This window comes from Xanthomarina arctica (assembly GCF_014638915.1).
GTDB lineage: Bacteria > Bacteroidota > Bacteroidia > Flavobacteriales > Flavobacteriaceae > Xanthomarina > Xanthomarina arctica.
The window spans coordinates 230,686-288,356 of sequence record NZ_BMFQ01000001.1; the positions used below are offsets into that span (position 1 = coordinate 230,686).

Here is a 57,671-nt window from a genome sequence, read left to right on the forward strand (position 1 = left end):
TGCAGGAATAGGCCTGTCTTTAGTCCTATCCATTAAGGCATCTAAGTCTTTTTCAATAATTTGATTGAATGCATTGGAAGCACCAACCATGAAAAAACCACCAAATGCTAGAAGGATTAATGTTGTATAATCTACAGTTTCAACACCTAAAAGATATCCAGCCAAGGAAGAAAAAACCACACTAACCGACAAGCGGACTTTAGTGATTTCCTTAAAATCTGAAATAACAGAATGTTTAACCGGTGAAGTGACTGTTTGACTCAAAGTAATTATTGCTTTGCCTGAGGCATTATATTGCGTTTGCAAAGATACTTTGAAAAGTTAATTCTACAAATCAAAATACCAATTAAATAGGTCTGTTCTAATTCCTATATTAAACCAAACCGTATTACTGTCCATAGTATTGGCCGTTTGAACTTCTGGATTAAAATTCCTAAACGTAATATCTGTAAAAATCTTCAAATTAGTAGCTGGGTTAATTAAATAACCTGCCTGAAGATTTGCAAAAAATGTCGAGGATTTATTCCCTTGTCCAACTGTTACGTTATTATCATAAGGTCTTTCATTATAATCTTTATATATATTCCCCCCGTAACTATAATAATCTGTTCCTTCATCAAAATCAAACCCTTTGGTTCCCACAACCAGTTTTGCATTTCCAAACCAACGTTTGTAATGATAGCGACCAATAAGAACGAATTCACTGAAATTTGCACCCCAAAGATGCGCCATAGATTGGTTGGCATTTCCATAATTTAAAATAACCGTATTATGGGAATATGTATAAGGCCTAACTCTATTATACTCTGTTTGCAATAATAAATCCTTCACTTTAAAAGCATTATAATACTTAAAGCCTATTTGATATCCGTATTTATTTTTCCAGCTTTTCTCTCCTCCAGAGACATCGCTCAATGAAAATTCATCTAAAATAAATTGTCCATAGACATTCATATTATCATTTAACTTATATTTTCCAGAGAGTCCCACAAGGGCGTTTCCAGCACCTTGTCCTGTTTCAAATTCTATGGCTCTGAAAAAGATAATTGGGTTTAAATAATTTATATCAAACCCTCTATCGTTTGAATTAGTCCAAATTACAGATTCAAACAGTCCTATATTTAATCTTTTAGAAACATTCCAACTTAAAAAATGAGTTGCCATATATTTTTGCTTGTAAGCTCCATCTACCTCAACTTGTGGTCTGACATCTTTTAGCCACAACCAAGTATTTGTATATTTTATCTTCCAAAAGGTTGTGTTCAATTTTAAGAATGGATGTGGTGTTGAAACATCACTTATAAATAACGAGCGATAACCATCTCCAATAAAGTTTTTACCATGTCCAAATTGTACATTTAAAAATTTGATAGGCGTGTAAGACAAATAGGCCTCAGCAACGGGATAATCAAAACCATTATCTTTAAATGATTTAGCAATACCACGACCAGGTATTATGGCTGCTTCATCTGCTCCCCTTATAGATATAGCATATTGATTGTAATATTCTGCGAAGCGTCCTTGGCTTTCAAAAAAAGACGTATAAAAACTAAACTTTTTACCCAAACCACCTTGAATACTTACTCCCCTGGTATTATTATAAGTACTTGAAAAATCGGCATCAAAATCTTTACCAACTTCAAAATCAAAAATTGGATCTATGGTAAACCAATAGTCTTTTCCTTCCACTCGAACCAACCTCTCATTCCAAAGTTTTCTTCCCGCAAAAGTTTTAGTGTCTTTCGCCAAAGTGTCTATAGCTGCTTGAAAATCGTAATAGGGAGCAACATCTTCATACATATAAGGTTTAGAGGCTGTATGACTATTTGTACCAACTAAATTGATGCTTCTGTCGAATTTTGCATAATTACTATTACTTAAAGGAATATTTAATTGACTGGTATATTCTCTGTTTGAGAAAGGAATCAATTTCATATTGACGCTATCGTATTGCTTTTTAGCCGCATTTTCCAAAACAGTTAATTCCTTGTTTACAGTAGGATCTTCATTTTTTGATAAATCTTTAGTAGCCACAGCCTGATTAACCAAAGGAATTTTTATAGCTATGGAATATTGTTTGTAAGTGGGTTTTCCATTATAAGTTCCTGGTTCTATTTTTGGAAGATCGCTAAAAACGCGTTTGGCTTCTTCTTTAAGTTCATTATAGGTAGCGTCAACATAAATTACTCGGAAGTCACCTTCCTTATCCACTTCAAAAAGCACAACAACATCTCCCTTATAATTTTCTTGAGTTACCTGTTCAGGAACTTTAAAGTTATTAAATACGTGAGCAAAAACCTGATTATCAAAACACTTTTGTAAAAGTTCTATTTCAACACTTTCACATTCAGAAAACACTGGTGGCCTTTCATAAGAAAAGTCGTTTTGAGCGTAAGAAAGAATTTGGAATAATAAAAAAACAATTACGAAGAACTTCTTCATATCCATATGTAAGTTTAATTTGCGTTGAAAGATACTATTTTTTTAATAATGATAGAATGAAAAAAGCCGTTAACAAAGACGTTAACGGCTAACAATATAAAATAATTTTAATCATTAATTAATAATATTAAACTTTATAGGCAAACTATAAAGCACTTCCACATTATTATCCTTTTGTTTACCTGGTGTCATTTGTGGTAATTTTTCAACTACTCTTGAAGCTTCCCTATCTAATTGAGGCTGTTTCGCATTCGTTTTAATATCTGTTACCCTCCCCTCTTTGTCGATTTTAAACATGACGGAAATTTTTTGTTCCCCTTTTAACCCAATATCTCCCGCAATGCCTGTATTGAATTTTTTCTGAACATGAGCCGCAATCTTATCAGACATACACTGTCTTCTTTCTGCATTTGTTTTAGCATCTTCACAGCCTGGGAAAATAGGAACTTGCTCTACTGCCATAATATTCATTGGAGGTAAATCTTCTGGAACATCTAAAACAGTTACATTTCTTGGATCCACTGGTGGCTCGTTGGTAGTTGGCTCCATTACCACATCTTTTGTTTCAATTATTGGTTCGTCATCATCACTAATTACGGGGTTATTGAAAACAACTGGTTCTTTTTTCTTTTTCTCAATTTGCTCTATCTCCTTATATATTTTAATAGGAACGTTATAAACATAAAAATCTTCCTCCTCTGTTCCCGTTCTATCTATTATGACAATTTCATTTGTTTTAAATGTCATTTCAAAAAGAGCATAGGTTAAAAGCAAACATAGAATAATACCGACTTGGAAAAAGAGGGTCGAATTAGACTTTAGACTTACTTCATGTTTTAAGGATTTTGTAACATTTGGCTCTTTTTCTTGAGCAAACTCATTTCTTCGATGTAGATTTTTCATAATAATTAAATTTAAATGTTAATATTATGTCAAAAAATCAATAAACGTGCCAAAAAAAATCCCGTTACAATTTCTAAATTGTAACGGGATTATATATTTTTAAAAGAGTCTAAGTATTGCTTAGTCTTGCACTTGGAATTTAATAGGTAAGTAGTAAGGTACTCTTACTGCTTTTCCACGTTGTTTTCCAGGTTTCATTTTAGGCAATAAACCAACAACTCTGATAGCTTCTTGTTCTAATCTTGGGTGTGGTGCTCTTGCTTTAATATCTACAATTTCACCAGTTTTATCAATTTTAAAGAACACACTAATTTTTTGGATACCACTTAATCCTAATTCTCCTGCTAAGTCTGTATTAAACTTCTTTACAATAAATTTCTGTAATTGCTCGTTCATACAAGCTTTCTTATCTTCATTATTTCCAGACTCACAGCCAGGAAATACAGGAACGTTTTCAATAACTGCAAAAGGAACTTCAATATCCTCTTCAACCTCTTCAACCTGAACTTCTTCTACTTCAACAATTTCTTCTTCTTGACTTGTTTCTGTAGATTCAATAACCGTTTCTTCTACTTCTTCTTCATCTTCAACTACTTCAATAACTTCTGGAGCAGCAGGAGGTGGCGGTGGAGGTGGCGGTGTTTGAAGTTGTTCCGTAATTGGAATTTCTTCTTCGAAATCTTCATCCATATTTAATTGCCCAATGTCGATTGCAGATTTATCATACGTCTTGAAATTGATAGTCTGATAAGTTACAAATAGCATTACCGCTAAACCAACAGCAAAGTATAATGAGCTATTACGTCCCACATTTGCCTTCGGATTTTTCTTTTGTTCCATGATTTTAAATTTTCCTGAATGCTAAAATAACCATTTATTTGGCAATAATGCAAACGATTATTATTTTTTAACGTCTATTTTCATTTTGATATTTATAAGAAAGGCTGCAAATAAAACACCTAAGATGTTTGCGAGTATGTCTAATAAATCAAAACTTCTGGATGTGGTTACCAGCATTTGTAATACTTCAATAATTATACCAAAAGCAACTGAAAGAAAAATGCTACTTAAAATGCTTTTTCTTTCACTAAAATTAAATTTGAAAGCGAATGTGTTAAACCAAAGATAAGTAAATAAAATATAAGCTAAGAAATGAAATATTTTATCACTAAATGATGGCACAATGTCTTCAACAGATCCTAAATCTAGTTTCGCTAAACTTACCGTTAGTAAAACGATGCTGTAAGTTAATGAAATTAATAAGGCCTTTTTTTTAAGCACCAATCAATTCTTTGTAAGCTTCAGCACTCATTAACCCATCTACTTGAGATAAGTCTGAACATTTTACTTTAATCATCCAACCCTCTCCATAAGGATCGCTATTTACTTTTTCTGGTTCGTCTTCTAGAGACTCGTTAAACTCGATAATTTCTCCAGAAAGAGGAAGGAAAAGGTCTGAAACAGTTTTTACTGCTTCTACAGTTCCAAAAATCTCATCTGCATCAAGAGTTTCATCTACTGTTTCTACTTCTACGTAAACGATATCTCCTAATTCGCTTTGAGCAAAATCTGTTACACCAATAGTTGCAACATCACCTTCTATACTAACCCACTCGTGATCTTTTGTGTACTTTAAATTTGATGGAATATTCATTTTATATTGTATTTGTTTTCGCAAATGTATTTATTCAAATTAGAATATCAAATAGATTTTATTAATTCCCGAAATTATATCTCAAAGTAATACCTCCACGTACGGTAGTTTGTGGGTAAGCCGTTGAAATAGCGTATTCTGAAAACATATAATCGAAATAGAAAATTCCTGTTAAGTTTCTACTAAATGAATAATCTGCTGTTAGTTTTCCGGACCAAACGGTTTGGCCGGAAGTTATTTGATTGTTTATAACGTCTAGATACCTTATTATGGTTTCATTTCTTCTAAGCGAAAGATCTGCTTTCATGTTTAAATCACTAACAATTCGCTTGGAAGGTCCAGCCAATTTGGATTTTATACTTACGTCCTTAATTCTATAACCTAAACCAACAATATACTCATTTCCATGAATCTCTGTCATTAAGTTATTATCGAAACTTAAGGAAAGCAATCTATCCTTTCTAATTTCTGCAAGAATCTTTACAGAATTTTTCATTTCCATATCAATACGTACTAAAGGACTAAACATTTCTGTTAAGTTGATATTACTATAAAGTGTTTCGTTTTTAAAATTTCCTCCTTGGTTTAAAGCGTCTGGATCTAACGGATCGTAATCTAGATTTGTTCGGAATTGATTAATAGTATAAGAAGCGCGATACCCATGAATTATAGAGAATCTTTTAAAACGTTTTTTAAACCATTTCACGTTCATTAAACCAGTGTATTTAATATCCCAGTTTGGAATTGGAAATTCCTTTATGGCAGACAACGAAATTCCTTCTGATTTCTCTCCAGTATAAGCTGATAAAAAGGATGGTAATAGAACGGCTTGATTATTTTTTCCATAACCCACTGGATATCCTTCTACATCTAATGGAAAGGTTGCACTTCCATAATGATCTTCTGCCAATCTGTTTGCTACTATAAGCCTGTTTGATCTAAAATTATCGAAGGTTTCCGATTGAGCAACATCACTTTTACTGAAAGCTGTTTTAAACAAAATGGTAGAAATACTATAGTTTCCAAAAGAATTTGGGGTCAAAGATTCGTATTCTAGACCATCGCCATAATCGTTTACTCTATAGTTCTCAGTATAATTTTCAGCATAGGTTCTATTTGCAACTAAATCAATTTTTAAGTCTTTTATAGGCTCAATGTTAACGGAGTAATCCAATTGTTGCGTTTTAACAGCAGTGTATTGGTCGTTAAAATCTTGATATACTGTTAACCAACCATTTTTAGCTGCTAAATATCTCACATCTTTTTGGCTTCCAAAAGTAAAACCAACCGTTGGTTTTAATGTTCCAATAAAACCTGGAGATCTTAAGTAACCCGGCAAATATGTTCCGTTGGTTTCTGAATAATTTATTTGTATTCTTTTTACACTAGTTATAATATCTATTCCAACGTTGGTTAATTTTTGTCCACCTTTATTGGATTTCACTGGTTTTTGATCGGTATCCTTATTCGAATCCGGAGGGGTACCTGGTCTAGATGCTGGAGCGGCTGTTCTTCTAACTGTTTTCTTTTTAAGTCCTATATAGTTATAGAGCTTATTCATGTTTAGGGTTGTGTTAATATTATGCCTGTTGGCATTAGAAACTGTATTCCCTAAATTGTAATTCTGTCCATCAATTTCTATATCTTCAAACAAACTTGACCCTTTTTGCCATTGGAAATCGCCACTATAAGTATAGGTAGCATCAACAAAACTCAATGCAGGGATTTTATCTATAGGAATATCATAGTTAACAGCAAGTTGTTGGAATTGCATGTTTGGATCTCCTAAATCAAAAAAGCCATTCCAAACATTTAAATTTGGATCTGGTACGTCTCCAGCAATATTATCCTTGAAATAATTTTGTACGATATTATTGTTTGAAGCCGATAGGTTAAATTGGAGTGATTTGGTTAAGTTATAATTAATGGTATAACCATAATCGAAGGTGTAATTTCTTCTATAAAATTCTTCTAAGCCAATATTATCGCCTGCTAATTCTATTTCTCTAAATTTTTGTTGATTGTACTGACGATTAATATTTGTATTTATGGTAAAAACTGAAGGCAACGGATTAAAATTAAAATCCTTTAATAATTTCCAGTAATCTCCTGTAAATAACGAATCGTTCTTTTTAAATGGTTCAATGGTAAAAGGTGCGAAATTGTAAGCATAATTTACACCCGTTCTAACTGTTTGATCAATTGAATTTTCAATTTCAAAATCCCTGAACTTTATTTTATTATAAGAATAATTAAACGTTAAGTTTTCTACATCGTAAAATCTAGGCTTTTCTTCGTTTGTCTTTACTTTTCTAACACCTATAAAATTAATACTCTTTCTATTGGTATAAGTTTCAGACTGTTCTTTAATAGTATTTTTTTCATCATCTGTTTCTGCCGCATCAATTCTAGATTCTAAAGTTAAATCCTTATAGTATTGATCGTATTGTGGAGTAATCAATTCTTCACCTTGACCATAATTAAAAGGGAGTTGAATTCCCCATTTAGGTGGTAATAATTGTCCAACATTTACATTTGTTACTACATCGTACTGCTCAACATCTTCTCTACTTCTTTGGTTTGGCTCTTGTTCTATGGAACCAAAACCAGTGGTACTTTTTCTTCCAGTTGCACTTACGCTTGCAAAATCGGCAAAGTTGGTGTCTATGGTTAAAATGGTTGCCCAACCGCCTTCGTTATCCATATCAGACAAACGAAGCTCATCAACCCATAATTCTCCGCACTTATCTGTAGATGCTGCGTTTTTAACACCAATCATTAAAACTCTAATATCTCCAAAATTCGGATTTCCTATAATTCCAATACGTTGCTGTCCCAAGGTATAAGGTGAAAATTCTGCTACAGGATTATCACTTAAACCATCATTAATAACATCATAAAACGTTGGTGTTGTACTACTAATGGTACCATCACTGATGCTTTCCGATTTAATTTGCTGCAGTAATTCTAAAGGTAAATCTATATTGTTTTCAGTTGGCCATAATAATTCTCTAGTATCTCCATCGCTGACTTTTAAAGGCACTTCTATCTGGTAGTAGTTTTGAGTTAAATCGTTACCCATTCTAATAAAACCAATAAAATCTTCGTCTTGTAATCCAGGTATTTCGTCTTCTTCAAGATGTATAAACATGTTTAAACGTTTATACTGACGCATGTCTATATTAATGTTTTTATAAACGGCTCTACCATCTTCTGACTCCAAATCGCATACATCTAAAACCAGGGATTGCTCGTTTTCCCGTATTACTGTATTATTATTATAAAATTCTTCTGGCTCTACTCCAGGAGGTGAAATATATTTTCCATCATTTTCTATAGTTCCAATAACTCCAACACTAAATTCTGTGTCGTCTAAAGCAGGATCTCCTCCATCTGCATCTAAAGAAAGTGTGTATTTTCTCCAATCGCTTCTTACAAGGTCTAAAGTTCCAAAACGGAAAACTGTTTCTTCTGAAAATTCTTTCAAAAACATACGTGTAAAACGAATGGATCTGAAATCTGAAATCCCTCCAATAGCTCCCGTATATCCGCTAATTGGAATTCTAAATTGTATCCATCTTGGCGTTACTGTTTGACCGTTAGGCAAAACTCTTACTTCATCATTTTTAATATCTACAATGAATGGGTTGTTTAAGTTTAAGGTTGAAGGAGTTAAATCCAATTCGTATTCGTAATAACTATCAATGGTATTCATTGTATTATCACGATTCAAATCTTCAACGTCTGGTAGCGTTGTAGAACCACGATTTGTATCTGAAAACTCATCCGGAGAATTTCCTTGAACGTTATTATATTTTTTATAACGATCAAAAATATTTCCTTCTGCGTTTAAGAAATAAGCGTAATTATCGTTTGCTGGATCGGGTAATGAAGCATAATCTGAAAATATTTGAGCTTCATCTACATCGTCATATCCATCATAACCTACATCTTGATTAGTTCGCTCTTGTCCAGTTGTGTCGAAGGCATAAATTAAAGATTGGTTTTGAGGGTAAACAGTTTCCCAGGAAGGAGATGTTGGTAAAACACCAACAACATTTCCATCTGATGGCAATCCGTTTTCGTAAACTTTTCTACCATCCTTTAAGATATCTTCAGAAATATTTCCAAGGTTAAAAACTAATTTCCCTCCTGGATTTGAAGCATTGTCTTGATATGGATCTTGTAACCAAAATTCGATATATTCTACATTCGATTGCTCAAAATCTGTTGATGTTAATGCTCTTGTAATTCCCGCCCAACTTTGTTGTGGCGTTAATAACGTATTTCCATCCACATTGGAGGATTGGAAATTATAAGATCCTCTTTCTGCAGGGTAATATGCTAAATCTAATGTATTAATAACTGTTGTTTGTCCTTGCGAAATATCTTGATTAGGAAATAATTCCTCTATAAATACACGGCTGTCGTAAAGACCAGATATATCCTCTACTGTAATATCACTTGGGCTTTGATTTCCATAAAAAATTGGATCTATAGTATACCAGTTCAGTAAGGCTCTGTTGTAACCATTTTGAATTCCATTTACATTATCGTCGTTGGCATTTATACCATTCGGACGACTTGACATAAACCAGGATTGAGGCGATTTTAAATCGATAGCATTTTGCGAACCTTCAAAATCATCTATATATGATGTTGATTCTCCTCCAAATTCTGTTCCTTTTGGTGATCCCGGAGTTAAATAAGCAAATTCTCCCCTTACAGCAAGATTGGAAGGTACATCTGTATCTATATTTGGTAACTTGTTTACCAATCTAGTAAAAAATGGCACTTCTGTAGAGTAGTTACCATTAATTCCAAAAATATGGTTATTGATTGGTTCTTGGCCGTAATTAGCCTTTTGAGTTATCGGTCTTTCGTTTAAATGCAACCATGTGGCTCCAAGAACAAAATTTTCGTTGAATTGATGATCGACATTTATTCCTGTAAAACGTTTTGTTTGTTGTCCAAAAACTGCATTGTTTTCAGTTGAAACTTGAATAGGTGTGTTTGAAGCTTTTAAAGCTTCATCAAGTATTTGGACGGTTCCTTGTTGGTAATTTACGGTATAATCTATTCCTTCTACCAACAATCTTCCTCCAGCAGTAACTTTCACAGAACCTCTAGGGACATTAAAGGCACCAATTGGAATTCCATCTCCACCAGAAGACTTATAACGCCCTTGCATTTTAAACTTGTTCTTTTCCGGAACTTGTAAAGCCGCGGTTTTGGTTTCTTTGTAAAGTATGTCATAAACATACTTTGACTGGTTGTCGTTATAGGTTACGTCGTTGTTATAATCTTCTCCTGCACCTACTGATAATTTATCGAATAAATACTCTCCAAAAGGTTCCGCTTTATTAAAGATTATCTTTCCGTTTTGAGGAATAACTGTTATTCCAGGAACATAATCGAAAAACCCATCTCCATTTGCCTGTAAATCCCCATTAAAATTTAATCTATCTAAATTAAATAATTGCAATAAGGTTGTATTTTGAATTAAATCCTCTTGTGGTGTACTTGGTGTTACAGGAACTCCATTAATATCCACTCCAAAAGAGGTTCCATCAACCGGTGAAATATAGTTTAAAAGCGAGGCCTCATTATAAAAGATATTTAATTTAAAATCTTCCTGACTTAATTGGTAGGCTCCCGTATTATAAATATTCTTCATCATTAAGTCCCAAATAGGCTGATTAACATTTGTAATAGGACTTTTTAATAATTTTAAAACTAAGTTATTGTTAGTAACTGTTGTAATACCACCTGGATTTGTATTAACATCTTGAGCGTCTAGTCCATCGTTAGCAAATTCTCCTACTTGATACACTTGTCCGCCAACCGTAAATTGGAAAGCAACTGCTAAGATTTCATCGTTATTTAATCTCTGATTTAAGGAGATATATCCCAATTGAGAATCCAAGGTATATTCTTGACCCTCTAGTAGTTTTTTCGCATTTTCCAATTTGGCGTAATCGGAACCTTCATTCACGGAACTAGCCAGTGACCCAAAACCTTGTTGCACGGTTGCAATATCTCTAATTTGTTGCGTTAGCACAGAACCTGAACCTATTGCTGTTGGGTTATAATCGTTATTTGCATTATTAGGAAACGCATTTGGACCTACATTGATAAATCCTGGAGGAATTGGTTGCAATAACATGTTATTAGCATTTGGGTCTGGGTTAGATTCTCCTAAATCCTGTAAAGCCACAATGTTTCTAACGTTTTCTGTGTTATTATTCCTATTGGTTATCCATACTTCCACTCTGGTAATTTGAACGTTGGTATTTATAAACGGATAATTAGAAAGTGCGTAGTCGAAATTATCTCTAAAGTAATGTGCTAAGAAATAGTGTCTATTCTCGTCGTAGTCTCTTGCGAAGAAATCGAATTCTTCAATGGTTCCTCCACCTTGTGCAACCACTGTTTTAGTATCTGATTTTTGTTCAGAGAAAACACCTGTTACAGTTGTTTTACCAAACTGCAATTGCGTTTTAACTCCAAACAAACTTTGTGCTCCTGTAATTAAGGCACTATTTAAAGGCATACTAACATTACCAACTTCTATTTTTTGAATAATATCGTCTTCAGTTGGTGTGTACTCCAATTTTATTAAGTTCTGAAAATCGAAAGTAGACTCCGTATCATAATTAGCGGTAACTTGCAATTTAGTTCCTACTTTTCCTAATAAACTTAAACTAATACGCTGATCGAAATCAAAAGTAAAACTACTTCTGTTTTGAGGAGAAAAGGTAGGATTATCTTGTTTAGTAAATAAAACACCCAAATCTATTTCTACCGAACCTTGAGGAATAACGTTAATGGTATTTCCTCCAAAAATTGATTCGAACAATCCAGATCTTACATAAAATTCTGGCAATAAATTTTTCTGTTCTTCTTCGGCACCTTCTTTTTTACCATCGAAAGCATCTATTTTTTGTTTGTAGTATGCTTTTAAATTTTCTTGTAAAACTAGTTCCCTATATTCTTCTGGCGATAATATTATTGGATAATTAATATTGAATCTTCCAACGGATTGGGTATAGATGTATCTATCGGTTAATGGATCGTAGGTATAAAAAGATTCAATACTAGATGGATTAGGCATGTTTAAATTTCCTAATGAAAATCCTGTACTTGTAGAATCTTGAGGTGTTGGAGTTACCTGTGAAAATGAATAAAGGCTAAGAAGCAAAAAAACGCTTAATAGCAAATACTGTTTGTTGGTTTTTAAATAATTATGGGTGGTTGTACTCAAATCTTTTATAAATTTTTTAAAGCCTGTTTTATAATTACTTCTACACTTGCATCTGGTTCAATAGAAATTATTTTATCTATAACACGTTCTGATTGTTTTTTATTGAATCCAAGAACTTCTAAAGCAGATAACGCTTCATCTTTATTTGTATTGCTTTTCTGAGTTGAAAGTTCGTCAATATCATAGACTTTCAAAATTTTATCTTTTAAATCCAAAATTACTCGTTGAGCTGTCTTTGCTCCAATGCCTTTTATGGATTGTATTAAAGCTACATCTCCAATGGCAATTCCTTCTCTAACTTGTTTTGGTGTTAATGATGACAACATGGTTCGGGCTATACTTGCGCCAACACCACTTACTGAAATTAATAATCTAAAAATCTCTCTTTCTGCTAAGGAAGAAAAACCAAATAAGGTGTGCGAATCTTCCTTTACTTGAAGATGAGTAAATAGTTTGATATTTTCTTGATCGGGAATTTGAGAAAAGGTATGCAATGAAATATTTAACATATAGCCTACGCCATTGCAATCTATAACAACATCTGTTGGATTTTTCTCAACTAGTTTCCCTTGAATATGTGTAATCATTAACAAAACTTTAATAAACTCTCAAATGTAATAAAATAATTCACATTATAAAGCTGTTTACTTTTCTATTGCAACTTTATTATCAAGTTCTTTTTTTTCTTTTTGTTGTGCGTCTATTACAGCAATAGCAGTCATATTTACAATTTCATCAACACTTGCATCTAATTGAAGTATGTGCACTGGTTTCCTTAAACCCATCATTATAGGGCCAATAGAATCTGCTTTGTACAACTCCTTCAACAGTTTATAAGTAATATTTGCTGATTCTAAGTTGGGAAAAATTAAGGTATTTACCTTTTTTCCTGCCAATTTAGAAAATGGAAAGATGTCTTGAAGCATTTCTTTATTTAACGCAAAATCTGCTTGAAGCTCTCCATCTACCAACAAATTAGGATGTCTTTTATGTAAATAACTAACAGCTTCTCTAACTTTAGTAGCTGTTTTATTTTTTGAAGAACCAAAATTAGAATAGGATATCATGGCCATTACAGGTTCCATTCCAAACATTTTTACCACTCCTGCAGTCATTTGTGCAATTTTAGTCAAATCTTCGGCAGTAGGATTGATATTAATAGCTGTATCGCTTAAAAACATCGGGCCACGTTGGGTCATCATAACATTAGTTGTAGCAATTCTAGTAGAGTCTGGCGCCAAACCAATAAGCTCTAAAACAGGTTTTACTACTAAAGGATAAGATCTTGAGAAACCAGAAATCATGGCATCTGCATCTCCTTCATTTACCATCATAGCTGCAAAATAATTACGTTCTCTCATAATATTTTGAGCAGAATATAAGGTAACACCTCGTCTTTTACGCTGCTTCCAATATGTTTTAGCATAGATATTTTTGCGTTCTTCTTCTTCGTCTGATTTTGGATCAATAATTTCCACATCAGCATCGAATTCCAACTCTTCTTTTAGTTTCTCTATAACATCACGTCTTCCTAAAAGGATAGGAATTGCTATTCCCTCATCATGAACAATCTGGGCTGCTTTTAGCACATCTAAATGATCTGCTTCAGCAAACACCACTCGTTTCGGATTAATTTTAGCTCTATTAAGCAGCAATCTAACAAGCTTATTATCTGAACCTAAACGCTCTAAAAGCTCTTCTTTATATTTGTCCCAGTTTTCAATAGGCTCTTTTGCAACGCCACTTTCCATTGCCGCTTTGGCCACTGCAGGAGGTACTTCTGCAATTAATCTAGGATCGAAAGGTTTTGGAATAATATATTCTTTTCCAAAGGTTAAACGAGTTTCGCCATAAGCGATATTTACTTGTTCTGGAACAGCTTCTTTTGCTAAATTAGCTAGAGATTTTACGGCTGCCATTTTCATGGCCTCGTTAATTTTAGTAGCACGAACATCTAAAGCCCCTCTAAAAATAAAAGGAAACCCAAGAACATTATTAACTTGGTTCGGATTATCAGAACGTCCAGTTGCCATTATAATATCTTTTCGTGTATCAATAGCAAGTTGGTAATCTATTTCTGGATCTGGATTAGCTAAAGCAAAAACTATTGGGTCTTTTGCCATAGACAACAGCATATCTGGAGAAACTATATTTGCTTTTGAAAGCCCGATAAATACATCGGCATTTAACATGGCTTCATCTAAAGTATCAATAAGTCTATGTGTAGCAAATTCTGCTTTTTCTGATGTTAAATCGTCCCTATCTTGTCTAATTACTCCCTTGCTATCCAACATTACAATGTTTTCACGCTTGGCGCCAAAGGCCTGATATAATCTGGTGCAAGAAATAGCTGCGGCTCCTGCTCCACTAATAACAATTTGTACTTGGTCTATTTTCTTTTTTGTAAGCTCTAAAGCATTCAACAAGGCCGCAGACGAAATAATAGCTGTTCCATGTTGGTCGTCGTGCATGACTGGAATATCCAACTCTTCTTTAAGTCTTCTTTCTATTTCGAAGGCTTCGGGAGCCTTAATATCTTCTAAATTGATTCCACCAAAAGTTGGGGCTATCATTTTTACAGTTTGAATAAACTCTTCAATATTTTCTGTTCCAACTTCAATATCGAAAACATCGATGTCTGCAAAAATTTTAAAAAGTAAACCTTTTCCTTCCATTACTGGTTTTGAAGCTTCAGGTCCAATATTTCCTAGTCCTAAAACTGCAGTTCCATTAGAAATAACGGCAACTAAGTTTCCTTTGGCAGTATATTTATAGACATTATTGACATCTTTTGCTATTTCCAGACAGGGTTCTGCAACGCCCGGAGAATAGGCTAAAGATAAATCTCTTTGGGTTGCATATTTTTTAGTTGGTACCACCTGAATCTTTCCTGGTGTTGGTTTTGCATGATATACTAAGGCTTCTCGGCGTTTACTTTGTTTACTCATATTTGCTATAAATTAAAGCTTTATTCAAATAATTCTGAACTAACAAATGTAACAATCCTGAAACTTAAAGCCTAATCTTTTATGAATTTGATATTCCGTGTTAAACCTGCAAATTTAGTGCGTTTCACAGCCGATTTTTGAAACACTTTTTTAAATGTGTCTTCAGTAATCTCTTCCCAATCTTTTTTGGTCATTGCCAACAATTCAGGATGTGGATTAAATAAAGGTTCGTTATGAGGTTTTGAAAACTTGTTCCACGGACATACATCCTGACAGATATCGCAACCAAACATCCAATCTTCAAACTGTCCTTTATAATCTGTTGGAATATTTTCTTTTAACTCGATTGTAAAATAAGAAATACATTTACTCCCATCTACCACATAAGGTTCTGTAATGGCATTTGTTGGGCAGGCATCGATGCATTTAGTGCAAGTGCCACAATGGTCTGAAGTAATACCATCATATTCCAATTCTAAATCGATAATCAATTCGGCAATAAAATAAAAAGATCCAACTTGTTGAGTTAATAAATTAGAATGTTTCCCAATCCAACCTAAACCAGATTTTGCAGCCCATGCTTTATCCAAAACTGGAGCTGAATCTACAAAAGCTCGTCCTTCAACCTCTCCTATTTCATCCTGAATAAAATGCAAAAGAGATTTTAATTTATCCTTAATAATAAAATGATAATCCGTTCCGTAAGCATATTTAGACAGCTTAAACGTATTTTCTTTTTGAGTTTCTTCAGGGTAATAATTTAGCAATAATGAAATAACACTTCTGGAACCTTCAACTAACTTTGTTGGGTCTAAACGTTTATCAAAATGATTTTCCATGTATTGCATTTCACCATGGCTATTATTTTTTAGCCACTTTTCAAGTCTTGGTGCTTCTGCTTCTAAAAACCCTGCTTTACTGATACCACATGATAAAAACCCGAGGCGTTTAGCTTCGCCTTTAATAAGTTGACTGTATTTAGATTTATTTTCAATCACGAAACACGCGTTTCAAATTTTAATATAGCATTTTTAGGCCTTAAAGTAATTAGTGGTTGGATATCTATTGTTTCATTAACTGGATGAATATTAAATTTTGTTACCATTTCAGATACTGCAAGTACCATTTCAAACATCGCAAAATTATTACCAATACACTTTCTTGGTCCTGCTCCAAATGGAAAATAGTGTGAGGAATACGCTTTTGCTTTTTCAGGGGAAAATCGGTCAGGATTAAATTCTTCAGGGTTTTTCCAAAGTTTTTTATGCCTATGAATTTCAAATATTGAAAATAAAAAACTGCTCCCTTTTTTAAAATGAAAATCTTTGAAAGTATCATCTTCTATATTTACTCGATCCATAAAATAAGCTGGTGGATATAATCGTAATGACTCTTCAATAACTTGTTTTGCGTATTGAGATTGCATGATAACCAACATAAGATCTGAATGACTATCTGCTATAACGTCTTGATATTGCTTCCGAATTTTTTGCTGCCATTCTGGATGATGTGCCAAAAACTGCAATGTAAAACTTAAAGAATTGGCAGTGGTTTCATGTCCTGCAACAAATAAGACTAAAATTTCATCAATAAGTTGTTCGTTGTTCATAACAGAACCATCATCGTACTTAGCGTTTATAAGCATATCCAGTAGATCGTTATGTTGTTCTTTGGAATGTTTTCTTCTGTTAATAATATTGAGAAGAATATCTCTTGATTCTTGAGATCTTGAAAGGTGCTTTTTAATTATTCCGAAAGACTTAAAATACCATTTTAAATAGGGTTGTCTTAATTCTTTTACCAACATAAGTTGATTTTCTTCTGTTACTTCCTGAAGAACCTTTATTTCATTATTTGTTGCCGCATTACTGAAAAGAGATTTCACAACAACCTTAAAGGCCAGATCACCAAAAACAGGTAATACATTAATATGAGTCTCGGTTTGAATTTTCAGAATTTCTTCCACAATAGTCTCTTTGACCGTTGCTAATAACTTATCTAAATTTTTTTTATGAAAAGCAGGTTGAATTAATTTTCGCTGAGTTCGCCAATAATCACCTTCAGAAGTTAGTAAACCTTTTCCTAAGTATTTTGCGAGTTGTACGGTTTGGATTTCAGATTTTTTATAGTTTTTCCAATTTTTCTGAAGAACGTATTCTGCCAATTCAGCGTCTCGTGAAAAAATGGCATAATTACCTAACCCAATATTAAGTTTAAAAGTATCACCATGCTTTTCAAAATTTTCATGATGAAAAGGCAACGGGTTATTCAATATTTTTATGGCTTGCCTTAAAAAGGTAAATGTAGAAACTTCTGGTATTTTCTTAATTTGGGTCATTAAAACAATCCTCCTTGCGTTGGTCCTTTTATTTTCCCTAGATGTTTATAGGCTAATTCGGTTACTTCTCTCCCACGCGGGGTTCGCATAATAAATCCTTGTTGGATTAAAAAAGGCTCGTAAACTTCTTCAATGGTTTCGGCACTTTCACTTACAGCAGTTGCTATAGTTGTAATTCCGACAGGTCCGCCTTTAAATTTATCAATCAGGGTTGTTAGAATTTTGTTATCCATTTCGTCTAAGCCATGAGCATCCACATGAAGTGCTTCTAAAGCAAATTTGGCAATTTTAATATCAATATTACCATTTCCTTTAATTTGAGCAAAATCGCGTACACGACGTAACAAGGCATTTGCAATTCTAGGAGTACCACGACTTCTACCAGCAATCTCAATAGCCGCTTCCATAGAAATTGGAACTTTTAATATTTCTGAACTACGTTGCACAATAGTAGTCAGTAATTCGGTATTATAATATTGTAACCTACTTTGTATTCCAAAACGGGCTCTCATTGGAGCTGTTAATAGACCAGAGCGTGTTGTTGCTCCAACTAATGTAAAAGGATTCAGGTTAAGTTGAACGGTTCTGGCGTTTGGGCCAGACTCAATCATGATATCAATTTTGTAATCCTCCATTGCCGAGTATAAATACTCTTCTACAATGGGACTTAATCTATGTATTTCGTCAATAAATAAAACATCTCTTTCATCTAGATTTGTAAGCAGTCCAGCTAAATCTCCTGGCTTATCTAAAACAGGGCCAGAAGTTACTTTAATACCTACACCCAACTCGCTTGCTAGAATATGGGCTAAGGTCGTTTTCCCTAATCCGGGAGGTCCATGAAATAAGGTGTGATCTAATGCTTCCTCACGTAAATTTGCCGCTTGAACAAAGATTTGAAGATTCTCCAATACTTGATCCTGACCTGTAAAATCATCGAATGATAAAGGTCTCAATTTCTTTTCTACATCCAGTTCTTCTGGCGTAAAACTGTCTCCTGTAGGATCTAGGTTGTCGTTCATGTGCACATCCCACGAAAGTGAGAATCTAAATTTATTATTGAAAAATCATTATAAGCAAATATAAAGAAAAAGCCTTTCCGAATTGGAAAGGCTTTTGAATAATATGTAATCTCTTTTGTTGAAACCCGTTTTTAAAAGGCAATAACAAAAAAGACCTTTGAAATTTTAAGCATTTCAAAGGTCTTTTCTAATCTATTGTGAGATTCCCATCTTCGCAGGAATTAGTTTAATGTTGAAGTTCTTCTTCACCTTCTTTTAAAGGAACGTTTTGTGGTACGAAATCGACATCATGTCCTGGTTTACTATAATCGTAAGCCCAACGGTATACATGAGGAATTTCACCTGGCCAGTTTCCGTGAATATGTTTCACAGGAGCAGTCCATTCTAAAGTTGTAGATCTCCAAGGGTTTTGAGGCGCCTTTTTTCCGAAGAACATACTTCCAAAGAAATTATATAAGAATACTAGTTGGAATACCCCTCCAATGATAGCAAACACCGTTATTACAACGTTAACATTCGCTAAATCGTCAAATAATGGGAAATTAGAGTTTGTATAATAACGTCTTGGTAAACCTGCCATTCCAATAAAATGCATTGGGAAGAACACACCGTAAGCACAGATAGCTGTAACCCAGAAGTGAATGTAACCTAAGTTTTTATTCATCATTCTACCAAACATTCTTGGATACCAATGGTAAACCCCAGCAAACATCCCGTAAAGAGCAGAAATACCCATTACTAAGTGGAAGTGAGCAATTACAAAATAAGTATCGTGAACGTTAATATCTAATGCAGAATCTCCTAAAATAATTCCAGTTAATCCACCTGTAATAAAAGTAGAAACGAAACCTATTGAGAAAAGCATGGCGGTATTCATTTGTATATTCCCCTTCCAGATGGTCGTTATCCAGTTAAAGGCTTTTACAGCTGAAGGTATTGCAATTAATAAGGTTGTAAATGTAAATACAGAACCTAAGAATGGATTCATACCAGAGATAAACATGTGGTGACCCCAAACGATGGTTGATAAGAATGCAATAGCTAATATAGAAGCAATCATTGCACGGTAACCGAAAATAGGTTTACGTGAGTTTGATGCCATAATTTCTGAAACCATTCCCATGGCTGGTAAGATTACAATATATACCTCCGGATGTCCTAAGAACCAGAATAAGTGTTCAAATAAAACTGGAGAACCACCTTGGTAATGTAATACTTCACCTTGAATAAAGATATCCGATAAGAAGAAGGATGTACCAAAACTTCTATCCATGATTAACAATAAAGCAGCAGAGAATAATACCGGGAAAGAAACAACACCAATAATTGCAGTTACAAAAAATGCCCAGATAGTAAGAGGAAGTCTAGTCATAGACATTCCTTTTGTTCTTAAGTTTATTACTGTTACAATATAGTTTAATGAACCTAATAAAGATGAAGCAATAAAGATTGCCATAGATACTAACCATAAAGTCATACCCATTCCAGAACCACCTTGAGCCATTGGTAAGGCAGATAAAGGAGGATAAATAGTCCAACCGGCAGCAGCTGGTCCAGCTTCTACAAATAGAGACATTAGCATAATAACACTAGATAAGAAGAATAACCAATATGAAACCATATTTAGAAATCCTGATGCCATATCTCGTGCACCAATTTGCAATGGAATTAAAAGGTTACTAAAAGTACCACTTAAACCAGCTGTTAACACAAAGAATACCATAATGGTACCGTGAATAGTTACTAATGCTAAATAAATATCAGCATCCATAACACCACCTGGTGCCCATTTACCTAGTAAAGCTTCAAATAATACATTTGGTTCTTCTGGCCATGCAATTTGCATACGAAACATGATGGACATAAGAACTCCAATAACACCCATAATCGTACCTGTAATCAGGTATTGTTTGGATATCATTTTATGATCCTGACTAAAGATGTATTTAGTCACGAAAGTTTCCTTATGATGATGTCCGTGATCGTCTTCGTGTGCGTGAGTATCTGCGTGTGTTGACATAATCTAATATATACTTTTTAAAACAGTTTCTTAATTTACTTAATTAAAGAATCTTTAAATTCTTTTTGTTCTTTGATCCAAGCGTCGTACTCTTCCTGAGTTTCAACTATAATATTCATTTGCATGTTATAATGAGATTTACCACAAATCTTATTACATAACAATAAAAAATTAAATTCGTATGGATCTAAAGGAGCTTCACCTTTTATTGCTAATTCCTTGCTTTTTTCCGATCTAATATCATTAATATTAGCAACCTTCTCCAAGATTTGAGGTGTTTGTCTCATATCTGCAGTAGTTATAGATGGCGTAAAACCAAATTGTGTGATCATACCAGGAACACAGTTCATTTGTGCTCTAAAATGTGGCATGTAAGCAGAGTGCAATACATCTTGTGAACGCATTTTGAATAATACTGGTTTACCTACTGGTAAATGCAATTCTGAAGTTATAATATCGTCTTGAGCATTTGGATCAGATTCATCTACTCCAAGAATATTTGCTTTATCGATATCAATTAATCTCACATTAGCTTTTCCTAAGGTATTATCATTACCACCGTAACGCGCCTTCCAGTTAAACTGTTGTGCATATAATTCTATAATTATAGGATCGTCATCTTCATTCACGTTCATAATACTTGTCCAAGTAAATAAACCATAAATGATTAGTCCCGCTAATACGATTACTGGAATAATGGTCCAAATAGCTTCTAAGGTATTATTATCAGCATAGAAAAATGCTTTCTTTCCTTTTTCTCCTCTATATTTAAAAGCAAAATAATGTAATAAATATTGTGTTATGGTTTGTACTATGAAGATAAGAACCATAGAGATAATCATCAAATTATCAATTTCTGCACCATGTACAGATGCTGAATTTGACATTAATGGTAAGTCTCCCCATTTTACAAAACAAACGATAGTAATGATATAAATGAAAGCTAAGAAAGCTAGCATCATATATGCATTTATCTTGTTATCGTTATCTGTTGCTATTTGGCTATTTGAAGTACCTACCTGAGCTAAATCAAATATTTTAACCATTTGCCATATGGCAACAGCTACAAAAAATACTATTATAATTGTTAAAAAAGCTGTCATTGTCTTTTCTCTACTTTAATTAATTTTTTAATAATGAAAATGTTCACTTTCCTTCAGGAATGGATTTCTTTTTACTAGTAATGGCGCTTTAGATAAAGCTGAAAATACGATGAATATAAATAATCCAGCGAATAACATCACAGAACTAATTTCAGGAATACCAATAGACCATCTATCTCCAACAGTTGCAGGCATAATCATTACATAAACATCTACGTAATGTCCTACTAAAATGATAATTCCAGCCATACTAACAAACCAAGGGATTCGTTTATAATCGCTATTCATTAACACTAAGAATGGGAACACAAAGTTTAGTACTACCATACCGAAGAAAAGACCGTTGTAATCTTGAATACGTGTTACAAAATAAGTAACCTCTTCAGGAATATTTGCATACCAAATTAACATGAATTGTGAAAACCAAAGGTAAGCCCAAAAAATACTAAATCCGAACATGAACTTTGCTAAATCATGAATATGACTATCATTAACTATTTCTAAATGACCTCTAGATTTTAAGTAAAGAGTTATAAACGCAATAACTGTAATTCCACTTACTGCCATTCCAGCAAACACATACCATCCAAATAAGGTACTAAACCAGTGAGGATCTACACTCATTATCCAATCCCAAGACATAATTGATTCTGTATAAATAAAGAATACTAAGAATGCCGCTGAAATACGAAATGTTTTTTTGAAGTAACTATTATCTGATGCCGTATCGTTAGCAATACTAAATTTACGTGAAAAATGTCTGTATAAACTCCAACCTGCAATAAAAATCAAGCCTCTAAAAGCAAACCACCAAATATTTAAATAGCTAGCTTTACCTTGTAATAATTTATCGTGAGCTACTACTTCTGGATCCATCCAGACAAATATATTATAGTGTCCAATGGTTCCTGATGCTATAGCAATTGCTAATACAATAAGACCTCCTGGTAATACATAAGCAGTAATTCCCTCCATAACTCTAAATAGTACTGGAGACCAACCTGATTGTGAAGCAAATTGAATAGCATAAAAGGCCAAAACCCCTAAAGCTATCATAAAAAAGAAAAAGGCTGCTACATATAATGCAGACCATGGTCTATTTGCCATTTGATGTTGTACATGCTCTACGTGTTTAGCATGTTCATCTACATGTTGCCCTGCATTTGCAGTTGCATCATGTGAATTTGCTTCATGACTAACCTCAGAATGATCTGAATCACCGGCTACCACATGAGCTTCAGTTGCTACGCCATGACCTCCACCATGAGGTGCTTCTTCTGCAAGCATGGTTTCAACTTCTTCAAAAGATTTATGAGATGTCATAAAACCATATCCTACGCCTAATAGTCCTAAAATTATTAAGGCTATAGAAAATGTCTTTAATTTATTTGAGATTGTGTACATATCTATATTTAATCTTTATCTTTCTTACTGTTCTAATTTAGCTTTTAAATCCAACACATAAGCAACTACTTGCCAACGCTCTTCTTCATTTAGCTGATTTGCATAGGATCCCATTGTATTTTTACCATAATAAATAGTATGATAAATACTTCCTTCGGTTATAGCTCTTCCTATATCGTCGTATTTAGGAATCCCTAATATTTTTTCTCTCTTAACTAGTTGTCCTTGTCCGTCTCCTTTTGTTCCATGACAAATTCCACAGTAAATATCATAAAGTATTTTAGCTTCCACTAAATTTACTTGAGTAGAATCTAAAGGACTTTTCAATTCCGTTTTAGCTAACATATAACCTTCCATATCACTTGCGTAATCAAAAGGCATGTATCCTCTAGGCACAGTTCCATCTACTGGTAATTGGGCTTCAACACCGTTTCTAAAAGCATCAGATTCTGAATACGTTTCATAACCAACAGGTACATACATGTTAGGCATGAATTGGTAGTTGGGTCTTGAGTCGTTTTGACAAGACACAAAAGATGCGAATACTAATGCTATAATTGTTATTTTTACTAAGCTCTTCATATTACAATATTAATGTGCTTCTTCTTTTTCAATTAATTTAATTTCTACCGCTCCAGTTTCTTTAAGTAAGTTTTCCAATTCGGTTTCGTTACCATGAACTGCAATTTCCATTAAGAAGTGATCATCTGTAGTTCTTAAATCAGGATTTTCAGCTTTTTTAAAGGGCCACATTCTACTTCTTAAGTAAAAGGTGATAACCATTAGGTGGGCCGCAAAAAATACCGTTAGTTCAAACATAATCGGCACAAAGGCTGGCATGTTTTCTATATAACTAAAACTTGGTTTACCACCAATGTTTTGTGGCCAGTCTTCTATCATGATAAAATTCATCATAGCAACGGCAACACATAAACCAACACAACCATATAAAAAAGCCGTAATTGCTAACCTTGTTGGCGCTAATCCCATGGCCTTGTCTAGTCCGTGAACTGGAAAAGGTGTGTATATTTCTTCAATGTGATATCTCTCTGCCTTTACCCTTTTAACGGCAGACATCAATACATCATCATCAGTATAAATAGCGTGAATTACTTTTGAAGTTTCCATATTGCTACTCGTCGTTTTTTGTTTTGTTAACTTGGCTTCCAGACGTTCTTATATCTGATCCTGTACCTACTAAAGTATCTCCTCTTTCTCTAATGCTTTTATAACGCTCACCTGAAGATTTTAAAATAGTTTTTACTTCAGCTTGTGCAATTACTGGGAATGTTCTTGAGTATAATAAAAATAATACAAAGAAGAATCCTATTGTTCCAATAAAGATACCAATATCTACAAAAGTTGGTGAGAACATAGTCCAAGATGATGGTAAATAATCTCTATGTAATGAGGTTACGATAATTACAAAACGTTCGAACCACATCCCTACGTTTACTACAATAGAAATAAAGAATGAGAACATAATACTCGTTCTAAGTTTCTTAAACCACATAAATTGTGGAGAGAAAACATTACAACTCATCATTAATAAATAAGCCCACCAGTAAGGTCCTGTTGCTCTATTCAAGAATGCATATTGTTCATACTCTACACCAGAATACCAAGCAATAAATAATTCAGTTATATAAGCCACACCAACAATAGAACCTGTAATCATAATTACAATGTTCATCAATTCGATATGCTGTACCGTAATATAATCTTCAAGGCTACACACTTTTCTCATAATAATAAGAAGCGTGTTTACCATTGCGAATCCAGAAAATACTGCTCCTGCCACAAAGTAAGGAGGGAAAATAGTAGTATGCCATCCAGGAATAACAGATGTTGCGAAATCAAAGGATACAATGGTATGTACTGAAAGTACTAAAGGAGTTGCTAAACCAGCAAGAACTAAAGAAACTTCTTCAAAACGTTGCCAATCTTTTGCTCTTCCAGACCATCCAAAACTTAATAAAGAATATATTTTCTTTTGGAAAGGTTTAATTGCTCTATCACGTAGCATCGCAAAATCTGGTAATAAACCTGTCCACCAGAATACTAAAGAAACTGATAAATAAGTTGAGATTGCAAATACATCCCAAAGTAACGGAGAGTTAAAGTTTACCCATAGCGATCCAAATTGATTTGGAATAGGTAAAACCCAGTACCCTAACCATGGACGACCCATGTGAATAATTGGAAACAATCCTGCTTGAACAACAGAGAAAATTGTCATTGCCTCTGCAGATCTGTTAATTGCCATTCTCCATTTCTGACGGAAAAGTAATAGTACGGCAGAAATCAATGTTCCTGCGTGACCAATACCTACCCACCAAACGAAGTTGGTAATATCCCAAGCCCAACCTACGGTTTTATTTAAACCCCAAGTTCCGATACCTGTTGATATTGTGTAAATGATACAACCTATTCCCCAGAGAAAAGCTACTAGTGCAATAGAAAAAACTATCCACCAAGATTTGTTTGCTTTACCTTCGACTGGCCTTGCTACATCCACAGATACATCGTGGTATGACTTTTCGCCTGTAACTAAAGGTCTTCTAATAGGTGCTTCGTAATGAGACGCCATAATCCTTTTATAATTATTTTCTTAATTCGTTTTATTATGCTTCGGTTGTATTTCTCACTTTAGTATGATACTGCACATTTGGTTTTGTGCCTACATGTTCTAATAAGTGATACATACGATTATCTACTAAAAGTTTTGCAACTTTACTTTCTTTATCATTGATGTCTCCAAATACCATTGCTCCATTGCCACATGCAGAAGAACAAGCTGTTTGGAATTCACCATCTTTAATTTCACGTCCATCACGTTTGGCATCAAGAATAGTTTTTTGTGTTTTTTGAATACACATAGAACATTTTTCCATAACACCACGAGATCTAACTACAACATCTGGATTTAATACCATACGTCCTAAATCGTCATTCATATAGTAATCAAACTCATCATTCTCATTATATAAGAACCAGTTGAATCTACGTACTTTATAAGGACAGTTGTTTGCACAGTAACGTGTACCTACACAACGGTTATAAGCCATGTGATTTTGACCTTGACGTCCATGAGAAGTTGCTGCCACAGGGCATACAGTTTCGCAAGGAGCATGATTACAATGTTGACACATTACCGGTTGGAAAGCTACTTGTGGGTTTGCCGCAGCAGATTCCATTTCCTCAAGAGCATCAATAATTGCTAATCCTTTGGTATCGTCTTTTTTAGTATTATCCCCTGCAAACGTATCTTCAGAAGAATAATATCTATCAATACGCAACCAGTGCATATCGCGACTCTTACGCACTTCTTCTTTACCTACAACTGGTACGTTATTTTCTGCATGACAAGCTATTACACACGCCCCGCATCCTGTACAAGCATTCAAATCGACTGATAGGTTGAAGTGATGACCGATAGAACGATCAAATTCATCCCATAAATCCACATCTGGTGAAGTAACCGGAGTTTCAACATGATTTAAAGATACTACAGGAACAGCATTCCAAGCAGATTGCTCTTTTGTATTAAAAATCTCTAAAGTGGTTTCTCTAATAATGTCTCCACGACCCATTAAAGTATTATGCAACTGTACACTTGCAAATTCGTGCATTCCAGATGCTGCTGCAACACTTACATTTTGTACGGTATTAAAATCTTGGTACAACACATATGCGTTAACACCAGTTTTCATTTCATTTTTCAATCCAGCTTTTCTACCATAACCAAACGAAAGACCAACAGATCCTTTTGCTTGTCCTGGTTGAATAATTACTGGCACATTTTCTACAGTAACCCCATTTACAGTCACGTTTGCATAACTACCATCTAAGCCACCATTAGCGACATGTTCGTTTTTTAATCCCAATGCTTCAGCATCAGCTTTTGAAACAGTTAAATAGTTATCCCAAGTTGTTCTTGTAATAGGATCTGGAAACTCTTGTAACCATGGGTTATTGGCTTGTTGACCATCTCCCATTCCTACTTTAGAGTATAATGTTAATTCCATACCTTCAGAAGTCGCCGAACCGATTAAGGCTTTAGCGGCCGAAATACCAGTGGCAACAGATACTCCTGATAAATTACCAGTTGTTGTTGTGGTTGAAGATGATGTAGAAGTAACATACTCATCTTTATCTTCATCTTTAATTCCAACTCCTACGGCTGCATCATGAATAATACCTCCAACTAAAGTTCTATCTTTTTTCTCTTTTAAAACGCTAGAAGAAGTTTCAACAGTTTCTGTTGAAACAGTATTAGATCCACCCACAGAAGTAGTTCCTTTTACAAAAACTCCATCGTGTAAAGCTTGGCTAAATGATGTACTACCTAAAATACTATCATTCCAAGTTTGTTTTATATAATCGTGGTAAGAAATATCATTTCCAGTCCAAACTAATAAAGCATCTTGAAATTGCATGGTATCAAATAAAGGACGAATAGTTGGTTGCATTAAAGCAAAATGTCCCTTTTTGATTTCAACATCTCCCCATGATTCTAAATAATGAGGTGCTGCTGCAATATATTGTGTTTGCGTAGAAGTTTCATCTGCTTTCAAAGAGAAAGTTACAGACAAATCTGTTTGCGCTAAACCTTCAGCAAATGCTGAAGCATTTGGCAATGTATATAGTGGATTAACACCACTCATAATAATAGCTCCTACTTTACCTGCATTCATATCAGCAATTAAAGTATTTACAGCTTTATCGCTACCTTGTCTTGTTTTTATTGGTGTAGAGGCATCAAATGCTTTAGAATTTAAATACTCATTAATTTCTAATACAACAGTTTGTGCATTCATATCTTGAATACCAGTTACTGCAACACCTTTACTTCCTGCACTTTTAAGTTGAGAAGCTGCTTTACTTACTGCTTCTAATATATGTGCTGGTAAATCTACAGAAACAGATCCACCAACTACTTCGCTATATAATTTAGCTAAAACTAATTTTTGTTGACTTGGAGTTAATGGTACACGTTTGTCTGCATTGGCTCCAGTTAATGACATGTTCGATTCAAATTGAATATGACGAGACATTTTTCCTTTAGCAGGAATACGCCCTACAGCATAGCCAGAGTCAAAACCACCACCTTGCCAATCGCTAAGAAAATCTGCTCCAACTGAAACAATTACTTCAGCTTTAGAGAAATCGTAATTAGCTAATCCTCTCTCATTATATTTAGCTTCAAAAGCGTCTAATGATTCAGATTCTGAAATGGCATCATAAACTACATGATTTACGTTTCCGAATTTCTGCTTAAAATCTCCAATTAATCTTGAAGTAGATGGACTAGCAAATGTTTGAGTTAATAAAACTATTTGTTTTCCAGAAGCACTAAGTTCAGTTAATTTTAGACTTACTTCTGAATTTAAATCTTCCCATGAAACATAACCTTCTCCTTTAACAGGACCCTGCATTCTCAAACTATCGTACAAACCTAAAACCGATGCATTTACTCTGGCATTTGCTCCACCAGTTGCGGATGCCATAGTATTGTTTTCGATTTTAATTGGACGACCTTCACGAGTTTTTACTAATACGCTAGCAAAATCAAAACCATCTGCAATTGTTGTTGCATAGTAATTAGCAACACCAGGAATTATTACTTCTGGCTGTACAACATATGGAATGGATTTAATAACTGGTCCCTCGCAAGCAGCAAGAGATGCCGCAGCTGTACTGAAACCAACATATTTTAAGAAATCACGACGTGTTGTTTTAGAACTCTCTAAAGAATTTTTATTACCTAAAAATTCATCAGTAGGAATTTCTTTAACAAATTCGTTTTGTTGTAGCGTCTCAACAATAGAGCTATTTTCGTTTAGCTCTTCAACACTTTTCCAGTATTTCTTGTTTGATGACATATTATATAATTGAATTACTTCTTATTTATTTATTTTTCCTCTTTCACGAGATTCCGTTTTCACGGGAACTACTAAAAACTTTATTTCTAGTAGTGACACTTTCCACATTCCAGACCACCCATTTGTGCTGCTGTAAGTTTATCTACACCATACTTTTTGGATAATTCTTCATGTATTTTAGTGTAGTATGCATTATCCTCCACTTTTACATTGGTATCTCTGTGGCAATTAATACACCAACCCATTGTTAAAGGAGCAAATTGAGATACAATTTCCATTTCTTCAACTGGACCGTGACATGTTTGACATTCAATACCTCCAACAGTTACGTGTTGAGAGTGGTTAAAGTAAGCGAAATCTGGTAAATTATGAATTCTCACCCATTTAACTGGTTGTGTTTCACCTGTATATTTTTGGTCTGCATCACTCCATCCAGCTGCTGCATATAATTTTTGGATTTCACCATCATAAAATTCTTTGCTGTATTCTTCAGTTGCTGTAGTTTCTGCAACTTCATAAATAGATTTATGGCAATTCATACAAACATTTAAAGAAGGAATCCCAGATGTTTTACTAACTCTAGCTGAAGAGTGACAGTATTTACAATCGATACCATTATCTCCTGCGTGTATTTTATGTGAATAGTGAATTGGCTGAACTGGTTGGTATCCTTGATCAATACCTACTTGCATCATATAACCATATAGAAAATATCCACTAGCCAACAATAAGAAGATAACTGACACTAAAACCAAAAATTGATTCTTAACAAAAGCTTTCCAGATTGGAAGTCTGTTAGTTTCTTGTATCTCAACACCTTTTGCTTCAGCAAAACGGTTTAATGTACTTCTTACTAACACTAAAGCTATTGCTAATAAAGCAAACAACAACGCTAAGGCTCCTAATATTACTTTATTAGAAATACCAGAATCTGATGTTGCACCTGCAACTGCTCCTGTAGCTCCAACAACTGGCGCTGGGGCTTTAGATTCTTCAGCAGTATATGCTAGAATGTTACTGATGTCTTCATCTGATAATTGTGGAAAAGCAGTCATTGCAGCACCACCATACTCATCAAAAATCTTATTTGCATAAGCATCCCCAGATTTAATAACACCTGAACTGTTACGAATCCATGCTGCGATCCATTCTATACCAAGTCCTTGGTCGTCTGCTAGCCTTTGCTCTATATGACGTAATGCTGGACCAGTCATCTTCTTATCTAACGAATGGCACGCAGCACAGTTCGTATTGAACAAAGATTTTCCTTTTTCAGCATCGCCATCTTGGGCGAAAATTGTGGTTGAAAGCGTTAGAATAAAAATGATACTTAATGTAAGAATATTTCTGCCTAACTTACGGTTACTCACCTGTTTCATATTAATTGTTGAATTAACTTCTAAACTTTGGTATGGTTTTTTCACTTATGTGAAGAAAAAATACATTCATAAAATCACTCGCAAAAGTAATATTAAAAGTCGATTTGAGAAATGTTAGGGAAGTGTTAATTGGTAATTTAGAGGAATTCTAAATAATAAATCCCCACAAATTTCAGTTAATAAGATATACATTTGCATTAAAAATACTTGAAAATGAAAATATTGAACCCTAAAACCCGCTTATTTACCATAGCTAGTATGGTATGTTTTACTTGTCTAAGTTTTGCACAACAAGGCACAGTTATTATCAATCAAGATAAAGAAATAACCCAATTATTAGATTTAAAGACCAAAATTAACACGTCGGAAGACACTTCTGACAGATATAAAATTCAAATTTACTCAGGAAATAGAAGTGAAGCTGAAAAAACCCAAAGTACTTTTAAGTCTTTAAATCTGGAAATGCCATCAAAATTGGTTTATGAAACACCAAACTATAAAATTTGGGTCGGGAATTTTAGATCGCAATTAGAGGCCGATAGAGCCTTAGTAAAAGTAAAAGCCAAGTTTCCTGCCGCTTTTAAATTTAAACCTAAAAAGGATAAGGAATAAGGCTTCTTGTTGGTTGTTGGTTGTTGGTTGTTGGTTGTTGGTTGTTGGTTGTTGGTTGTTGGTTGTTGAAGTAAAATAAATAACCTGCCAGAACCAAAAAATTATTAGCAGATTAATTACAATTAACTCGATCCAATAAAAAGCACAACAATCATAGATAGATTAACTAGTTTGTTTTTGATAGTAAATTCTAAAAAGAGTATAAAAACTATTTAAAGATTACCAAAAACATCATCCAAATAGAAACAAAAAAAGCGACCAATTGGTCGCTTTTTTTTATTTATGTTTTAGAAATTATTTCAATTTCTTTTTAACTTCTACTTCGTGATACGCTTCTATAACATCACCTTCTTTAATGTCGTTATAGTTTTTAATTTGCATTCCACAGTCATATCCTTTTGCAACTTCCTTAGCATCGTCTTTAAAACGTTTTAAAGAGGTTAATTCACCTGTATAGACAACTACACCGTCACGAATTAAACGAATACCTGAGTTTCTAAAGATTTTACCAGAAAGAACCATACAACCAGCAATACTTCCAATTTTAGAAACTTTAAAGATTTCTCTAATTTCTGCTGTTCCTGTAATTTCTTCTTTAAGCTCTGGAGATAACATACCTTCCATAGCATCTTTAAGATCGTTAATAGCATCGTAAATAATCGAGTACATTCTGATATCGATTTCTTCTTTGTCGGCTATTTGACGTGCATTACCCATTGGTCTCACATTAAATCCTATAATAATAGCATCTGAAGCGGTTGCTAATAACACATCACTTTCTGTAATGGCACCAACACCTTTATGAATAATATTTACTTGAATCTCTTCTGTAGATAATTTTTGGAAAGAATCTGTTAATGCTTCAACAGAACCATCCACATCACCCTTAAGAATGATATTTAATTCTTGGAAATCTCCAAGTGCAATACGTCTTCCAATTTCATCCAAAGTAATATGACGTTGTGTTCTAACAGATTGCTCACGTTGTAACTGTGTACGTTTGGTTGCAATTTGTTTCGCTTCACGCTCGTCTTCAAAAACGCTAAATTTATCACCTGCTTGTGGCGCACCGTCTAATCCTAAGATAGAAACTGGTGTTGATGGACCAGCAGTTTTTACACTGTGACCACGCTCGTCATGCATTGCTCTAACTTTACCGCTATTTTTACCGGCTAGTACATAGTCTCCAACTTTTAAGGTTCCTGCTTGTACTAAAATAGTTGACACATAACCACGTCCTTTATCCAAGAATGCTTCTACCACTGTACCAACTGCTGCTTTATTTGGATTTGCTTTCAGCTCTAATAATTCGGCTTCAAGTAATACCTTTTCTAATAATTCTTTAACTCCTGTTCCAATTTTAGCTGAAATATCATGAGATTGAATTTTCCCTCCCCAATCTTCAACTAATAAGTTCATTTGTGCTAAACCTTCTTTTACTTTTTCAGGATTAGCTCCAGGCTTATCTATTTTATTGATAGCAAATATAATTGGCACACCAGCTGCTTGAGCATGTGCAATTGCTTCTTTTGTTTGTGGCATGATCGCATCATCAGCAGCAATTACAATAATTACTAAATCTGTTACTTGAGCTCCACGAGCACGCATGGCTGTAAAGGCCTCGTGACCAGGAGTATCTAAAAACGCCATTTTTTGACCGCCTTCTAATTCAACTCCATAAGCACCAATATGCTGTGTAATTCCACCAGATTCACCAGCAATAACATTTTCTTGACGTATATAATCTAAAAGTGACGTTTTACCGTGATCTACGTGTCCCATTACTGTTACAATAGGTGCACGTTCTATTAAATCTTCTGGTTTATCTTCTACTTTTTCAATAGACTCTTCAATATCTGCTGTAACAAATTCTACTTCGTAACCAAACTCGTCCGCAACAATACTTAAGGTTTCTGCATCTAAACGTTGGTTCATGGTAACCATCATTCCTAAGGACATACATGCCGAAATAATTTGGGTTACAGACACATCCATCATAGTTGCAACTTCGCTTGCTGTAACAAATTCTGTTACTTTAAGGATTTTGCTATCTGCATCTGCTGCTTGTAAATCTTTAGCAGTTTGCTCTCTATGTTGATCTCTTTTATCTCTACGATACTTAGCACCTTTTCCTTTGCTAGATTTTCCTTGAAGTTTTTCTAAGGTTTCACGTACTTGATTTTTAACCTCTTCTTCAGTAGGCTCTTCTTTAACTACGTTTCTTCTTCCTCTTCCTGCTCCTGGGCCAGATCCTGGTTTACCTTTAAATCTATCATTTCCACCAGTTCTTGGTGCAGATGTATTTCCAGTTCCTGGAGCTCCAACTTTACTTATTCTACGACGTTTTTTCTTGTTGGCGCTGCCAGCTTTATCGTCTTTCTTCTTATCGTCAACTTTTTTCTTAGGCTTATTAAATTGCGAAAGATCTATTTTTTCTCCTGCAATTTTAGGACCTGAAAGTTTTTGATATTGCGTCTTAAGTGTTTCGTCTTCGGCAGGCGCATCTACTTTCTTAGGCTCTTCCTTCTTTGGTTCTTCCTTTTTAGGAGCCTCAGGTTTAGAAGTTTCTATTTTTGGAGTTGCCTCTGTTTTAGCGACTACAGCTTCCGGTTTTAAAACTACCTTTTCTGCAACCTTTTCTTTAGGCTCCTCAGGAGTTTTTACTTTTGGCTTTTCTTCGACAACTTTCTCTTCTTCTACCTTTTTTTCGATTGGTTTTTCAACCGTCTCTTGAGGTTTTTCAGCTTCTACAGCTTTTTCCTCTTTTTTGGCAGGAGTTTCGACTATTTTTTTATTAGTCTCCAAGTCAATTTTACCAACTTGTTTTGGGCCAGTCAATGTCGATTTAGCCTTCACAACTTCAGCTGCCTTTGCGGCTTCCTCACGTTTTGCTCTAGCTTTTTCTTTTTCTTCAATCTCGCGTTCACGCTGTTCTTTCAGAGCTTCTTTTTCTTTCAGCTTCGCTTCACCAACTTCTTGAGATGCCATTTTCTTGTTGGCATCTGTTTGAAATTCGTCTGAAAGGACCTGATAAACCTCGTCTGAAATTTTTGTAGTTGGACGCTTCTCTATCTCGATGCCCTTGGTATCTAAATACTCAACAGCACGATCTAAAGAAATGTTTAACTCGCGTAATACTTTATTTAATCTAATTGTTTCAGCCATAAATTGCTTTAATATAACCTAAAAATATGTTATTCTTCAAATTCTTCTCTTAGAATCCTAATAACGTCAATAATTGTTTCTTCTTCTAAATCTGTTCTTTTTACTAAATCAGCTACTTCTTGTTCTAGAATACTTTTTGCAGTATCTAAACCAGCTTTACTAAATTCAGCAATAACCCAGCTTTCAATTTCGTCAGAGAATTCAGATAATTCTACATCTTCCTCTGCACCTTCTCTAAATACATCTATTTCATAACCAGTTAGTTGTCCAGCTAAACGGATATTGTGACCTCCACGCCCAATAGCTTTACTTACTTCTTCTGGTTTTAAAATAGCTTCTGCACGTTTGTTAACTTCGTCTATTTTAATAGATGTAACACGCGCTGGACTTAAAGCTCTTGTAATATATAATTGTAAGTTACTAGTATAATTAATAACATCAATATTTTCGTTTCCTAACTCACGAACTATGCCATGAATTCTAGATCCTTTCATACCTACACAAGCTCCAACTGGATCGATTCTATCATCGTAAGAATCTACAGCTACTTTTGCTTTCTCTCCTGGAATTCTTACTACATTTTTAATAGTAATTAAACCATCGAATACTTCTGGTATTTCTTGTTCGAATAATTTCTCTAAGAATGTTGGAGAAGTACGAGACATGATAATAGCTGGCTTATTTCCTTTAAGCTCTACACTTTCAATAATACCACGAACGTTGTCTCCTTTTCTAAAGAAATCTGAAGGAATTTGTTTTTCTTTTGGCAAGATAATCTCATTTCCTTCGTCGTCCAATAAAATTACTGCTCTGTGACGAATATGATGTACTTCTGCAGTATAAATTTCACCTACTAAGTCTTTAAACTGCTTATAGATGTTAGTATTGTCGTGTTCGTGAATTTTAGAAATTAAATTTTGTCTTAATGCTAAAATAGAACGACGTCCAAGGTCAATTAACTTTACTTCCTCTGAAACATCTTCCCCTACTTCAAAATCTGGCTCGATTTTACGAGCTTCAGACAATGATATTTCTTGATTTGGCTCTTCTACTTCACCATCTGCAACAACTACTCTATTTCTCCAAATTTCTAAATCTCCTTTATCAGGGTTTATAATAATATCAAAATTGTCGTCGTCTCCAAATTTCTTTTTTAAGGCATTTCTAAACACATCCTCAAGAATCGCCATTAACGTGACACGATCAATTAATTTATCGTCTTTGAATTCTGAAAACGAATCAATTAACGCAAGATTTTCCATATCTCCTTTGAATTAAAATTTTATCATAACTTTTGCTTCTACAATATCTCCGTAGGCAATTTCTGCCTCATTCTGTACTGTCACTTTCCCTTTACCAACTGGCTTAGGCTCTCTTGACTTCCACTGTACCTGAATGTTATTATCTGTTGCATTAATTAGATCTGCTTCTATAACTTTATCGGTCATTTTGATTTCTAAAGTTCTACCAATATTTTTCTTATACTGTCTAACACTTGTCAAAGGCGCTGTTGCCCCAGCCGAAGCCACTTCTAATGAATAATCTATTTCTTCTCTGTCTAAATTATTCTCAATAGCACGGCTAATAAACATACAATCTTCTACTGTAACACCAGTGTCGCCATCAATGACAACCTTAATGGCATTATCGTCTAAAATAGACAAGTCTATCAAAAACAGATGTTGTTTTTGCTCTAGCCCTTCGTTTAATAAATCTTCTACAGTTGTTCTAAACATTTTTTGGTATAAAAAGAGGGGACTTACCGTCCCCTCATATCTCGTAATTCTTACAACGGTGCAAATATACAAAATTTATATTGAAATACAATGTTAGTAAGTACTTTACTAATTAAATGTCAAATTAACCTCTTCAGACACCAAATCTCCTTGCTCATTTATACCATTGATTATAAGCTTTAAAGCTGTATAGCTTTCTTTTGGAATGGTTATATAGTTAGAACTATTTGGTTTTAAAATAAAATTTGGGATCCATTCTATAGCGCTATATTTTTCTAATGAATTTTGACTATTAAAAATTAAGTTGCTTTCGCTAAACAAATCTTCAGTTTTTGTAAACCCAAAGGTGGTTTCACTAGAGAATATTTTTACGTCTGCTACGCTAGCGTTATTTGTATCCGAATCTAAATAATCTTCAACCCCCTTTAACTCAACTAACACAACACCATTTGACCCTCTAATACCATAGCCTGCACCAGCTCTGTTAAGCTTCACAGATTTTACATCTTCTGCCATAATATCTCCTAATATAGACGGATTGGACGGTATTCCATCAATAATCAACAAGGCCTCAATAGAACCAAAAGCAGTGTTTATTCCTCTACTTTTAAAATAAATATGGTATCCGCTTGATTGCGTTAAACCCGGTTCGCTCCTTAATGTCTTCAGTTCAGAAAACTGGTCTAAATATTCAAAAAGTGTGCAACCTTGACAATTAATTTCATCTTTTACTTTTCTTCTTGTAAAACCCGCACCTAATTCTGCAGGACTATTGATAATTCCAAAGTCAGGGAAGTCGTCTACTTCTACTTCCCTTCTTTTTTTTCCAGACAATAGGACCTCGTCTAATTGTTCCTCTGAGGAAACTAAACTGTATTCATTTTCATTATTTCCACCTTTATTTGGTTCCGTTTCGTACTGTTTAAATGTGTTTTGTTTAATTACAAGTAAAGAATCTATAGGGTAATCTAGCTTTTGTTTCTGTACTTTGAATTCTGCCTCAACCACATTTCCTCTAGGACTTAATAATGCTATGTTAAACTTTGATGGATGATACAACAATAAATTGTTGAAAGAAAAAGTATTGTTCTTTTCTATCTTTCCAAATATCGATATGTTATTTTCTTTGGAGGTTAATAAAATTTTGTAACCATAAAGACTAGTGAGATCCGTTAGCACTTCGCCAGTTATAGAAATACCATTTTCAGGATTTCTTAACTTGACACTATCTTTAACCTTTAAAATATTATTTTTGGGACTTTGCATTTGCAAATTAAGATCGAGATTCTCTAAGCTATTTATTTTCGAGACATAAGGCGCAATTAAAAAGGCATTATATATTGAATTCGAATTGTTGTTTATAACATTTTGTCCTGGCAAAATAGAGACGCTTGTATTTGCTACTATATAACTATTAGGCATTTTTAAATCTATGGTCAGAGAATCTTTTGTTTCCATAGTTTTATTAATACTCAACTCAATTTCTCTTTTTTTATCATAAAAAAAATACCTACTAGAAAGGGCTTCATTTTTCTTATTGAACAGTGTTATAATATTTACCCCATCAAACAAACTTTCTGGTTTTATATTTAGCAAATAGTTATTGATGTTTTTATTAATTTTAAAAGGAAGTACAGACCTACAAATGTCATTTCTGTGTATGACAGCCAAAATAGTTTCGTTATTATTTTTAATAGCCGTGTCATTATTGATTCTAACAGTAAAGCTGGTTTCTTTTGAATTTGAACTGTTTGGATCATGATGAATCACAAATCCTTCTTTTTGAGCCAATGGAACGTTTATTTTATACCCTTTTTTATCATACAATATTTTAAAATAATATTCTCTATCCGGATAATAATCAAAATTAACAGACCCTAAACCGTCGGCATTAGATGTGAACTCTTCAACAATTTCTCCTGTAAATGTTTTTATTAATTCACCTTTAGTTTCTAACGGCAATCCGTTTAGAGAGATTTTATAGTATAGTGTATTATTGGCTCTAGATAGCAACATGTTACTTTCAGGAAAAAAGGCAACTTGTAGGTCCTTTACCTGCACAATCTGTTCTTCTATTAGATCGTTCTCATTTGCCATCTCTACTTTTTTATCTAATAAATTTACCACTTGAATTTCGCTGATATTTTTTTTCTTAAAACTTGCATTATAATTTGTATCCAACATGATATAATAAGTCCCAGATTCTAAACCTTCATCTAATTTAATACTTCCATTGACTAGGCCATTTTGCACAAAAAACAAGTAATGATCAATTAATTCCCCATGACTGTCATAAATACTAAAATGTAAATTGGTAGTACTATTACTTGGTAAATTTGTGTCATCATTTACAATATATGCCTTATAATGAATGTATTCTCCTGAAAAATAAGTTGTTTTATTAGTATGCAAAAAGAATTTCTCTTTTGGATCGTTTTTAAAAACCTGGTTAGACTCTAAAAAGGTTGTGGCTTCCTTTACTAATTCATTTTGTGAGAAACCAAAAGAGCAAATAAAAATTAAAGTTAAAGAGAAGAAATATTTCATATCGTTTTCAGATTTTCAATATCAATGTTCTTCTGTATGCAGAATAAATTCATATTGTTAGAACCTTAAATATAGTTGATTTTTTTCTGTTTTTAACGAATAACAAAAATTACGAAAGAAAAAGACTTCAATTTGATTGCTCACGAAGCTCCTAAGACTAACAGATGCTATTATTCCAAATATTAAAAGTAACCGTAAAAACTTCGAAATTAATTATATTGAAAACTATGGAATTAACAAACAATGTTAATTAAATGTCACACTAACTTCTTCAGAAACAATGTCACCTAGCTCATTTATTCCATTAATTATAAGCTTGATAGCCGTATAACTTTCTTTTGGTATTGTTATAAAGTTGGAGCTATTTGGTTTTAAAATAAAATTAGGTATCCAGTCTATAGTGCTATATTTTTCTAAGGTTTCTTGACTATTAAAAATTAAGTTATCAGATTTAAACATATCCCCAGATTTTGTAAACCCAAAGGTGGTGCTACTTGAAAATATTTTTGTTTCCTGGATGTTATTTGTTTCAGAATTTAAATAATCCTCAGGCTTTTTTAATTCGACCAATATTACGCCATTTGACCCCCTTAAACCATAACCTGCTCCAGCCCTATTAAGCTTCACAGATTTTACATCGTTTGCCCAAAGATCCGTAAGAATAGAACTATTCACAGGCAAACCGTTAACAATTAGCAAGGCAGCAGCACTCCCGAAAAACGTATTAGTTCCTCTCGTTGTAAAAGTTACGTGAGCATCTCCTAATGCGTCTATTGATGTTCTAAGGTTCCAAAATTGATCCAGATATTCAAAAAGAGTACATCCCATGCATTCTATTTCTTTTTTTATTATTTCACGGGTAAAACCATTGCCCAATGCTCCAGGCTCATCGATAATTCCAAAGTCTGGGTATTCATTTACCTTTTCTTCTTTCCTTGTTTTTCCGGACAACACAATTTCATTTAATTTTTCTCCTTCATACACAAAATCAAACTCGTTGTTAGCCTCTTTCTCTAAGCTCTTTATAACATTCTTTGTTGGAGTGTGCTTTAATTCTATTATGGAATCCAAAGGATATTGAACATGCTTTTCCTCCACTTTAAATTCAGCATCAACCACCTTTCCTGTAGGGTTTAATAAGGCTAAATCATACTTTGAGGGATGATATATTAATAAATTGTTAAATGAAAATTTGTTTTTACTTTTTACATTTTCTATAAGTGCCACACCGTTCTCTTTAGATGTTAACAACACTTTATAAGCCGTTGTAATTGGGAAATCGGCTAGCACTTCTCCAGAAATTGAAATTCCGTTTTCTAAATCTCTTATTTGCACATTTTTATTAATGTTAGAAATATCACTTTTGGGACTTGCAATTTGCAGAGCTAAATCGATATCTTTTAATTTGTTGTCAATAGAAACATATGGCGAAATTAAAAATGCCGTATAAATTGTTTTCGAATTAGTATTTACAACATTCTGCTCTGGCAAAATAGACACACTAGTGTTTGCTTTTATAAAATTATTAGGCATTTTTAAGTCGAGGGTTAAGGAATCTTTAGTCTCCTTAAACTTGTCAATTTTTAATTCAATATTTTTGTTTTTATCATAAAAGAAGTACCTGCTTGATAAAACTTCATTTTTCTTATTGAACAAGCTGATAACATTTATTCCATTAAATAGATTTTCAGATTTTATGTTTAGCAGATAATTATTAAGGTATTTATTAATTTTAAAAGGAATGACAGCCCTGCAGGAATTATTTCTATGAATGACAGCTAAAACAATGTCATTATCATTTTTAACAGCTGTGTCTTTATTTATTTTAACAGTAAAGCTTGCTTCTTTTGAATTTGATTTTTTTGAATCGTGATGAATTACAAAACCTTCTTTTTGAGCTATTGGAACATTAATTTTATAAGTTTCTTGATTATGACGTATTTTAAAATAATATTCTCCATCCAAATCATAATTAAAATTAATAAATCCCATTCCATCTTTACCTGAAACGAACTCGCCAACAACGTCACCTTCGCCCGATTTTATCAATTCTCCTTTAGTATCTATTGGTAATCCGTCTAGAGAAATTTTATAGTATAACGTATTATTCACTTTAGAAAGTAACACATCACTTTCTGGAAAAAAGGCTACTTGAAGACCTTTACGTTCTTCCACCGGAATATGGTCTACTAATTCAATTTCGTCTGTAGCAATGGTTTTTTTATCTAATAAATTTACTACTTGAATTTCGCTAATGTTTTTTTTATTAAAACTTGTGTTATAGTATGTATCTATCACTAAAAAATAAGTTCCAGATTTTAAATCCTTCTCTAATTTAAGACTCCCGTTTACAGTGCCACTTTCAACAAAAACCAATTGATGACTTACTAAATCCCCATTGTAATCATACATACTAAAATGAAGATTGGTCGTGATATCGCTAGGCTCGTCTGAATAATCGTCCACTATATATGCTTTGTAATTTATATGTTCCCCAGAAAAATAAGTAGTTTTATTAGTGTGAAGGAAGAACTTCTCTTTTTGATAGTTTTTAAAAACCTTATTTGATTCTAGAAAGGTTGTAGCTTCTTTAATCAATTCTTCTTGCGCAAAACCAGTCGAGCATATAAAACATATTACTGTGAGATAAAGATATTTCATGAGAATTTAAATTATTCACAAAAAACGCTTAAATATTTAAATAATTCCCAATTAGAACATCAAAATATCGTTATTTTTTCATATTTTTAAGAAAACCATTTTTAACTACTTAAATCTCACCCATGAAAAAAATTCTTGTACCAACAGATTTTTCCGAAGAAGCTGAAAACGCCTTAAAAGTAGCCGCTCAATTGGCAAAAAAATATGGAAGTGAGATTTATTTAACACATTTATTAGAGCTTCCATTTACACAACTTGACGCTCTTAGCCAACATAGCGAACTTCCAGAGGCCATGTTTTTTATGAAATTGGCTCGCCAAAAATTTAAGGATGTCCTATCAAAAAAATATTTAGAAGGTATTACTGTTTATGAAACGGTAGATTTTAATCAATCTTTTTCTGGAATTGCAGATACGGCCAAAGAAAATAATGTCGACTTAATAGTCATGGGGTCTCATGGAGCTTCTGGATTTAAGGAAATGTTTATAGGCTCTAATACCGAAAAAGTAGTTAGAACTTCTGAGGTTCCCGTTCTCGTAATTAAAAATGAACATGAGACATTTGATATTAATAATATAGTTTTTGCTTCAGATTTCAAAAATGATAACAAGGAAACTTACAGGCAGGCTTCTGAATTAGCCCTAGCTTTTAATGCCAAATTACATCTATTAATGGTCAATACCGCTAATAATTTTACAACTACAGCAAAAGCAAATTCTAGAATTTTAGATTTTATTAATGGTTACAATTATAATAATTATAGCATTAATATTTATAATGATGAAAATGTAGAACAAGGTATTTTAAACTTCTCTCATAGCATCAATGCCGATTTAATTGGCATTAGCACACATGGCAGACAAGGTATTTCGCATTTTTTAAACGGAAGTATTAGTGAAGATTTAGTAAATCATGCCAAAAGACCTGTCATTACTTTTAAAATATAATAAATTGATAAAACACAAAAAAAGCCTTTCAATTAATTTTTGAGAGGCTCTATTGTTTAACATTATGTGGGTAACTTCGAAGAGGATCCATTTAATCTAACCTTTCAACAGGCAGATTTTTAGACACATACAACTCCTGAAACAAAAAAATCCCAATCAAATAAATGATCGGGATTAATTTTGTTGGCCCACTAGGGCTCGAACCTAGACTCTTCTGCACCAAAAACAGACGTGTTGCCAGTTACACCATGGGCCAATATCTCAATTTGAGAGTGCAAATTTAGAATAAAGTTTCATATGTGCAAACATTTTTGAAAGAAAATATTTTTTTAAACTTAACGTTTCCTTAAAAACCTTAAAGGTTTCATAATTATTATTAAATTCGCACATCAAATAAGACAGACTTACATGACACAATTCACTTATAAAAAATGGAATTCCATTCTTGGTTGGTTTTCATTTTTAATTGCACTTATCACTTACAGCCTAACGGTTGAACCAACGGTAAGTTTCTGGGATGCCGGCGAGTATATATTGACATCCTCTAAATTACAGGTTGGTCACCCACCAGGAGCTCCACTATTTCAAATGTTTGGAGCCTTCTTTTCAATGTTTGCTTTGGAGCCAAGTCAGATAGGATTGGTCATGAATCTTATGAGTGCTGTTGCAAGTGCCTTTACTATTTTATTTATGTTTTGGACCATCTCCTTACTACTTAAAAAAATAGTAAAACTTAATGGTGAGTTTACACTATCTAAAAAAATAGCTGTCCTTGGTTCTGCATTTGTTGGAAGTTTAGCCTTTGCTTTTACGGATTCTTTTTGGTTCAATGCCGTTGAAACTGAAGTTTACGCCATGGCAACCCTAATTATGTCTGTGTTGTTTTATTTAGGATTACGTTGGGAAGAGGATATGGAAAAGCCACGTGGAAACAAATGGCTAATTCTTATTGCTTTCATTATCGGACTTTCGTTTGGAGTTCACTTTATGGGACTTTTAACCATTCCGGCTATCGGGTTGATTTATTATTTTAAAAATTATAAAACGGTAACAGTAAAAAACTTTTTAGTTGCCAATGTGGTTTCTGTAGCCATTTTACTGTTCATTTTTAAAATGCTATTGCCAAATGCCTTAAAGTTATTTAGTGCTTTCGAAATCTTTTCTGTAAACTCAATTGGACTTCCTTTTAACTCAGGAACCGTAATAGCTGGTATTCTTTTAATAGCCGCTTTCTATTTTGGAATAAAATATACTAGAGACAAAAATTACAAACATTTGAATACTGGAATTTTATGTTTGTTATTTATTTTTATAGGATTTTCTTCTTGGTTGATGTTGCCTATTCGTGCCAATGCCAATGTGGTAATTAACGAAAATGACCCTTCAGATGCTAGAGAACTTTTAGCTTATTATAATTTAGAACAATACCCTGAAACACACTTGTTTTATGGCCCTTTGTTTACCGATCAATATTCAGGACTTGATGAAAACGAACCATACGTTGACGATAAACCTAATTATGAAAAAGATTACGAGACAGGAAAATATGTTATTATAAACGACTGGAAAAACGCAAAACAAAATTACAATCACGAGCATGCCGCCATTTTACCTCGTATGTGGAGCCAAGAAAATGCTGAAAACTACATGCTTTTTTCTGGATATTTGGATTTTAATTTAAAACCTGAATACCAGATGCAAAATGAATTGCGTTCTGCCGTTTCAGAATTTAAAAATAATTTAGCCCAAGGCATGGTTGACTATGAAGACTATCATGCATTTTTAAAACAATTTGGACAGTACGTTAATGTTGATAAGCCATCTTTAGGCAGCAACATAGCTTATATGCTAGAGTTCCAATTAGGATATATGTATTGGAGATATTTTTTCTGGAATTTTGTTGGAAGACAAGATGATATTCAAGGAAGGTATGATAACCATGGAAATTGGTTAAGCGGCATTAACCCAATTGACGAATGGCATTTAGGTTTTTCTCAAGACAACTTACCTAGCGATGTTAAAAACAACAAAGCTAGAAACACCTACTATTTTTTACCATTTATTTTAGGGCTTATAGGCTTGTTTTTCTTATTTAAAAAAGACAAAAAACTATTCTGGACCATGTTGGTGTTTTTCTTGTTTACAGGTTTAGCCATTCAATTTTATACCAATGTGAGGCCATTTGAACCTAGAGAAAGAGATTACTCCGTGGTTGGCTCCTTCTACGTATTTGCTATTTGGATAGGTTTTGGTGTCTATTCAATATTCGAAAAATTAAGCAAGTATTCAGTCTCTAAATTTTTAGCTCCAGGAGTTACTTTAGTCTGTTTCGCTTTAGTTCCATGTATTTTAATAGCTAACAATTGGGATGACCATGACAGATCAGATAAATATACGGCTAGAGCCATGGCTAAAATGTATTTAGATTCCTGTGCTGAAAATGGGATTCTTTTCTCTATTGGAGATAATGATACTTTCGCATTATGGTATGCACAAGAAATTGAAGGCTACAGAACAGATGTTCGTGTTGTGAATACCAGTTTATTTCAAACAGATTGGTATATAGATCAAATGAAACGCAAAGCATATGAGAGTGAGCCAATTCCTTCGCAATTAACGCATAAGCAATATCGATCTGGTACTAGAGATTATATAATGAAACGAATAATCTCCAAGGACACTATGGCTATAAAAGATTTTATGGATTTTATTTCTAGCGATAATGAAAGAACTAAATTCAAATATTTTTTAGAGCAACAAGGTGAAGACCCTAGTTTTTATCCAGCGCAATATATCAAATCAAACTATTTTCCTGTTGAGAACATTAGAGTTCCGGTTAACAAAGAAAATGCTTTAAAATACGGCATTGTTAAGGAGAAAGATGCCGATGAAATGGTGGATTATTTAGATGTAAAAATCACCGATAATGCCATTTTTAAAAACAGATTATTAATGTTAGACATTGTAGCTAATAACGACTGGAAACGTCCAATCTATTTTACTGGCGGAGCTTTTGGCAACGAAGATTATATCTGGATGAAAGATTACTTGCAACTAGATGGGATGTGCTATAAATTGGTACCAATTAAAACACCTGTGGACAGAGCTAATCCGTTTGATATGGGACGCGTCGACAGCGATTTAATGTATGATAAAGTTTCTAAATGGGATTGGGGTAATAGTGGAGATCCAGACATTTACCACGATATAGAAACTCGTAAAAACTCTATTACCTACAGAGGGAATTTAGCACGTTTAAGCGAACAATTAATCAATGAAGAAAAACTAATTAAAGCTGAAGAAATAGCAGATATAGCCATGGATAATATGCCTGTGGAACAATTTGGTTATTATACCTTATTAGAGCCTTATATTGGCATTTATTATGAGGTGGATTCTAAAGATAAAGCTCAGAAACTCTACAAAGATGTCTCGAAGAAATATCAAGAAAGCCTTACCTATTTCAGTAAATTGGATGTGGACAGTCAATATAAATTAATTGAAGATATTCTTACAGATATTGAAAGATATAAAGGGATCTTAAATGTGCTGCAACGCTATGACAAAGACTTTTATAGAGATGAATCTAAAATATTTACCAACTATTTAAACTTATTTAGTCATTTTTATCAAGGTGATGAGGAAGATTCAATACCTCAACAAAACCCGGATTTAAATCAGGAAAAAGAATTGGATAGTATTTTATTGGATCTAAATAACTAAAACATGGAATTTATTCCAGCCAGACTTCCTCTGTTCATAAAAAAAATATTCCCTAAATACCTATGGCATATTTCGACAGAGGAAAAGGTCATGTTTTTAACTTTTGATGACGGTCCTACCCCCAAAATAACCCCATGGACGTTAGATGTTCTAAAACAATATGGAGCCAAAGCTACGTTTTTTTGTATAGGAGAGAATGTGCAGAAAAATCCTGAAATATTTCAGAATACATTAGACCAAGGACATTCTATTGGAAATCACTCATTCAATCATCCCAATGGAAGAAAAACCAAAACTCAAGATTATTTAGAAAATGTTAAGCAAGCTCAAGAAATAATAAATTCCCAACTTCAACAATCAACGCTCAACAACCAACAACCAACAATCAATACTCTTTACCGTCCGCCTTATGGACAAATAACAAAAAAACAAGGCAGAGAATTATTGAAATTGGGCTACAAAATAATTATGTGGAGTGTACTTGCCATAGATTGGAGTTCCAATACAACAAAAGAAAAGTCTTTAAAAAATGTTATTAGGAATGCTAAAAATGGAAGCATCGTTGTTTTTCATGATAGTGAGAAAGCTTCAGAAAACATGCAGTATGCACTACCAAAAGTGCTTGACTATTTTAGCAAGAAGGGATATACGTTTAAATCTTTAAATCCAGAAGTTTTAGCGACTACACAAATTCTTGGATAATACCAATTAAGGTATTGGCATCCTGTTCGCCACTATGGCGCCATTTCATTTCGCCATTTTTATAGATAATTAATGTTGGTAGGCCTTTTACTCTAAGAGCTTCTGCCAGTTCCTTATTTTTATCTACATCAATTTTTATAACTTTTGCCTTATCTCCTAAAGCGGCAGCAACATCCCTTAAGACAGGATGCATGGCAGTAGACTGATCATTCCATTCAGTAAAAAAATCAAGTAATACAGGAATATCTACATCTATAAGTTCCCCAAATTTTGACATACTTTTTATGATTTAAGTCAAATGATTATATACAAACCTACGTATTTTTTTCATATATTGAATATATGCCTTATAAATAGTACATTTCAGCTAATCTTTAATATAAAAATAAGCATTTTTAAAGTTAGAAAACAACCTCAGTCTCTAATTATGCCAAATCTTTAGATTTTTTTAACTCTATCACGGTAATTTCTGGCCAAATCCCCACTCTACCGGGATAACCTAAGTATCCAAACCCTCTATTTACATTAATATACTGGCCCATTTCTTTATAAATTCCAGCCCAATATTTATAACGCCATTCTATAGGACTCCATTTTATCCAACCTGGAATTTCTATTCCAAACTGCATACCATGAGTATGACCACTTAAGGTTAATTGGTATTTATAATCGTCGCCAATAACCACATCTTCCCAATGAGACGGATCATGACTCATTAAAATTTTAAAGTCGTCTTTATCGATGTTTTCAGCAGCCTTTTTTAAATCTCCTGCCTTTTTAAAAACACCTCTTCCCCAGTTCTCAACACCAACTAAAGCCAAACGCTCACCATTTTTTTCTATAAAACGACTTTCATTTAGCAACAAATCGAATCCAATATCTTTCTGGATTTGTTTTAATTCCTCGAGGTTTGCCTGTTTTTCTTCCTTTGTATCCCACTCCACATAATCGCCGTAATCATGGTTACCAAGGATGGAAAAAACACCATCAGTCGCTTTCAGTTTATTAAAAACATCTTTCCAAGGCAACATTTCTGAGGATTTGTTATTGACCAAATCGCCAGTAAAAAGAATCACATCAGATTTTTGTTCGTTAGCTAAAGCAACGGCATATTCAACTTTCTCTCTATCATCGAAACTTCCAGAATGTATGTCACTAAGTTGTGTAATCTTGTAGCCGTCGAAGGCTTGGGGTAAATCGTCAAAATGCAAGGTGTATTTTAGAACTCGAAAATCATATTTTCCCTTATACATACCATATAATAAAGAAGAAAAAGGAATAGCGGCCAAACCTAAAGCAATCTGACTAACAAACCTTCGTCTAGAAGGCACGTGGTAATTTCTTTTAGAAGATATAAATTTATGGTACAAGCCAGCTATAAATCTAACAATATCCTCACTTAATAAAATGAGTGAAATTATCAAAGTAAAAGACAAAAAAGTTAGTAAAAATCCAAAGGCCCAACTTTTAGGTTGAGAGAGCACGCGACTATTAGAAGCCAAGGTAAATTCAAATATAAAATTACCTGCAACTAATAAAGCAAGACCAATAAAAATGAGATATACCCATTTATTTTTAGTGAGGGTTTTTATGGCTTGGTAACCGTAAACCACCAAAAAAATATAGGCAATTGCCAAAAGAATGGAGCGTAACATATTCAAAATTTAAACAAAGGTAATTGAATAGTTTCATTCCCATTGATTTACAAAAAACTTTAACCATCTGTTAAGATATGCCTCAACTTGAAGTAAGTGATTTTTAAAACCATTTAATGGTTAAATCAACTATTTTTTGTTTCCAATTAGTATAAGGAGGCGTTAATAAATCTACCGCTCCAATGGTGTGCTGTTTTAAAACCGATCGCTGATTAGCAAATTCTAAAAACCCAAAATAACCATGAGACTTTCCAATACCACTATTATTAGAACCTCCAAAAGGTAAATTATGATTTAAAAATTGTAATAAATTATGATTTACGCACGTACTTCCTGCTCTTGTATTTTGAATTATATAATCAATGGCTTTTTTCTTTTTACTAAAAATATAAAGAGCCAAAGGCTTTTCTTTTGAATTGATATAAGTTATAGCCTCTTCAATGGATTTATAGGTTTTTATAGGTAAAATAGGGCCAAAAATCTCTTCCTGCATCAAGGTTGCATCCTCCGTTAAATTACTTACTAAAGTTGGTTGTATATAACCATCTGATGCATTAAAGCTTCCACCAAACTCAACAGTACTTCCTTTAGACTTGGCGTCTTCCAAGCCACCTTTTAATCTTTCAAAATGTTTGTTGTTAACTATGCGACTATAAGAATTAGATTCTTCTGGATTTTCAGAATAAAATGAACTTACTTCGTTTTTAAAACAGGTTATAAAATCTGCTTTAAGAGACTCATGAAGAAGCACATAATCTGGTGCAATACAGGTTTGTCCTGCATTGGTAAATTTTCCATAAACAATTTTCTTAACCGCTTTTTCAAGATGTGCAGAATCATCAATTATTGAAGGCGATTTACCCCCTAACTCTAGGGTTACAGACGTTAAATGCTGTGAAGCCGCTTTCATAACTATTTTTCCAACTGCTGGCGAACCAGTAAAGAAAATATGATTAAACGGTAACTTCAATAACTCCTGAGACACTTCCACTTCACCTTCAACTAAAGCAATTTCATTTTCATCAAAAAGTTCAGACACTATTTTAGCCATGACTTTAGATGTATGAGGTGTCATTTCCGAAGGCTTTAAGATAACCGTATTACCTGCCGCAATAGCAGAAACCAAAGGACCAAAGGTTAGATTGATTGGATAATTCCATGGAGAAATAATCAAACACACACCTTTAGGCTCATTAACAATATACGAACTAGCGCCTAACAGAGCCAATGGCGTATCTACTTGTTGGTTCTTTAACCAAGATTTTAGATTTTGCTTTACAAAGTTAATTTCATCAATTACCGGGTAAAGTTCCGTTAGATCCGTTTCAAGTTGTGGCTTTTTAAAGTCTTTAAAAATAGCTTCCCGAATTTCCTGTTTATAGGTTACTTCAAGTGCTTTTTTTAAGCTATTTAATTTTGCAATCCGTTGTTTATAAGACGTATTTCCAATTTGAAACTGATTGGCTTTTTGCTTGTTAAATAAATTAGAATATGTATTATTATCAATCATTTTATAATTAATCTGCACTCATTAACTCTCCTCGAGATTCTTGTTCCTTAAACTTTTGAACCAAGGCCAAAGCATCCGGAATAACATCGCTACATAAAATTATAAGCGATCCTTTAACAGCGTTTTTAACCGCAAAGGTTATGGCTTCCTTTTCTGATGGAATAATGGTTGTTTTCTTATTTGGATCTTTCATTTGAATACCATCATTCAAAAGCTTGATAAGTTCCTCTTCAGTTCTACCTCTCAAACGTTTATCTTGACGAATGATGATTTCATCAAACATATCGGCCGCAATGCTTCCAACTTGATTTGTGTCTTCATCTCGTCTATCTCCTACTCCAGCAATAATTCCTACTTTTACGGTAGCATCTAGTTCGTCGGTAAAATTCTTTAGAGCTAACATCCCTGCAGGATTATGTGCATAATCTAAAAGAATGGTGAAATTTTCAAACTCAAATAAATTAAGTCTTCCTGGGGTTTGTGTTGCTGAAGGAATGAATGTTTCCAAAGCGGCTTTCATATCTTCAATACTAAAACCTTGAATGTTTGCTGTTAAAATAGCTGGTAACACATTTTGAATCATAAACTTAGCCTTTCCTCCATAAGTTAGAGGAATATTTTCAGCTTTCATAATTCTCATTTTCCATTCGCCTCTACAAATAGTTACGTACCCATTTTCATAAACCGCAGTAATACCACCAATACGTTGTAAGGCTTTTATTCTAGGATTATTTTCATCCATAGAAAATAAGGCTACATTACAGTTCACTGTTCTACGCATTTCATATACCAAGTCGTCGTCGGCATTTAAAATAGCATAACCATCTGGCAATACCGTTTCTGGAATCACTCCTTTTACCTTGGCCAATTGCTCAACGGTATGAATACCTTTTAAACCTAAATGATCTGCTGCTACATTAGTAACAATACCTATATCGCATTTTTTAAATCCGAGTCCAGCACGTAATAAACCACCTCTAGCACTTTCAAGAACGGCAAAATTTACCGTTGGGTCTTTAAGTACAAATTCGGCACTGGCAGGTCCGGTACAATCTCCTGTCATTAATAATCTGTTTTGGATATACACACCATCACTGGTTGTATAACCTACACGAAAGCCATTCATTTTTGCCATATGGGCAATTAATCGAGTTGTTGTAGTTTTTCCATTGGTTCCTGTAATGGCAACAATTGGAATACGTCCTGTATTCCCTTTAGGAAATAATTTATCGATAACATGTCCTGCAACGTTTCTTGGCAAGCCTTTTGTTGGCGCCAAATGCATTCTAAATCCTGGGCCAGCGTTTACTTCTAAAACGGCTCCACCAGTTTCAGATAAAGGTTTTGAGATGTCTGTGGTAGCAATATCAATCCCGCAAATATCTAAATCAATAATTTTTGAAATACGTTCCGCCATGGAAATATTAGAAGGATGTACAATATCTGTAACATCTTCAGCAGTACCTCCAGTACTTAAGTTTGCTGTATCTTTTAAAAGCAGAATCTCGTCTTTTGGAATAATAGATTCCAAAGTGTATCCTGCATCTTTTATAATAGTAAGTGTTAATTCGTTAATTGTAATTTGTGTGAGCACATTTTCATGTCCATAACCACGTCTTGGATCTTTATTAACTTCGTCTACTAATTCTTGAACAGTTAATTTTCCGTTTCCAACAACATGTGCAGGTGTGCGTTTTGCAGCTGCAACTAGTCTGTTATTGATAACTAGAAGACGATAATCGTCTCCTTTTATAAATTTTTCAACTATAATGGCGCCACTACGAGAACTTTCCTTAGCATGATTAAAGGCAACAACAGCATCTTCATAATTTTGAATATCGACTGTAATGCCACGTCCATGATTTCCATCTACTGGTTTAATAACTAGCGGAAAACCAACATAGCGACAGGCATCTTTTAAGCTACTTTCTCTTCTAATAATATCACCTTTAGGCACTTCTACTTCTGCCTGTTCTAATAAGAATTTAGTATCTTCTTTATCGCAAGCTAATTCTACTCCAATACTACTTGTCTCACTTGTTACTGTAGCTTGGATACGCTTTTGATTTGCACCATAACCTAATTGACAAAGTGAATATTTATTTAAACGAATCCATGGAATCCCTCTTGCTTCTGCTTCTTCTATAATAGAACCCGTACTAGGACCTAAACGAGAGTCTTCACGAAGTTCACGCATTTTTTGGATATCGTCTGTCAAATCATAAGCTTCCCCGGAAACCAGGGCTTCGCAGATTTTCACAGAAACCTCGGCCGCAAAACGGCCAACAGATTCTTCCATATAAGCAAAAACCACATTATATACGCCTACTTCTCCATAACCACGTGTTCTCCCAAAGCCAACATCCATTCCTGCAAGTGTCTGAATTTCTAAAGCTATGTGTTCAATAATATGACCCATCCAGGTGCCTTCTTCTACACGTTGAAAGAAACCTCCAGGCTCACCAACGGAGCATCTATGTTCGAACATGGTAGGGAATAAGTTTTTCAATCTGTCGTAAAACCCATCTATTTTATTGGATGGTAATTCTTCCATCTCTTCGAGATCAAGAACCATAACTATTAATTTATGTCGTCTAACCGACCAATAGTTTGGCCCTCTCATTGCGTTAATTTCTCTTATTATCATAAAATTGTATGGTTTTGCTAATTAAATTTGAACTATCGTAAATATACAGAAATGTTTGAGAAAAAAAAGTCATCTACAATTGTTTTAAAAAAGATAAAAAACCCTTTACCTGAAACGCAGATAATTGTATTTTAATTATTGAGGTTGCAAATTTAAACCTCCTAATAAAATTCATTTAAATTCTAAATAGTCCATTTCTATCCTGTGTGTTTCTATTAGACAAATAGACTTTCATTTTTCAAACAATCAATCTATATTTATTGTTGGCAAACAGATTTTGTTAATGGGGTAGTTGAAGAATAATTTATAGCATTAATATCTTTAAACATAGTTCCTTCCTCATTTAACTCACCATAACCTTCTATCAACTGATTCACTTTAAGCACAAATGCTACTTGTCTAGTCGATTCCTTTCCTTCCGATTTGAAAGTGTAATTCCCCACAAGTTTATCGCCTTCAAGTTGTCCTTTAAAAACACCTATGTTTTTGTCCTTTTCTTTTAAACTATATGTCAAAAACCCTTCAACTGGATTATCGTTTTTTGTGATATCTAAATTAATCATATTGCCATTTTCCTTATATAAATAACAGCCTATTTGTAGGTTATGGAGGTTTGGTGATATAACCTCAGCTTCTTCGATGGTTTCATCAATAATTATTTCATCTGGTTTCTCTTCATTATTTTTACAATTAAAAAATAACGCAAGAATGCATGTTAATAACAATATTTTTTTGCTTGCTGGCAAGAGATTGGAATGTATCATCAATTTAGGGTTTATATGTTAGTCTACTTTTTTAAATATAATTAAATTTTCGGAAGGATTAGATAGAGTCAATCTATTATTCTCAATAGAATATCTGATACTACTTTGAAGCGCTCTTAAAAACTCATACTCTTTGTTTGCTGGCCCACAAATCCTTTCGGTGGTTACCAAATTTGAAAAACGAAGTAAATCTTTCTCAAAAAAGATGGTTCCATTCATCTGATTACAACCTGCGAAACCTAAAAATGTGTTTTGTGCACTGTAAATTTCAATGTTTGGGAATTCTTGACTGAAATCTTTGTTTGTAATTTCCCTGCCATTTAAAGATTCGAGCACCCAAATATCGTGCAATCTATAATCCGTAATATATTTTCCACACCCTTCCAAGGTTTCATAAACTGTTTCTGTATTTTGCTTCTTTTCTATAGAAACGGCATAAGGAGAAATTTCGCCAGACATATCGTTTGCACACTCTTTTTGTGTGATTTGAATTGCCATTTTACTAGATTCTGTTTCAATTTGGTAACGTTTCACATTACTGTCTTGAGCCAAAATTGGTTTTACATTAGGCATTCTAACAACATTCGTTGGAGTTCTATAAACTATAGAATCACTAAAGATTTCAAGGCTCCAAAAAGGCTCTGAGCCAGATCCAACAAAATATGGTTTTTGATTTATTGTTTTAATTTCCTTTTTAGAAATAGATGTCTCAATTGAATCTTTCACATTAATAACAACTTCATTATTAAGCTTCTTCTGTTTACAACTTAGAATTAAACAAAGTATCATACTTGTTAAAATCAAATAATTTTTCATGAACTAAATTTAAAAAAACACGTATTAAAATTATCAATAAAATGATAATTATGATTTTTTTAACCAAATAAGTTTAATTTTGCGTCCTAAATGAATAACAATTAATGAGTCAATTTAAAATGAAAGGAACACTTATTCCTATTGGTGGAAATGAAGATAAAGGAATGGGAAGTGACGAAAAACACACCCTAGAATTTATAGGTGAAGGTATTTTATACCATGTTGTTGAAGAGGCTGGAGGTGTAGACGCTAATATTGTTATAATCCCTACGGCATCAAGTATCCCTAAGGAAGTTGGTGAAAATTACATGACAGCTTTTACAACTTTAGGCTGTAAAAATGTGACTGTTTTAGACATAAGAAGCAAAGCAGATTCTGAAAAACAAACAGCTATAGCTTTAATAAAAGAAGCCAATTGCATTATGTTTTCTGGAGGAGATCAATCTAAAATCACCAATAAAATTGGAGGAACCATGATACATGAAATCATGTTAGATCGTTTTCAAAATGAAGAAGGCTTTGTTATTGCTGGCACGAGTGCTGGAGCCATGGCCATGACCAATGAGATGATTGCTGGAGGAAGTCCTACGGAAGCTTTTGTAAAGGGAGCGGTAACTATGTATAAAGGATTAGGGCTTATTCCTGAACTTATTATAGATACCCATTTTATTCAAAGAGGCCGATTTGGTCGTGTCTCTGAAGCAGTTGCCAAGTTTCCAAATCTAATAGGTTTCGGACTAGCAGAAGACACAGGAATGATTATTAAAAACGGAAACGATTGTACCGTTATTGGTTCTGGAATGGTGATTGTTTTTGATGGACAAAAACTAACTCATAACAATGAAAAAGTTTTAGACGAAGGCACACCTATGACCATTGCTAACTTAACAGTTCATGTGCTTTCTAATGGCGATAACTACAGTATTAAAAACAGAAATGTTTCTGTTCTGCCAATAGAAGCCGATTTTATATAAATTCCTTCGAAGGCAGGAATCTCTTGAATAGAAGTTTTTAACTATAAAATGATTCTTATTCTTGAGTTCGAGCTTGAAACGACATCCTTTTCATTTTTCATAAAAGAGATAGTGAAAGAATAAAGCCATAAAAATGAAATAAAGAGATCCCTTTTTCCAAAGGGATTTTCTACTTATAAATAGAAATTTCCTCTGTCCCCATAGAAGATTTACTGGCGCGATACATTCCTTCCGTATTAAATGGCATTGCTATATTTCCTTGAGAATCTACTGCTATTAAACCGCCATCGCCACCTAATTCCAAGATTCGCTTGTTTATAACTTCGTTAGAAGCATCTTCAAGAGACATGTTTTTATGTTCTATTAAACAAGCCACATCATAAGCCACAACACCTCTAATAAAAAACTCTCCACTTCCAGTACAAGAAATAGCACAAGTTTTATTGTTGGCATAATTTCCAGCTCCAATCATTGGTGAATCACCAACCCGTCCCCATTTTTTATTAGTCATTCCTCCAGTTGATGTTGCTGCAGCAATATTCCCTTCTTGGTCGCAGGCTACGGCTCCAACTGTTCCAAATTTGGAATCTTTCTTTTTAGCATGATCTAACTGAAAACTATCTGTATCCTTAATTTCCAACCATTGGTTATGCCTTAATTCATCATAAAAATATGAAGCATCTTCTAGTGTGTACTTTAATTCTTCAGCAAAACGCATGGCACCCTCACCTGCTAGGAATACATGTTCACTTTTTTCCATCACGTCTTTAGCCAAACTCACGGGGTTTTTAATACCCGTAATCAAACTTACAGCTCCTGCATTCAACGTTTTACCATCCATAATACTGGCATCCATTTCATGCGTTTCTTCGGCTGTAAATACCGCTCCTTTTCCTGCATTAAACAAAGGTGAATCTTCTAAAACAGTTACTGCTTTTTCCACAGCATCTATAGCAGATCCTCCATTTTCCAATAAATAATACCCAGCATCAAGCGCATCTTTTAAAGCTTGCTTATATTTTGTTTCAAGTTCTGGAGTCATCATTCCTTTTACTAAAGTTCCTGCACCTCCATGGATGGCAATTGAAAATGTTTTCATCTTTTAAAATATTGAAAAGCAAAAGTACAGTTAGATTTTAAAAGTTCTTGTTTTATTGGTGATTTTTTGAAATTCCAAATTCCAAAAAACTAAATTCCAAAAATAAAAATGATTCATGCTATTTAGGCATGGACTTCATTTCAATCTAAAATCGGTAATCGTAAATCGATAATCAAAAATAGTTTTTGTAGCTTTGATGCTCTTACAAAAACAAACCAATGTCAGATCAAAAACGCCTTTTCTTAGTCGATGCTTACGCCTTAATTTTTCGTGGGTATTACGCTTTTATAAAAAACCCTAGAATTAATTCTAAAGGGGAAGATACTTCAGCCATTATGGGATTTATGAATTCCCTTTTGGATGTTATAAAACGTGAAAGACCCGATCATTTAGCCGTTTGTTTTGACAAAGGAGGTAGTGCAGATCGCGTTGAAATGTTTTCGGAATACAAAGCCAATAGAGACGCTACTCCCGAAGGCATAAAAACGGCCGTCCCATATATCCTTGAAATCTTAAAAGCCATGCACATTCCTATTATGGTAAAAGAAGGATTTGAGGCTGATGACGTTATTGGAACTCTTGCTAAAAAAGCCGAAAAAGAAGGTTACAAAACCTATATGGTAACTCCGGATAAAGATTTTGCACAATTGGTTTCAGAAAACATCTTTATGTATCGCCCCGTATTTGGAGGTGGTTATGAAACTTGGGGGATTCCTGAAGTACAAAAGAAATTTGAAGTAACAGACCCATTACAAGTCATTGACTTTTTGGGCATGATGGGAGATGCTTCTGATAATATTCCTGGCCTTCCTGGTGTTGGTGAAAAAACCGCCAAGAAGTTCTTAGCTACCTATGGCAGTATGGAAAATCTGTTAGCAAACACCCATGAACTAAAAGGTAAAATGAAAGAGAAAATTGAGGCATCTAAAGAATTGGGGATGCTTTCAAAAAAACTAGCAACCATCATGCTCGATGTTCCTGTGGAATTTGATGCCAAAGATTTTGAAATGTCTGAACCAGATATTCCTAAAGTTACAGAAATTTTTCAAGAATTAGAATTTAGACGTTTAATTGATAATTTTGTTAAAACCTTTGCTTTGGAGAATTCGGCTCCTTCCAATCAATTATCCGAAACTTCAAAAACGGAGAATACCCCTAAAGCGACTCCAAAGGAAGAAGCGTCGGCCGGAGCAGGACAATTTTCTCTGTTTGGTGCTTCGGCTCCGCTCAGCAACCAATCGGCTCCGCTCAGCAAACAAAACAATGAACTGGAAACTGAGTACACCAGAAATACCATTGCAACAACATCGCATTTCTATCAAAGTGTTGCTTCAGGCATGGCAACGCAACTTTTTATAAAGAATTTAATGTCTCAAAGCAGTGTTTGTTTTGATACAGAAACTACGGGTTTAAATCCCATAGAAGCGCAATTAGTTGGGATTGCCTTTTCCTGGGACATTGGAAAAGGATTCTATTTGCCTTTCCCAGAAGCCAAAAATGAAGCTCAAGAACTTATAGAACAATTACGTCCGTTTTTTGAATCTGAACAGATTGAAAAAGTGGGACAGAATTTAAAATACGATATTAAAGTCCTTAGAAAATACAACATTAAAGTAAAAGGTAAGCTATTCGACACCATGTTAGCACATTATCTAATCAATCCAGATATGCGACATAATATGGATGTGTTGGCGGAAACCTATTTGAATTATACCCCTGTTTCTATAACGGAATTAATTGGTAAAAAAGGA

38 protein-coding genes and 1 tRNA gene (2 of these 39 only partly in view) are annotated in these 57,671 nt (G+C 33.8%); 6 read left to right on the forward strand and 33 right to left on the reverse strand.

What is annotated here, in order from left to right:
* From cyoE to IEV77_RS01160, 20 genes are all read right to left on the reverse strand, one after another.
* Positions 1 to 264, reverse strand: the start of a protein-coding gene (cyoE, locus tag IEV77_RS01065) for a heme o synthase (RefSeq protein ID WP_188461006.1). It extends 630 nt beyond the left edge of the window; 264 of the gene's 894 nt are visible here — the first part of the coding sequence; the start codon lies at positions 262 to 264; its stop codon lies beyond the left edge, outside the window.
* A gap of 63 nt (positions 265 to 327) precedes the next feature.
* Complete coding sequence (gene remB, locus IEV77_RS01070; RefSeq protein ID WP_188461008.1) at positions 328 to 2,442, reverse strand: gliding motility outer membrane protein RemB; 2,115 nt, start codon at positions 2,440 to 2,442, stop codon at positions 328 to 330.
* A 114-nt stretch (positions 2,443 to 2,556) separates the two neighbouring features.
* Entirely contained in the window at positions 2,557 to 3,345 is a 789-nt protein-coding gene (locus IEV77_RS01075) for an energy transducer TonB (RefSeq protein WP_188461009.1), read from the reverse strand.
* A gap of 120 nt (positions 3,346 to 3,465) precedes the next feature.
* Positions 3,466 to 4,185 carry an energy transducer TonB gene (locus tag IEV77_RS01080; RefSeq protein WP_188461011.1) on the reverse strand — a complete coding sequence of 240 codons (720 nt, stop codon included), beginning with the start codon at positions 4,183 to 4,185 and terminating at the stop codon, positions 3,466 to 3,468.
* A 60-nt stretch (positions 4,186 to 4,245) separates the two neighbouring features.
* Positions 4,246 to 4,626, reverse strand: a complete 381-nt coding sequence (locus IEV77_RS01085) for a VanZ family protein (RefSeq protein WP_188461013.1) — start codon at positions 4,624 to 4,626, stop codon at positions 4,246 to 4,248.
* The gene (gene gcvH / locus IEV77_RS01090; protein WP_188461015.1) at positions 4,619 to 4,999 is read right to left on the reverse strand and encodes a glycine cleavage system protein GcvH; all 381 of its coding nucleotides are present in this window, start codon (positions 4,997 to 4,999) and stop codon (positions 4,619 to 4,621) included. The genes IEV77_RS01085 and gcvH overlap by 8 nt, the downstream gene beginning before the upstream one ends.
* A gap of 61 nt (positions 5,000 to 5,060) precedes the next feature.
* Positions 5,061 to 12,263 (reverse strand): T9SS outer membrane translocon Sov/SprA, encoded by a 7,203-nt coding sequence (gene sov / locus IEV77_RS01095; protein ID WP_188461017.1) that lies wholly within the window; start codon positions 12,261 to 12,263, stop codon positions 5,061 to 5,063.
* Positions 12,264 to 12,268: 5 nt separating this feature from the next.
* Positions 12,269 to 12,850 (reverse strand): Holliday junction branch migration protein RuvA, encoded by a 582-nt coding sequence (gene ruvA / locus IEV77_RS01100; protein ID WP_188461020.1) that lies wholly within the window; start codon positions 12,848 to 12,850, stop codon positions 12,269 to 12,271.
* A 57-nt stretch (positions 12,851 to 12,907) separates the two neighbouring features.
* Entirely contained in the window at positions 12,908 to 15,211 is a 2,304-nt protein-coding gene (locus tag IEV77_RS01105; protein ID WP_188461022.1) for an NADP-dependent malic enzyme, read from the reverse strand.
* A 71-nt stretch (positions 15,212 to 15,282) separates the two neighbouring features.
* Complete coding sequence (gene queG / locus IEV77_RS01110; protein ID WP_188461024.1) at positions 15,283 to 16,209, reverse strand: tRNA epoxyqueuosine(34) reductase QueG; 927 nt, start codon at positions 16,207 to 16,209, stop codon at positions 15,283 to 15,285.
* On the reverse strand, positions 16,206 to 17,549 hold the full coding sequence (locus IEV77_RS01115; protein ID WP_188461026.1) for a cytochrome P450: 1,344 nt from the start codon (positions 17,547 to 17,549) through the stop codon (positions 16,206 to 16,208). The genes queG and IEV77_RS01115 overlap by 4 nt, the downstream gene beginning before the upstream one ends.
* A complete protein-coding gene (gene ruvB / locus IEV77_RS01120; RefSeq protein WP_188461028.1) occupies positions 17,549 to 18,571 on the reverse strand; it encodes a Holliday junction branch migration DNA helicase RuvB in 1,023 nt (340 codons plus the stop codon). Before ruvB ends, IEV77_RS01115 begins: the two co-directional genes overlap by 1 nt.
* Before the next feature lie 226 nt (positions 18,572 to 18,797).
* The gene (locus tag IEV77_RS01125; protein ID WP_188461030.1) at positions 18,798 to 20,591 is read right to left on the reverse strand and encodes a cytochrome c oxidase subunit I; all 1,794 of its coding nucleotides are present in this window, start codon (positions 20,589 to 20,591) and stop codon (positions 18,798 to 18,800) included.
* 35 nt (positions 20,592 to 20,626) lie between these two features.
* Entirely contained in the window at positions 20,627 to 21,694 is a 1,068-nt protein-coding gene (locus IEV77_RS01130) for a cytochrome c oxidase subunit II (protein WP_188461032.1), read from the reverse strand.
* A gap of 27 nt (positions 21,695 to 21,721) precedes the next feature.
* Positions 21,722 to 23,098, reverse strand: a complete 1,377-nt coding sequence (locus IEV77_RS01135) for a quinol:cytochrome C oxidoreductase (RefSeq protein ID WP_188461034.1) — start codon at positions 23,096 to 23,098, stop codon at positions 21,722 to 21,724.
* A gap of 24 nt (positions 23,099 to 23,122) precedes the next feature.
* Positions 23,123 to 23,680, reverse strand: coding sequence for a c-type cytochrome (locus IEV77_RS01140; protein WP_188461036.1), 558 nt, complete (start codon positions 23,678 to 23,680; stop codon positions 23,123 to 23,125).
* A 9-nt stretch (positions 23,681 to 23,689) separates the two neighbouring features.
* Positions 23,690 to 24,226: a DUF3341 domain-containing protein gene (locus tag IEV77_RS01145; RefSeq protein WP_188461038.1), complete on the reverse strand. Its 537-nt coding sequence runs from the start codon at positions 24,224 to 24,226 to the stop codon at positions 23,690 to 23,692.
* Positions 24,227 to 24,230: 4 nt separating this feature from the next.
* Positions 24,231 to 25,688, reverse strand: a complete 1,458-nt coding sequence (gene nrfD / locus IEV77_RS01150; protein WP_188461040.1) for an NrfD/PsrC family molybdoenzyme membrane anchor subunit — start codon at positions 25,686 to 25,688, stop codon at positions 24,231 to 24,233.
* 34 nt (positions 25,689 to 25,722) lie between these two features.
* Positions 25,723 to 28,983: a TAT-variant-translocated molybdopterin oxidoreductase gene (locus tag IEV77_RS01155; RefSeq protein ID WP_188461042.1), complete on the reverse strand. Its 3,261-nt coding sequence runs from the start codon at positions 28,981 to 28,983 to the stop codon at positions 25,723 to 25,725.
* A gap of 86 nt (positions 28,984 to 29,069) precedes the next feature.
* A complete protein-coding gene (locus IEV77_RS01160; protein WP_188461044.1) occupies positions 29,070 to 30,362 on the reverse strand; it encodes a cytochrome c3 family protein in 1,293 nt (430 codons plus the stop codon).
* A gap of 213 nt (positions 30,363 to 30,575) precedes the next feature.
* Here IEV77_RS01160 and IEV77_RS01165 point away from each other — a divergent pair, with 213 nt between their 5' ends.
* Positions 30,576 to 30,974: an SPOR domain-containing protein gene (locus tag IEV77_RS01165; protein ID WP_188461046.1), complete on the forward strand. Its 399-nt coding sequence runs from the start codon at positions 30,576 to 30,578 to the stop codon at positions 30,972 to 30,974.
* 294 nt (positions 30,975 to 31,268) lie between these two features.
* Here IEV77_RS01165 and infB read toward each other — a convergent pair whose 3' ends face one another.
* The 5 genes from infB to IEV77_RS01190 all read right to left on the reverse strand — a co-directional run bounded on the left by infB (position 31,269) and on the right by IEV77_RS01190 (position 41,083).
* The gene (gene infB, locus IEV77_RS01170) at positions 31,269 to 34,139 is read right to left on the reverse strand and encodes a translation initiation factor IF-2 (RefSeq protein ID WP_188461048.1); all 2,871 of its coding nucleotides are present in this window, start codon (positions 34,137 to 34,139) and stop codon (positions 31,269 to 31,271) included.
* Between the two features lie 29 nt (positions 34,140 to 34,168).
* Positions 34,169 to 35,401, reverse strand: a complete 1,233-nt coding sequence (nusA, locus tag IEV77_RS01175; RefSeq protein WP_188461050.1) for a transcription termination factor NusA — start codon at positions 35,399 to 35,401, stop codon at positions 34,169 to 34,171.
* A gap of 12 nt (positions 35,402 to 35,413) precedes the next feature.
* The gene (gene rimP / locus IEV77_RS01180) at positions 35,414 to 35,875 is read right to left on the reverse strand and encodes a ribosome assembly cofactor RimP (RefSeq protein ID WP_188461052.1); all 462 of its coding nucleotides are present in this window, start codon (positions 35,873 to 35,875) and stop codon (positions 35,414 to 35,416) included.
* Positions 35,876 to 35,983: 108 nt separating this feature from the next.
* Complete coding sequence (locus tag IEV77_RS01185) at positions 35,984 to 38,422, reverse strand: hypothetical protein (RefSeq protein WP_188461054.1); 2,439 nt, start codon at positions 38,420 to 38,422, stop codon at positions 35,984 to 35,986.
* Positions 38,423 to 38,668: 246 nt separating this feature from the next.
* On the reverse strand, positions 38,669 to 41,083 hold the full coding sequence (locus IEV77_RS01190) for a TonB-dependent receptor (RefSeq protein WP_188461056.1): 2,415 nt from the start codon (positions 41,081 to 41,083) through the stop codon (positions 38,669 to 38,671).
* A gap of 122 nt (positions 41,084 to 41,205) precedes the next feature.
* Between IEV77_RS01190 and IEV77_RS01195 the strand changes: the two genes are divergently transcribed.
* Entirely contained in the window at positions 41,206 to 42,030 is an 825-nt protein-coding gene (locus tag IEV77_RS01195) for a universal stress protein (RefSeq protein ID WP_188461058.1), read from the forward strand.
* Between the two features lie 183 nt (positions 42,031 to 42,213).
* On the opposite strand, the gene IEV77_RS01200 is transcribed toward IEV77_RS01195, so the two are convergent.
* Positions 42,214 to 42,286: transfer RNA gene (locus tag IEV77_RS01200), tRNA-Gln, on the reverse strand.
* Between the two features lie 152 nt (positions 42,287 to 42,438).
* Between IEV77_RS01200 and IEV77_RS01205 the strand changes: the two genes are divergently transcribed.
* Positions 42,439 to 45,753: a glycosyltransferase family 117 protein gene (locus IEV77_RS01205; RefSeq protein WP_188461060.1), complete on the forward strand. Its 3,315-nt coding sequence runs from the start codon at positions 42,439 to 42,441 to the stop codon at positions 45,751 to 45,753.
* A gap of 3 nt (positions 45,754 to 45,756) precedes the next feature.
* On the forward strand, positions 45,757 to 46,455 hold the full coding sequence (locus tag IEV77_RS01210; RefSeq protein ID WP_188461062.1) for a polysaccharide deacetylase family protein: 699 nt from the start codon (positions 45,757 to 45,759) through the stop codon (positions 46,453 to 46,455).
* Here IEV77_RS01210 and IEV77_RS01215 read toward each other — a convergent pair.
* The 6 genes from IEV77_RS01215 to IEV77_RS01240 all read right to left on the reverse strand — a co-directional run bounded on the left by IEV77_RS01215 (position 46,436) and on the right by IEV77_RS01240 (position 53,847).
* Entirely contained in the window at positions 46,436 to 46,732 is a 297-nt protein-coding gene (locus IEV77_RS01215; RefSeq protein WP_148455135.1) for a thioredoxin family protein, read from the reverse strand. The genes IEV77_RS01210 and IEV77_RS01215 overlap by 20 nt on opposite strands.
* A 148-nt stretch (positions 46,733 to 46,880) precedes the next feature.
* The gene (locus IEV77_RS01220) at positions 46,881 to 48,110 is read right to left on the reverse strand and encodes a metallophosphoesterase (protein ID WP_188461064.1); all 1,230 of its coding nucleotides are present in this window, start codon (positions 48,108 to 48,110) and stop codon (positions 46,881 to 46,883) included.
* Positions 48,111 to 48,213: 103 nt separating this feature from the next.
* Entirely contained in the window at positions 48,214 to 49,620 is a 1,407-nt protein-coding gene (locus IEV77_RS01225; RefSeq protein WP_188461065.1) for an aldehyde dehydrogenase family protein, read from the reverse strand.
* Between the two features lie 7 nt (positions 49,621 to 49,627).
* Complete coding sequence (gene cphA, locus IEV77_RS01230; protein ID WP_188461067.1) at positions 49,628 to 52,267, reverse strand: cyanophycin synthetase; 2,640 nt, start codon at positions 52,265 to 52,267, stop codon at positions 49,628 to 49,630.
* A 257-nt stretch (positions 52,268 to 52,524) separates the two neighbouring features.
* A complete protein-coding gene (locus tag IEV77_RS01235; protein ID WP_188461069.1) occupies positions 52,525 to 53,031 on the reverse strand; it encodes a hypothetical protein in 507 nt (168 codons plus the stop codon).
* An 18-nt stretch (positions 53,032 to 53,049) separates the two neighbouring features.
* Positions 53,050 to 53,847 carry an META domain-containing protein gene (locus IEV77_RS01240; RefSeq protein WP_188461071.1) on the reverse strand — a complete coding sequence of 266 codons (798 nt, stop codon included), beginning with the start codon at positions 53,845 to 53,847 and terminating at the stop codon, positions 53,050 to 53,052.
* 104 nt (positions 53,848 to 53,951) lie between these two features.
* Here IEV77_RS01240 and IEV77_RS01245 point away from each other — a divergent pair, with 104 nt between their 5' ends.
* Positions 53,952 to 54,821 (forward strand): cyanophycinase, encoded by an 870-nt coding sequence (locus tag IEV77_RS01245; protein ID WP_188461072.1) that lies wholly within the window; start codon positions 53,952 to 53,954, stop codon positions 54,819 to 54,821.
* 169 nt (positions 54,822 to 54,990) lie between these two features.
* On the opposite strand, the gene IEV77_RS01250 is transcribed toward IEV77_RS01245, so the two are convergent.
* Entirely contained in the window at positions 54,991 to 55,920 is a 930-nt protein-coding gene (locus IEV77_RS01250) for an isoaspartyl peptidase/L-asparaginase family protein (RefSeq protein ID WP_188461074.1), read from the reverse strand.
* Positions 55,921 to 56,138: 218 nt separating this feature from the next.
* On the opposite strand from IEV77_RS01250, the gene polA reads away from it, so the two are divergent.
* Positions 56,139 to 57,671, forward strand: the 5' portion of a protein-coding gene (polA, locus tag IEV77_RS01255) for a DNA polymerase I (RefSeq protein ID WP_188461076.1). The gene runs 1,350 nt beyond the window's last position; the window shows 1,533 of its 2,883 coding nt (coding positions 1-1,533); its start codon is at positions 56,139 to 56,141; the stop codon falls past the right edge of the window.

Bases quoted from the DNA above. Each gene is read 5' to 3' on its own strand.
- remB (WP_188461008.1), bottom strand. From the start codon at position 2,442: ATGAAGAAGTTCTTCGTAATTGTTTTTTTATTATTCCAAATTCTTTCT.
- IEV77_RS01075 (WP_188461009.1), bottom strand. From the start codon at position 3,345: ATGAAAAATCTACATCGAAGAAATGAGTTTGCTCAAGAAAAAGAGCCA.
- IEV77_RS01080 (WP_188461011.1), bottom strand. From the start codon at position 4,185: ATGGAACAAAAGAAAAATCCGAAGGCAAATGTGGGACGTAATAGCTCA.
- gcvH (WP_188461015.1), bottom strand. From the start codon at position 4,999: ATGAATATTCCATCAAATTTAAAGTACACAAAAGATCACGAGTGGGTT.
- ruvA (WP_188461020.1), bottom strand. From the start codon at position 12,850: ATGATTACACATATTCAAGGGAAACTAGTTGAGAAAAATCCAACAGAT.
- IEV77_RS01105 (WP_188461022.1), bottom strand. From the start codon at position 15,211: ATGAGTAAACAAAGTAAACGCCGAGAAGCCTTAGTATATCATGCAAAA.
- IEV77_RS01115 (WP_188461026.1), bottom strand. From the start codon at position 17,549: ATGACCCAAATTAAGAAAATACCAGAAGTTTCTACATTTACCTTTTTA.
- ruvB (WP_188461028.1), bottom strand. From the start codon at position 18,571: ATGAACGACAACCTAGATCCTACAGGAGACAGTTTTACGCCAGAAGAA.
- IEV77_RS01125 (WP_188461030.1), bottom strand. From the start codon at position 20,591: ATGTCAACACACGCAGATACTCACGCACACGAAGACGATCACGGACAT.
- IEV77_RS01130 (WP_188461032.1), bottom strand. From the start codon at position 21,694: ATGACAGCTTTTTTAACAATTATAATAGTATTTTTTGTAGCTGTTGCC.
- IEV77_RS01135 (WP_188461034.1), bottom strand. From the start codon at position 23,098: ATGTACACAATCTCAAATAAATTAAAGACATTTTCTATAGCCTTAATA.
- IEV77_RS01140 (WP_188461036.1), bottom strand. From the start codon at position 23,680: ATGAAGAGCTTAGTAAAAATAACAATTATAGCATTAGTATTCGCATCT.
- IEV77_RS01145 (WP_188461038.1), bottom strand. From the start codon at position 24,226: ATGGAAACTTCAAAAGTAATTCACGCTATTTATACTGATGATGATGTA.
- nrfD (WP_188461040.1), bottom strand. From the start codon at position 25,688: ATGGCGTCTCATTACGAAGCACCTATTAGAAGACCTTTAGTTACAGGC.
- IEV77_RS01155 (WP_188461042.1), bottom strand. From the start codon at position 28,983: ATGTCATCAAACAAGAAATACTGGAAAAGTGTTGAAGAGCTAAACGAA.
- IEV77_RS01160 (WP_188461044.1), bottom strand. From the start codon at position 30,362: ATGAAACAGGTGAGTAACCGTAAGTTAGGCAGAAATATTCTTACATTA.
- IEV77_RS01165 (WP_188461046.1), top strand. From the start codon at position 30,576: ATGAAAATATTGAACCCTAAAACCCGCTTATTTACCATAGCTAGTATG.
- infB (WP_188461048.1), bottom strand. From the start codon at position 34,139: ATGGCTGAAACAATTAGATTAAATAAAGTATTACGCGAGTTAAACATT.
- nusA (WP_188461050.1), bottom strand. From the start codon at position 35,401: ATGGAAAATCTTGCGTTAATTGATTCGTTTTCAGAATTCAAAGACGAT.
- rimP (WP_188461052.1), bottom strand. From the start codon at position 35,875: ATGTTTAGAACAACTGTAGAAGATTTATTAAACGAAGGGCTAGAGCAA.
- IEV77_RS01185 (WP_188461054.1), bottom strand. From the start codon at position 38,422: ATGAAATATTTCTTCTCTTTAACTTTAATTTTTATTTGCTCTTTTGGT.
- IEV77_RS01190 (WP_188461056.1), bottom strand. From the start codon at position 41,083: ATGAAATATCTTTATCTCACAGTAATATGTTTTATATGCTCGACTGGT.
- IEV77_RS01195 (WP_188461058.1), top strand. From the start codon at position 41,206: ATGAAAAAAATTCTTGTACCAACAGATTTTTCCGAAGAAGCTGAAAAC.
- IEV77_RS01205 (WP_188461060.1), top strand. From the start codon at position 42,439: ATGACACAATTCACTTATAAAAAATGGAATTCCATTCTTGGTTGGTTT.
- IEV77_RS01210 (WP_188461062.1), top strand. From the start codon at position 45,757: ATGGAATTTATTCCAGCCAGACTTCCTCTGTTCATAAAAAAAATATTC.
- IEV77_RS01215 (WP_148455135.1), bottom strand. From the start codon at position 46,732: ATGTCAAAATTTGGGGAACTTATAGATGTAGATATTCCTGTATTACTT.
- IEV77_RS01220 (WP_188461064.1), bottom strand. From the start codon at position 48,110: ATGTTACGCTCCATTCTTTTGGCAATTGCCTATATTTTTTTGGTGGTT.
- IEV77_RS01225 (WP_188461065.1), bottom strand. From the start codon at position 49,620: ATGATTGATAATAATACATATTCTAATTTATTTAACAAGCAAAAAGCC.
- cphA (WP_188461067.1), bottom strand. From the start codon at position 52,267: ATGATAATAAGAGAAATTAACGCAATGAGAGGGCCAAACTATTGGTCG.
- IEV77_RS01235 (WP_188461069.1), bottom strand. From the start codon at position 53,031: ATGATACATTCCAATCTCTTGCCAGCAAGCAAAAAAATATTGTTATTA.
- IEV77_RS01240 (WP_188461071.1), bottom strand. From the start codon at position 53,847: ATGAAAAATTATTTGATTTTAACAAGTATGATACTTTGTTTAATTCTA.
- IEV77_RS01245 (WP_188461072.1), top strand. From the start codon at position 53,952: ATGAGTCAATTTAAAATGAAAGGAACACTTATTCCTATTGGTGGAAAT.
- IEV77_RS01250 (WP_188461074.1), bottom strand. From the start codon at position 55,920: ATGAAAACATTTTCAATTGCCATCCATGGAGGTGCAGGAACTTTAGTA.